Raw genomic sequence first — 53,292 nt, forward strand, 5'->3', positions numbered from 1 at the left:
AAGGACAAGGAAATGGTCATGCCTGGCGACAACGTCAGCATCACCGTGAAGCTGATCAACCCGATCGCGATGGAAGAAGGCCTGCGCTTCGCCATCCGTGAAGGCGGCCGCACCGTGGGTTCGGGCGTCGTGGCAAAGATCCTCGACATCTAAGCCGGACGCAAAGGAATCACCATGGCTACCAAGCAAAAAATCCGCATCCGCCTGAAGGCATTCGATTACAAGCTGATCGACCAGTCGGCAGCCGAAATCGTCGATACCGCCAAGCGCACCGGCGCGATCGTCAAGGGTCCCGTGCCCCTGCCGACCCGCATGAAGCGTTTCGACATCCTGCGTTCGCCGCACGTCAACAAGACGTCGCGCGACCAGCTCGAGATCCGCACGCACCAGCGCCTGATGGACATCGTCGACCCCACCGACAAGACCGTGGACGCGCTGATGAAGCTCGACCTGCCGGCCGGCGTGGACGTCGAAATCAAGCTGCAATAAGCAATGCGGCCCCGTGCCGCATCTTGTGACAAAGCCCGGCTGCAGAAATGCAGTCGGGCTTTGTTTTTTGTCGCTCGGATGTGGCATCCTCACCGGGACGGTGGCCTCGTAAGTCGGGGCCTGACAGGCTGAAACGAGGCAGCAGAGCATGAGACACGGCAACTCTTTGGCGTCGGGCGTGATGGCATGTATCGCAGCGGCAGCGTTGCTGGTCGGCTGCGGTGGTGGCGGAGGCGGTGGAGGGGGCGGCGGGATTCCGTTCTTGCCTATCAGTCCCCCGTCGGCGGGCTCGGTCACGCTGAGCGGCAAGGCCACTTATGAATCCGTGCCGAACCCGAACGGCACCCTGGTCTATGCCAGCTCCGCACCAAGGCCCGTGCGCGGTGCCGTGGTGGAAGTGCTCAATGGGGATACTTCCGCGCAACTGGCCACGGCAACCACCGACGACAACGGTAACTATTCCGTGTCTGTTCCCGCGAACACGGCGGTTGCGGTGCGCGTCAAGGCGCAGTTGTCACGCAGCGGCCCGGGCCCGAGCTGGGACGTGACGGTACGGGACAACACCCGGTCCAATGCGCTGTACTCCATGCAGAGCCCGACATTTTCATCGGGCAGCGTGGCGCTGGTGCGCGACCTTCATGCGCCCTCGGGCTGGGGCGGTTCGAGCTACACCGAAGACCGGGTGGCGGCGCCTTTTGCCATCCTGGACACGGTCTACACCTCGATGCAGAAGGTGGTGTCGGTCGCGCCTGCGGCGGCTTTTCCAGCATTGCGCGTGTTCTGGAGCGCCAACAATGCGCCGTCGCCCGGCAGCGTTGCGGCGGGGCAGATCGGCACCACTTTCTTTGTCAGCAGGAACAGCGGGCGCGAAATTTACGTGCTCGGCAAGGAAGACGTGGACACCGACGAATACGACAACTCGGTGATCGCGCATGAATGGGGCCACTACTACCAATCGGCCTTCAGCCGCGACGATTCGATGGGCGGCCCCCACTCGCAGAGCCAACGCCTCGACCGCAGGCTTGCCTTTTCCGAGGGGTGGGGCAATGCCTGGTCGGGCATCGCGCTCGAGCGCCGGAACTATGTCGACTCGGGCGGCCCCCAGCAGTCGGCAGCGCAGTTCAGTAGCAACATCGACCTTGCCGCGGGTGCTGCAACGACGCCGGGCTGGTTCCGCGAGCCGTCGATCCAGTCGATTTTCTGGAATCTCAACCAGCAGGTCGGCTTCAAGCCCATCCACGACACGCTGACCAGCGCTCAGTTCAGGGGTGGCGCGGCGGTCACGTCGATTCATCCGTTCTCCGCCGCATTCAATGCGGCGGCACCGGCGAGCGCCGCATCGCTGGCCACGCTGCTCGCGGGGCAAGGTATCAACGCGGCCAACAACGACCCGTATGGAGGTGCAGAGACGAACGATGGCGGAATCCCGATCACGCTGCCCATGTACAGGCCCCTCGTGGTTGGCAGTCCGACGCAAGCTTGCGTTTCCAACACGGCCGGCAGCGACAACAAGCACGGCAGCTTTTCCTATCTTCGCTTCACCGCTCCCGCCAGCCGCAGCTACCAGATCGTCATCGACGGGGGGGCGCCCGGCGCCAGCCCCGATTTCGATATCTTCAGGGGCGGATTGATTGCCCGGGAAAGCAATACGGTCAGCCTGCCGTCCGGCGAGTACGTTCTTGCCGTGTCGGATCTCAACAATTCCGGAGCGCAGACATGCTTCAACGTCTCCGTCCAGTAGCAGGAAAGGCCGCCATGAACATCCGCTCGAATTCGGTGGCGGCCATTGCATGCCTCGCACTGGCCGCGCTGTCCGCGCCGGCTGCGGCAGATGGCGAGCCCGGAACGCGCAGCGCCAAGCCCAAGCATCCGGCCGCGGCGCAGCGCACCGCTCCCATGACGACGGCACCGCAAAAGCCCGGCAGCTCCGGGGTCAAGCTTCAATACCGTCTGGAGTCGACCCCGCAGTTGGGCCGCGCCACGACTGTGGTTCTGCAATTCGAGGGCGTGACTGCGGCGGAGGGCGCCACGGTCCGCCTGGTTGCCGACCGCGGTCTCACTCTTCAGGGGAGCAGCACGCTCGCGTTGCCCACGGGGAAGCGGGCCACGGCCACGGTCGCCGTGGTGAGCGAGGCCGAGGGCCTGGCCTACCTCAATGTGTTCATTACCCAGGACGGCGCCTCGAGCGCCGTCTCGATCCCCGTCCAGACCGGCACGGTGGCGCCAGCTCTCAAGTCCACCGGTGAAATGAAGTCCACGCCGGACGGCGACAGCATCATCACGATGCCTGTCAAATAAGCAAAAAGCGGCCTGAACCGGGGCAAAAAGCCCCATTGGACCGCCGTGCAACGCTGCTTGCACAGCGCCCGCATCGCGGGCTATAATCGCTGGCTCTGCCCTTGTTGCGTCCGTATGGATGCCGTGAGTGCGGAGATTTATCAACCTTCTTCCGCAAGCCGGGAAGCCTTCGGGCGATCGGCTAAACGCTGTTGCCAATTGAAGTGACAGCGGCGGAAGAGGATCCATTTTTGGAGAAAACAAATGAGTCTGAGCAACTCCCTCGGGTTGCTGGGCCGCAAGGTGGGGATGATGCGTCTCTTCACCGATGATGGGGACGCAGTTCCTGTCACGGTGGTGGATGTGTCCAACAACCGTGTGACCCAGATCAAGTCGCAAGAGACCGACGGCTACGTCGCGCTGCAAGTGACGTTCGGTTCGCGCAAGGCTTCGCGCGTGACCAAGCCCCAAGCCGGCCACCTCGCCAAGGCGGGTGTCGAAGCTGGTGAAATCATCCGCGAATTCCGCGTGACCGCCGATACCGCGGGTCAGCACAAGGCTGGTGGCGTCATTGCCGCGAGCAGCGTGTTCTCCGTGGGCCAGAAGGTCGACGTGCAAGGCACCTCGATCGGTAAGGGCTACGCCGGTACCATCAAGCGCCACAACATGAGCTCGCAACGCGCGTCGCACGGTAACAGCCGTTCGCACAACGTTCCCGGCTCGATCGGCATGGCACAAGACCCCGGTCGCGTGTTCCCCGGCAAGCGCATGACGGGCCACCTCGGCGACGTCACCAAGACGACGCAGAACCTCGATGTGTTCCGCATCGACGAAGCGCGTCAACTGCTGCTCATCAAGGGCGCGATCCCGGGCGCAAAGGGTGGCTTCGTCACCGTGCGTCCCGCCATCAAGGCCAAGCCGCAAGCGGCTGAAGGAGCGAAGTAATGCAACTCGAACTCCTGAACGAACAAGGCCAGGCCGCGTCGAAGTACGACGCCCCCGAGACCGTGTTCGGCCGTGACTACAACGAAGACCTGGTTCACCAGATCGTCGTTGCATTCCAGGCCAACGCCCGCCAAGGCACGCGCGCCCAGAAGGACCGCGAGCAGGTCAAGCACTCGACCAAGAAGCCTTTCAAGCAAAAGGGAACGGGCCGCGCCCGTGCCGGTATGACGTCCTCGCCGCTGTGGCGCGGGGGTGGCCGGATTTTCCCGAACATGCCTGACGAAAACTTCTCGCAGAAGATCAACAAGAAGATGTACCGCGCCGGCATGGCCGCCATCTTCTCGCAGCTCGCTCGCGAAGGCCGTCTGGCCGTGGTGGATTCGCTGACCGTGGATTCGCCCAAGACGAAGCCGCTGGCAGCCCGTTTCAAGGCAATGAATCTCGAGTCCGTGCTCGTGATCGCCGAAGAAGTCGACGAAAACCTGTACCTTGCCTCGCGCAATCTGGTGAACGTTCTCGTGGTCGAACCCCGCTACGCCGATCCGGTGTCGCTCGTTCACTACAAGAAGGTGCTGGTCACCAAGGGTGCCGTCGACAAGCTCAAGGAGATGTTCGCATGAGCCGCGTGAACCCTACCGCCGCTGAACGTACGTTCGAAGAAGGCCGCCTGATGGCGGTGCTGGTCGCCCCGATCGTGTCCGAAAAGGCCACGATGGTCGGCGAGAAGTCGAACGCTGTCACTTTCAAGGTGCTGCAAGACGCCACCAAGCCCGAGATCAAGGCCGCTGTCGAACTGATGTTCAAGGTCGAAGTCCAGGGCGTGTCGGTGCTCAACACCAAGGGCAAGACCAAGCGCTTTGGCAAGTCCATCGGCCGCCGCGACAACGTTCGCAAGGCCTATGTGACCCTGAAGCCCGGTCAAGAGCTCAACCTCGTCGGGGAAGGCGCTTAATCATGGCCGTCATCAAGATGAAACCCACTTCGCCGGGCCAACGCGGCGCGGTGAAGATTTCGCGGGACCACCTGTTCAAGGGTGCTCCTCACGCGCCTCTGCTGGAGCCCCAGTTCCAGAAGGCCGGCCGCAACAACAACGGCCACATCACGATCCGTCATCGTGGCGGCGGTGCCAAGCACCACTACCGCGTTGTCGACTTCGTGCGCAACAAGGACGGCATTCCGGCCAAGGTCGAACGCATCGAGTACGACCCGAACCGCACCGCCCACATTGCCCTGGTCTGCTACGCCGACGGCGAGCGCCGCTACATCATCGCCCCGCGCGGTCTTGAAGCCGGTGCAACGCTGCTGAGCGGTTCGGAAGCCCCGATCCGCGCAGGCAACACGCTGCCGATCCGCAACATTCCGGTCGGCTCGACGATCCACTGCATCGAACTGCAACCCGGCAAGGGTGCGCAGATCGCGCGCTCGGCCGGTACGTCGGCCACGCTGCTGGCTCGCGAAGGCGTCTACGCCCAGGTCCGCATGCGTTCGGGTGAGGTGCGCCGCATCCACATCGAATGCCGCGCCACCATTGGTGAAGTCGCAAACGAAGAGCACAGCCTGCGCCAACTCGGCAAGGCCGGTGTGAAGCGCCACATGGGTATTCGCCCGACCGTTCGCGGCGTGGTGATGAACCCGGTCGACCACCCGCACGGTGGTGGCGAAGGCAAGACCGGCGAAGGCCGCCATCCTGTCGACCCATGGGGCAACCTGACCAAGGGCTACCGTACCCGTAACAACAAGCGCACGCAGGTCTTCATCGTGTCGCGCCGCAAGAAGTAAGGGATAGCAAATGACTCGCTCTCTCAAAAAGGGTCCGTTTGTTGACCATCACCTCGTGGCCAAGGCCGACAAGGCAGTGACGACGAAGGACAAGAAGCCGATCAAGACCTGGTCGCGCCGCTCGATGGTTCTGCCCGAGTTCATCGGCCTGACCATTGCCGTGCACAACGGCAAGCAGCACGTGCCTGTCTACATTACCGATCAAATGGTCGGCCACAAGCTCGGCGAATTTGCGCTCACGCGCACGTTCAAGGGGCACCCCGCGGACAAGAAAGTCCAGAAGAAGTAAGGAACGACCATGTCTGAAACACGTGCAGTCCTCCGCGGTGTCCGCCTCTCGGTCGACAAGGGCCGTCTGGTCGCTGACCTGATCCGCGGCAAGAAGGTTGATCAAGCGCTCAACGTTCTGCAATTCACGCAGAAAAAAGCCGCTGTGATCATCAAGAAGGTGCTCGAGTCGGCAATTGCCAACGCCGAGCACAACGATGGCGCCGATATCGACGAACTGAAGGTCAAGACCATCTACGTCGAACAGGGCGCAACGCTCAAGCGCTTCACCGCGCGAGCCAAGGGTCGCGGTAACCGCATCAGCAAGCCCACGTGCCATGTGTACGTGACGGTTGGCAACTAAGAACGCCTGGAAGAAATATGGGACAGAAAATCCATCCGACCGGCTTCCGCCTTGCGGTTACCCGTAACTGGTCCAGCCGCTGGTACGCAAGCGACCGCGATTTCGCGGGCATGCTGGCCGAAGACATCAAGGTCCGCGAATACCTGAAGAAGAAGCTGAAGAACGCTTCGGTGTCGCGCGTCATGATCGAGCGTCCCGCCAAGAACGCACGCATCACGATCTACTCGGCTCGTCCGGGCGTCGTGATCGGCAAGAAGGGCGAAGACATCGAGAACCTCAAGCGCGAACTGGGCAAGCAGCTCGGCGTGCCGGTGGCAGTGAACATCGAAGAAGTGCGCAAGCCCGAAATCGATGCCCAGCTGATCGCCGACAGCATCACGCAGCAGCTCGAAAAGCGGATCATGTTCCGCCGCGCCATGAAGCGCGCCATGCAAAACGCCATGCGTCTGGGTGCTCAAGGCATCAAGATCATGTCGGCTGGCCGCCTGAACGGTATCGAAATCGCTCGTACCGAGTGGTATCGCGAAGGTCGCGTGCCCCTCCACACGCTGCGCGCCGACATCGACTACGGCACCTCGGAAGCCAAGACCACCTACGGCGTCATCGGCGTCAAAGTCTGGGTCTACAAGGGCGACACGCTGGGTCGTAACGACCTGCCGGCCGTCGAAACGCCGCGTCCCGACGAAGAGCGTCGCCCGCGTGGTCCCCGCCGTGATGGCCGCCCTGGTGGCGACCGTCCGGGTTCGGATCGTCGTGGTCCCGGCCCGCGCGCCGGTGCCCGTGGCCCGATCGGTGGCAACACCGCTCCGGCCGACGGCAGCGACAAGCCCGCAGAAGCTACTGGTGCAGCTCCCGCTGCTCCGGGTGCAGACTCGAAACCCGCCGTTAAGCGCGTCCGCAAAGCCGCGCCAGCTGCAGCAGCTGACGGTGCCAAGACCGAGTGATCGGTCTTAGAACTACGGAGTATTAAAAATGCTGCAACCTGCACGCAGAAAGTTCCGCAAGGAACAAAAGGGCCGCAACACCGGCATCGCAACCACGGGTAACTCGGTTGCGTTCGGTGACTTCGGTCTCAAATGCACCGACCGCGGCCGCCTCACGGCGCGCCAGATCGAAGCCGCTCGTCGCGCGATTTCGCGTCACGTGAAGCGCGGTGGCCGTATCTGGATCCGCGTGTTCCCGGACAAGCCGATCTCTACCAAGCCCGCCGAAGTGCGGATGGGTAACGGTAAGGGCAACCCCGAGTACTACGTCGCTGAAATCCAGCCTGGCAAGATCGTGTTCGAGATCGTCGGCGTGCCCGAAGAACTCGCCCGCGAAGCGTTCCGCCTGGCCGCCGCCAAGCTTCCGCTGCGTACGACGTTCGTCGCTCGCCAGCTCGGCGCCTGAGAGGAGAACATCCATGGCAACACGTAAGAAAAAAGAAACCGCGGCTCCGGCCAAGGTGACCAAGGCTGCAACGCTGCGCACGAAGGACGTCGCAGGCCTGCAAGCTGAAATCAAGGACCTGCAGAAGGCCCATTTCGGTCTGCGCATGCAGAAAGCCACGCAACAGCTGTCGAACACCTCGACGCTGCGCGTGACGCGCCGCGACATCGCGCGCGCCAAGACCATTCTTGCTCAGAAGCAGCAAGAAACCCAAGCCGCCAAGTAAGGAGTGAACATGACGGAAGCTAAAAAATCCCTCAAGCGCACCTTGATCGGCAAGGTGGTCAGCGACAAGCGTGCCAAGACCGTGACCGTGCTGGTCGAGCGCCGTGTGAAGCACGAGCTCTACGGCAAGATCGTGGCCAAGACGAGCAAGTACCACGCCCATGACGAAAAGGGCGAGTACAAGCTGGGCGACACCATCGAGATCACGGAAAGCCGTCCGATCTCGAAGACCAAGAACTGGGTCGTGACCCGCCTGGTCGAAAAGGCCGTGCTGGTCTGATCGCTGGTTGATCTGCATCGGGAAGCCTCGCAAAAGGCAACCCAACCCGAAACGGCCCACAATGTGGGCCGTTTTTCTTTTTCAGGAGCATCTAGATGATCAAAGTCGGCGACACCCTTCCTTCGGCAACCCTGCAGGAATATTCCGAGGTCGAGGGCGAAGGCTGCAGCATCGGCCCGAACCCGGTGGACGTGAGCAAGGCCACGGCTGGCAAGACCATTGCGCTGTTCGCGCTGCCGGGCGCCTTCACGCCCACCTGCTCGGCCAAGCACGTGCCCGGCTATGTGCAGCACTTCGACGACTTCAAGGCCGCTGGCGTGGATGAGATCTGGTGCGTGAGCGTGAACGACGCGTTCGTGATGGGCGCCTGGGCGCGCGACCAGAAGACCGGCACCAAGGTGCGCATGCTGGCCGACGGCAGCGCCGATTTCGCCAAGGCGACCGGCCTCACGCTCGACCTGACCGCCCGCGGCATGGGCCTGCGCAGCAACCGTTATTCGATGCTCGTGAAGGATGGCAAGGTCGCCGCGCTCAACGTCGAGGCACCGGGCAAGTTCGAGGTCAGCAACGCCGAGACGCTGCTGGCGCAAGCCCGCGGCTGAGTAGTTAGCTAGAGATCGACCTTGAGGTAGTGCGCGCCCGCAATCGGATTGTGATAGTAGGGCGGCACTTCCTCGAAGCCCAGGTCTTCATAGAGCGCGCGGGCCGATTCCATGTCGTCCAGCGTGTCGAGCAGCACGCAGGCATAACCCGCGCCGCGTGCTGCATCCAGGATGGCTTCGGCCAATTGGCGGCCGACACCCAGTCCGCGAAAGCCGGGCCGCACGAACAGGCGCTTCATTTCGGCGGCATTTGCGTAGTCGGTATTGTCGAGCGGGCGCAGGGCACAGCAGCCGGCCACGTGCGCCAGCGTTCCGTTGGGACGCATCAGGGTGGGCGCCTGTTGTCCCGCCGCTTCCTTGATGTGGGCCGCGTCGACCAGGGCCAGCAGCAGGGCACCGCGCGGCTCCGCGTAGTCGCCCGGAAGCGTGGCAACTTCTTCTTCGAAATTCTGGAAGCACAGGTCGATGCCCAGCGAAGCCGCGTAGTCGCGAAAGATCGCGCGTGCCGCATCGAGCTCATGGGCTTCGTCGGGCGCGAGGAGCACGACGGCCGGCGTGTCGGCCAGCGGCAGAGGGCGTGAAACCGAAAAGCTCATACGCGCAGCGACGCAACCCAATACGCCACGCCCGCGCACACCGCGAACAGAACCAGCGCGAGTCCGCGGGAGGCGGCGTCGTCCCGGCTGGGCGCAACCTGGCTGCCGGCCGGCCTGATCAGCTTGTCGCCCGAAACCATGGGCCGCACCAGTCGATGCCGCTTGACCAGCACATAGAACAGCACCGCCAGTACATGCAGGCTGACCAGCGCGATCACGATCGTTTTTCCCTGTGCCTTGTGCCAGCCGGTTGCAAGGCTCACCACCTCGCCTGACACAAAGCGCGTGAGCGGGCCCGCCGCGGAAATTTCATCGTCCGCCACCAGCCCGGTGGCAACCTGAAGGGCCAGCACCGCGAGAACGGCAAATACCGACAGGGCGCCAAGCGGCGTGTGGCCGATCACGTGGTCCGGATGAGCCCGCCCGCGCAGATAGGCGACGACGGAGCCCGGCCCGTAGAAGAACGAGGCAAAGCGCGACCAGCGTCCGCCCACGAAGCCCCACAGCAGGCGAAACAGCAGCAGCGCAAGCACCACGTACCCCAGGCGGAAGTGCCATTCCATGACGCCGCCAAGTCCGGTGCCGATCAGGCCGATGACTGCAACGCTCAACGCCCAGTGAAAAACACGCGTTGGCAGATCCCAGATGCGCGCCCGCACAGGGGTGTCGGGCGCTGCGGCACGCATGGCGGCCACGGAGGAGTCGGTCATCGAAGAGGAAAAGTGCGCAAAAACTGCGGAAGGCGCAGATTAGCAAAGTCTGGGCCGCCGCATGCATCGGGTTGTTGCTATGCAGGCCGCAAGGCCGCCCCTACACTCGGCGCGGCGCCGCTGTCGGCGGTGCCGAACCAACTACAAGGACCCCCGATGATTCGACTTGCTTCGTTTGCGCTGGCCGCTGTCTGCGCCGCGATTTCCCTGCCGGCCTCGGCCCAGTTCGCCAAGCCTGAGGACGCCATCAAGTACCGCCAGAGCGCGTTGTTCGTGATGGGCCAGCATTTCAGCCGCATCGGCGCCATGGCCAATGGGCGTGTTCCGTTCGACGCGGCGGCCGCAGCGGCCAATGCCGACGTCGTGGCCGAAATAGCCAAGCTGCCTTGGGCCGCATTTGGCGCCGGCACCGAGGGCGGCAAGAGCAAGCCCGAGGTCTGGAAGGAAACCGCCAAGTTCAAGGAACACCAGGACAAGATGGTTGCCGAAACCGGCAAACTGGCGGCCGCCGCCAAGGCCGGCAATATCGACGCGCTCAAGGCCCAGTTCGGTGCCACCGCCGGCAGCTGCAAGGCCTGCCACGACAGCTTCCGCAACCAGTGAGCTTCAAGCCTCCGCGAGCAGTTTCTCGATCAGCTTGTGGAGCTCGGCGAAATCGGGTTCGCCCACGTAGCGCTTCACGATTTCGCCCTTCTTGTTGACCAGGTAGGTGGTGGGCGTGAGCTTCACGTCCCCCCAGGCCTGCGCCACGCTGCCGGTGTTGTCGATGGCCACCTTGAACGGCAGCTTGCGCGTTTCGGCAAAATTGACGACGTAGCTCGGCGGGTCGTAGCTCATGGCCACGGCCAGCGTGTCATAACCCTTTGACTTGTACTTGTCGTAGGTCGCGATGACCTTCGGCATTTCAGCCACGCAGGTCACGCAACTGGTGGCCCAGAAGTTGACCAGGGTGACCTTGCCCTTCAGGTCGTCGGTGCTCTTCTTGCTGCCGTCGAGCAGCACGAAGGTCGATGCCGGCGCCGCCGTGGCGCCGGAGCCGAAGTACACGCCCACGCCGGCGGCCATTGCAAGGACGACTGCTGCGGCGGCGATGTATTTTTTCATGGCTACTGAAAGAGGAGGGCGGCGCGATTTTAGTTCCGCCGGGCCGATCGCGCTGGAGCCTGCCTCAAGCGGCTCGATAATCGCTCTCCGATGCCGTCGCCCGTTCTCCGCTCCTGGCCTGCGCTGTTCGCGGCCACCGCCGCCGTTGCGCTTGCCGCCTGCAGCCCGACCTTCAACTGGCGCGAGACGCCGATTGCCGACGCCGGTCTGGTCGCGCTGCTGCCCTGCAAGCCAGATCGCGCCCATCGCGCCTTGCCCCTTGGCGCCGAGTCCGTCCAGGTCGATATGGCGGGCTGCGAAGCGGGCGGCGCAACCTTTGCCATTGCCCATGCATCCGCCGGCAGTCCCGAGCAGGCCGAGACCTGGCTCACTGCATGGCGCGCGGCCACCCGGAGCCAGTTGGGCAATGCGCAGGTGACGGAAGCGCCGGCAACGCTGAAACGCGCCACCGCGTCGCCCGCACCGGTAAGGCTCGACGCCCAGCCCCCGCAGCAGGGCGCCGCACCCGTCCAGGTTCTCTGGTTTGCCCAATCGCAAAAAGACGGCCGTGTTTCGCTCTACCAGGCCACGGTGCTCGGGCGGCCCACCGCGCCCGACGCGGCCGCAACCTTCTTCGACGGCCTGCGTCTTCCGTGAACGCCGCGAGCTCCCTGAACGGCGGCCTGCTCGCCGGACGGCGGCGGATTGCCACCGTTTTCCTGGCCTTTGCCGTCGCCTACTTCTTTTCGACGCTGGTGCGTGCCATTACCGCCACGCTCTCGCCGACGCTCACTGCCGAGTTCGAACTCGAGGCGCGCGATCTCGGCCTGCTGGCCGGCGGCTACTTCCTGGGTTTTGCCTTCACGCAGCTTCCCATGGGCACCTGGCTCGACCGGCACGGCCCGAAGCGCGTGATCGTCTGCTTCCTGGCCGTCGCGGTCATCGGCTGCCTGCTGTTTTCCGCGGCGACCAATTTCCCGCTGCTGCTCGCCGCACGCGTGCTGACCGGTGTCGGCGTGAGCGCCTGCCTGATGGCGCCGCTCACCGGCTACCGCCGCTGGCTGACCCCGCCGATGCAGCTGCGCAGCAACTCGTGGATGCTGATGGTGGGCTCCTTCGGCCTCGTCGGCGCCACGCTTCCGGTGCAATGGCTGATGCCGCTGCTGGGATGGCGGCCGCTGTTCTGGCTGCTGGCGGCGGGCATCGTGGTGTCGATGGCGCTGATTGCCTGGGCTGCGCCTGCCTGGCAGGGCGAGAGCGCCGCCGATGCCCGCGAAGAGGGGGCCAAAGGCAGTGAATCGGCGCAAGGCGGATACGCCGCCGTGTGGCACGACCCGTTTTTCCGCAAGCTCGCGCCAGTCGGTTTCTTCAACTACGGCGGGTTCGTCGCCATGCAGACGCTGTGGGTGGTGCCCTGGCTCACCCGCGTGGCCGGCTACACGCCGCAAGAGGCGGCCGGCGCCCTGTTCTGGATCAGCATCGCGCTACTCGCCACCTACTGGCTCTGGGGCGTGACCAATCCAAGGCTCGTGCATCGCGGCATTCCGGCGACCCGGCTTTTGACTTGGGGCATGCCGCTCGCGATGCTCGCACTTGCTCTTGTTTTGATAGCTGGCCCCGCCGCGGGCACCGTCGCCTGGATCTGCTTCCTGTGCATTTCCACGGTGGTCACGCTGGCCCAGCCCGCCGTGGCCCTTGCCTTGCCTCCCGCCCTCGCGGGGCGTGCGCTGTCGGCCTACAACCTGGTGGTTTTTGCAGGTGTATTCGTCGTGCAGTGGGGCATCGGCTTGCTGATTGACCTGTTTGCCCGCGCCGGGCTCGACACCGTCGGCTCCTTCCGCGCGGCCTTGGCCGTTTTCCTGGTCTGCTGCGTTATGTCGTATACCTACTTCCTTTGGGCGCCCCCGCATAATCGGCGCGTAGTTCCCGGACCCGCATGAACAGCATTCTCATCATTGCCCACTCACCGTTCGCGCAGGCGCTGCGGCGGTGCGCGCTGCATGTGTTCCCCGATTGCGAGCAGGCAGTGGTTGCGCTCGACGTGCTGCCCAACGTGTCGCCCGAAGAAACGCTGGCCGCGGCCCGCATCACGCTCGAACAGCAGCTCAGCGCGCCTCGCTCGCAGGTGCTGGTGCTGGCCGACGTATTCGGCGCAACCCCTTGCAACGTGGCCCAGAAGCTGGTGGACGGCGTCCGCTCGCGGCTGGTGGCGGGCGTCAACCTGCCGATGCTGCTGCGGGCGGTAACCTATCGCCACGAGCCGCTCGAAACGCTGGTGCAGCGCGCCATCGCGGGCGGCACCGCCGGCGTCATGCAGGTGGCCGTGGCCGCACCCCAGAACCAGGCGAAGAGAAAGCACAGTGATCAAGAAATCCGTGACCATCAGCAATAAGCTGGGCTTGCATGCACGCGCATCCGCCAAGCTCACCAAACTCGCAGGCAGCTTTCCCTGCGAGGTGTGGCTCTCGCGCGGCGACCGCCGCATCAATGCCAAGAGCATCATGGGCGTCATGATGCTCGCCGCCGGGCTGGGCTCCACGGTCGAGCTCGAAACGAACGGCCAGCAGGAAGAAGAGGCGATGGACGCCATCGTTCAGCTGATGAACGACAAGTTCGGCGAAGGCGAGTGAATGTGGCCCCCACGCTCCGCACTGCGTGTCGTCGCTGCCCCCCGAGGGGGCTCGGCCGCCTTGGGGCGGCCCGGCGGCGGCCGATGTGGCCTCGACGCTCCACACTGCGCGTCGCCGCTGCCCCTGAGGGGCTCGGCCGCCTTGGGGCGGCCCGGCGGCGGCCGGTAACCTTCGGCCAGCTCCCATGACCTTCGCAGTCCACGGCCTTCCCGTCGCCCGTGGCATTGCCATCGGCCGCGCGGTGCTGGTGGTGTCGAGCCGCATCGACGTGGCCCACTACTTCATCAAGCCCGAAGAGATCGAGACCGAAATCGATCGCGTCCGCACCGCACGCAACGCGGTGGCCGACGAGCTCGCCAAGCTGCAGACCAGCGTCGCGCAGATGGGCCCGAACGACGCGCCGCACGAGCTTGCGGCCCTGCTCGAAGTGCACCAGATGCTGCTGCAGGACGAGGCGCTCACCGGCGGCGTGAAGCACTGGATTACCGACCGCCTCTACAACGCCGAGTGGGCGCTGACCACGCAGCTAGAGATCATCGCGCGCCAGTTCGACGAGATGGAGGATGAGTACCTGCGCGAGCGCAAGGCCGACCTCGAACAGGTGGTCGAGCGGCTGCTGCACCGCATGAAGGGCACGGCCGCGGTGCTCGCGCCCAGCCCGCCGCGCCGCAAGCGCCCCGCCGCCGAGGACGACGATGACCCGACCGCGGGCGACGGCATCGACGCGCCGCTGGTGCTGATTGCGCACGACCTGTCACCGGCCGACATGCTCCAGTTCAAGAAGAGCGTGTTCGCAGGCTTCGTGACCGACGTGGGCGGGCGCACCTCGCACACCGCCATCGTCGCGCGCAGCATGGACATTCCGGCCGTGGTGGGCGCGCGCACCGCGAGCCAGCTGGTGCGCCAGGACGACTGGGTAATCATCGACGGCGAAGCGGGCGTGGTGATCGTCGACCCTTCGCCCATCATCCTGGCGGAGTACGGCTTCAAGCAGCGCCAGGGCGACCTCGAGCGCGGCCGGCTCGCGCGCCTGCGTCACAAGCCCGCGGTCACCCTCGACGGCCAGCGCGTCGAGCTGCTCGCCAACATCGAGATGCCCGAGGACACGGCCGGCGCCATGAAGGCTGGCGCGGTCGGCGTCGGACTGTTTCGCAGCGAGTTCCTGTTCATGGGCCGCGAGTCGCAGCGCCAGACCCGGCTGCCCGACGAAGAAGAGCAATACCAAGCCTATAAGCGCGCAGTGGAAGGCATGCAGGGTATGCCGGTCACCATTCGCACCATCGACGTGGGCGCCGACAAGCCGCTCGACGGCAAGGCGGGCATCAAGCAGGAGCACCTGAACCCTGCGCTGGGCTTGCGCGCCATTCGGTGGAGCCTGGCCGATCCGGCGATGTTCCTCACGCAGTTGCGCGCCATTCTTCGTGCGGCGGCGCACGGCGAAATCCACCTGCTGATTCCCATGCTCGCCCATGCCAGCGAGATCCGCCAGACGCTGTCGCTGATCGAGTTCGCGCGCACCGAGCTCGACAGCCGCGGCGCCGTGTACGGCAAGGTCAAGCTCGGCGCGATGATCGAGATTCCGGCCGCGGCGCTCACGCTCAAGACCTTCCTCAAGTACTTCGACTTCCTGTCGATCGGCACCAACGACCTGATCCAGTACACGCTGGCCATCGACCGCGCCGACGAGGCCGTGGCCCATCTCTACGATCCCGCACACCCCGCGGTGCTGAAGCTCGTGGCCGACACCATTGCCGAATGCCGCCGCCAGGGCAAGGGCGTGGCCGTGTGCGGCGAAATGGCCGGCGACGTGGCCTTCACGCGGCTGCTGCTCGGCCTTGGCTTGCGCAGCTTCTCGATGCATCCCTCGCGCATCCTCGCCGTCAAGCAGGAAGTGCTGCGTGCCGACACCGGCAAGCTCGAAGCGTGGGCCAAGAGCGTGCTCGAGTCGGACGATCCGGCGTCGGTTCTCGCTGGAAACTAGTTCTTCCGGCTTCAATTCGCTCAAAGGCAGGGGCGAAGAGAAATAAAACGAAACACGCCGAAACGGCAGTGAAAGGACTTGTCGCGCCGCGGCAAGCACCATCAGGTCTCCTCTTCCACAACAGAAAGGCCTGAACATGAAAGCTCTCTCCCTCACCCAAATTGTGACCGTCGGCTCCTTCGCTTTGCTCGCCGCCGCCGGCGCCAAGGCTGAAACCTACGAAGGCGTCCAGCCGCTCGCCTCGGCCAAGAGCCGCGCCGAAGTCAACGCCGAAGCCATGCGCACGGCTTCGGCACCCGACCAGAACGTGGTGCGCGGCTCGCGCGGCGCCGAGACCATGGCTACGTCGAGGGACCGCGCCGGCGTTGTCTTCGAAGCCATGCGCACCGCCGCCGCGCCCGACCAGAACGTGACCTCGGGCTCGCGCGTGAACAGCAAGGTCATCTCCACGCTGCAGAACCCGGTCGACGCCCGTGCCGCAGCCGCTGGCAACAGCAACAAGCTTTAAGACCCCGCCGCAGGGCATCCCCTGGGGCCCGCAAGGAACATCATGAAACACTGGATCAAACGCACTCTCTTCGGTTTTGCCGGCCTTGCAGTCGTGGCCGGCAGCATTGCCGGCTGCGGCGGCCATCGGCACGGCTGGGGCAGCGGCGACAGCACGGAGTTCCGCACCAAGATGGTCGAGCGTGTCGGCAGCAAGCTGGAACTCGACGCTACGCAAAAGCAGAAGCTCACCGTGCTGGCGGAGAAGCTGCAGGCGCAGCGCCAAGCCATGCGCGGCGCAGGCGGCGCGGGCGATCCGCGTTCGCAGTTCAAGGCGCTGTTTGCGGGCAACAAGCTCGACCAGGCCGGTGCCGCGCGGCTCGTCGACGAGAAGACCACGGCCGTGCGCAACGGCAGCCCGGAAATCATTGCCGCCGCCGCTGATTTCTTCGACAGCCTGAACGCCGCGCAGCAGCAGAAGGTGCGCGACTTCATGGATCGCGGCGGCCGCCGCTGGGGCCATCGTGGCTGAACTCGATTCATCTCCGGGCTTCGCGCACTTCGTGTCGCCTCGCCAGCCCCTTTCCAGGGGGCGGCATCTGTGGACCGGCGAAGCCGGTTCCACGGTGTCTCGCGAACAAGCGGTCTCGGGCGGTGTGCGCACCCTGCTGCGGCTCGAAGGCGCGGTCGTGCTGGCCGCGGCGGTGGCGGCCTATGCGCAGTTCGGCGTGGGTTGGGGCATGTTCGCGCTGTTGCTGCTCGCGCCCGACCTCGCGGTGCTCGGCTACCTTGCGGGCCCGCGCGCGGGCGCGGCGCTCTACAACGCGGCCCATTCGTACGCCGGCGCGGTGGCATTGCTGGTGCTCGGCGTGCTGGCCGCAATGCCCTGGGCCGTGGCCGGCGGCCTGATCTGGTGCGCGCACATCGGCCTGGACCGGGCGCTCGGCTACGGGCTCAAGTACGGCTCCGACTTTGGCGCCACGCACCTGGGCCGCATCGGGCGGGCCGATCCGTGGTGAGGCACGCACGATGGCGCGCACCACCGTTGGCAATGCAAACAGAAACGACGACAGCGGCGGTGCGATGCCCGCAGGCCTGATCGTCAGCCAATTGTTCGCCAGGAGGCACAATCCCGCCATGCCGCGCATCCTGCTGATCGACGACGACGAACACCTCGCCGCGCCGCTGACCACCTACTTCGCACGCTTTGGCTGCACGCTCGAAAGTGCCGCCCGGCCGAGCGAAGGCTTGGCCATGCTGCGAGCCGGCCACTACGACGCGGCGATCCTCGATGTGATGCTTCCCGAGATGGACGGCTTTGCGCTGTGCCGCGAGATCCGCAAGGAAAACGACATTCCCATCGTGATGCTCACCGCGCGCGGCGAGGTGATGGACCGGGTGGTCGGCCTGGAGCTCGGCGCCGACGACTACGTGCCCAAGCCCTTCGAGCCGCGCGAACTGGTGGCGCGCGTGCAGACCATCCTGCGGCGCCAGCGCAGCACGACGCCTGCTGCGCCTAACGGCAACGGCACGCAGCACCGCGTGTTCGACGGCCTGTCGATCGACCTCGACCGGCGCCAGGTGCTGCGCCATGGCGAGCGCGTCGAGCTGACCGGCACCGAATTCGAACTGCTCGCGCTGCTCGCGGCCGAGCCCGGCAAGGTGTTCAGCCGCGACGACATCCTGAACCGGCTTCGCGGCCACGAAGCCGAGCTGTACACGCGCGCGGTCGACATCGTGGTGAGCCGCCTGCGCAAGAAGCTCGAGCCGCTGGACTGCATCAAGACGCTTCGCAACGCCGGCTATGCGCTGGCCGTGGCGCGCAGCGAGCCCGCATGAGGGCTCGCCGGGGAGGCTTGCGCAACGCCTGGCGCGAAATGACTTGCCGCCGCGCCGAGCTGCGCAGGCAATGGCACGAGCAGTGGCACGAGAAGGTGCAGGGCAAGCGCCGCTGGCGCCGCTCGCTGCGCATCCGGCTCGTGATGATGTTCGTGCTGCTGGCACTGGTCATGGCCGTGGTGTTCATGGGGGGCATGAAGAGATCCTTCTCCACCGGATGGGCCGAGGCCGCCAAGCCGATGCTGATGGACTATGCCGACCGGCTCGTCGCCGAGATCGGCGCGCCGCCCGACATTGCGCGCGCGCAGGCGCTGGTGGCCCGGCTGCCCATCACCATCCGCATCGTGGGGCCCACGGTCAACTGGGATTCCAACCCCGGCGGCAGCAACGGCCGCGGCGGCTGGATGCATGACCGCGACGAGGAGCCGTGGAACGACAAGTGGTTCATCCGTCCCACGGCCGACGGCCACCGCGTGATCTTCGGCTGGGCGCCCAAGCTCTGGAAGCTCGCGCCGCGTGCCGTGGCCTGGGCCACGCTCGGCGCGCTGCTGCTGCTTGTGGTGTTGGGCTATGCCTATGTGAGCCGCCTGTTGCGGCCACTGATCGATATCCGCGAGGGCGCGCAGCGCTTTGGCCGCGGCGAGTTCACGCAGCCCATTCCCGTGCGCCGGAACGACGACCTTGGCGACCTTGCGGAGCGCATCAACACCATGGCCGACGACATCCAGGCCATGCTCGACGCCAAGCGCGGCCTGCTGCTCGCCCTGAGCCATGAACTGCGATCGCCGCTCACGCGCGCCCGGCTCAATGCCGAGCTGCTGCCGGCCACGCCCGAAGGGGCTGCCGAGCGCGAGGCGCTGCTGCGCGACCTGAACGAGATGCGCGACCTGATCAGCGACCTGCTCGAAAGCGAGCGCCTCGCAAGCCCGCATGTGGCGCTGCAGCGAGAGCCGGTCGACCTGGCCGTGCTGGTGCGCGAAATCGTGGCCGAAATGGCCGGCGCGCAGAACGTGCATCTCGACCTGGCGGAAGGCCTGCCGCCGCATGGCATCGACCGCATGCGCATTCGCCTGCTGGTGCGCAACCTGCTGGACAACGCCTTGCGCTACAGCACCGGTGCGCCGCGGCCGCCGTGCGTGTCGCTGCGGGCCGTGGTGGATGGCAAGGTGCAGGGTGTTGAGCTCGAGGTGCGGGACTACGGACCTGGCGTTGACGAAGCGCAGGTCGAGCGGCTCACCGAGCCCTTCTACCGCACCGACGGCGCGCGGGCGCGTGCCACCGGCGGCGTGGGGCTGGGCATGTACCTGTGCCGGCTGATTGCCGAGGCGCATGGCGGCACCTTGACCGTGCGCAACGCGCATCCGGGCCTGCAGATCGTCGTCCGGCTGTAGTTCGCTCGCCGCATTTTTGGGGTGTCGCCTGCGCTACCAAGCGGGGCGGAGTGCGGCGCTACGATGCGCCTCCGTGCCAGCGCCCCGTCAATCCAGGAGACACCATGAGCAGCCCACTTGCCAACCACCAGGTTCGCCTTGCCACGCGCCCCGAAGGCGCGGCCACGCGCGAGAACTGGAAGTTCACGACCGAACCTGTCGGTGAGCCGGCCGAAGGCGGCGTGCTGGTCAAGACGCTGTCGCTGTCGCTCGACCCGGCCATGCGCGGCTGGCTCAACGACGCCAAGAGCTACATCGCACCCGTGGCCATCGACGAAGTGATGCGCGCCGGGGGCGTCGGCCGCGTTGTCGCCTCGAAGAACCCGCAATTCGCGGTGGGCGATGCGGTCTACGGCACGCTTGGCGTGCAGGAATACATCCTCATTCCGCAGGACCAGATCAAGCGCAACGGCCTTGTGAAGATCGACCTGAATGTTGGCACCATCACCCAATGGCTCAACGTGCTCGGCATGCCCGGCATGACCGGCTACTTCGGCCTGATGGACGTGGGCCAGCCCAAGCCGGGAGAAACCGTGGTGGTTTCCGGCGCGGCCGGCGCCGTGGGGCAGACGGTGGGCCAGTTGGCCAAGATCAAGGGTTGCCGCGTGGTCGGCATCGCCGGCGGTGCCGCCAAGTGCGACTGGGTGGTGAAAGAGCTGGGCTTCGACGCCTGCATCGACTACAAGGCCGGCGCGGGTGCGGTGCGCGAAGGCCTCAAGACGCATTGCCCGAAGGGCGTCGACATCTATTTCGACAACGTGGGCGGAGAAATCCTCGACGCGGTGCTGGCACGTCTCGCGCGCAAGGCCCGCGTGATCATCTGCGGCGCCATCAGCCAGTACAACAATGCCAACAGCATGCCGGGCGCCGGCCCCAGGAACTACCTGAGCCTGCTGGTGAACCGCGCGCGCATGGAAGGCATTGTGGTGTTCGACTATGCCGACCGCTTCCACATTGCCGTGGCGGAACTCGCCGGCTACCTGAAGGACGGCCGCATGAAGAGCAAGGAAGACGTCGTGAAGGGGCTCGACACCTTCCCCGAGTCGCTCAACAAGCTGTTTGCCGGGGAGAACTTCGGCAAGCTGGTGCTGCAGGTGGCGGAAGACTGAGCAGGGCTCAGGGCTCGCTGGGCCGCATCGGAATATCGCCCATCGCCTCGTCCTCGCGCAGGCCCCGTGCGGCCTTCAAGGTTTCGATCGACAGGCCGTCGCCGTGGCCGGCAAAGCCCTTGGCAATGCCTTCGAGCACCGTCGAGAGACCGGTCTCGCCGTCTGCGCGGGCGTCCATGCTGATGTTGAGCACGCGGGCCGCCATCTGCCGGTAGGTGATGGCGCCCGCGCCTTGGAGCGCGGCCACCAGGTCGAGGTACAGCGCCAGGTTCAGGTCGAACACCAGCTTGGGGGTGATCTCGAAATTTTCGTTGTTGTTCTTGTTGTCCATGGGTGGGCTCCTTTTTTCCGGAGCTTCCACTCTAGCCATAAAAACGGCGCCAATCCGTCGGACGCGGACGTATTCAGCGCGCGCGTGTGCCCATCACGGCGGCCGAGATGATCAGCGCCGCGGCCAGCGCGATGCTCCAGGTGAGCGGGCGCCCCGTCACCGCCAGAAGCAGCGCGGTGGAGCCCAGCGGCGTGATGTAGCTCAGGATGCCGATCTGCCGCGCATCCCCGCGCTTGAGCGCCATGTCCCAGACGAAGAAGGCCGCACCGAGCGGGCCCAGGCCGCACAGCGCGACCAGCAGCCAGTCCTTGGCGGAGAGCACGACCGAGGCTTCGAGCAGCGCATGGCAAGCCAGCGACAGCACGCCCGAGACCAGGCCGAACAGGCCGATGGCCGAGGTCGGAAACGCGGACACGCGCTTCGTCCACAGCGAATAGCTGGCCCAGATGAAAGCCGAGCCCAGCGCCGGCAGAAAGCCCCAGTACTGCCCCGCGGCGCCCGAGGTGGAAGCGGCGCCTTCGCGGGCGCCGAGAATCGCAATGGCGGCGCCCGCGAAGCCCAGCAAGGCGGCCACCACATGCAGCGGCCGCAGCGACATGCCTGGCAGCAGCACCGGCGCGAGCACCACCATGAAGAGCGGCCACAGGTAGTTCACCAGATTGGCTTCGACCGGCGGGGCATGTCGCAACGCGATGAACAGCAGGAAGTGAAAGCCGAACAGGCCATAGATGCCCAGCGCCAGCGTGCGCGGCGGCACGCGCCAGGCGTTGCGGTCGCGCAGCACCAGCGGCCAGCTCGGAATGCTGCCGATGATCAGCGCAAGGCCTGTGAGCAGGAAGGGCGGCAGGTGCGAAAGCGCCGTGCCCAGCGAAGCGAGCGTGGCCCAAAGCGCGATGGCGATCAGGGCGAGGAGCGTGGGAGACATCGCTCCGAGCTTAAGCGGCCCGGTCGTCGCGCAGCGCCGGTGCATCGTCGCGCGGCGACGATCTTCGGTGCGGCTTAGAAGCTGCCAAGCCTGCGCAATGCCGCGGTGAGCGCGGAGGGCGAGCGGTAGCCCGTGCGGCGCGCCGTTTCGGCCACGCCCACGCCGGCCAGCCGCAGCTCGCGCGCATGCGCGAGCCGCATCGCGCGCAGCCAGTGCATCGCGCTCATGCCTTGCTCGTCGCGGCAGCGCTGCGCGAACTGGCTCGGACTCAGGCACGCCACGCGTGCGAGATCGGCGACGCCCAGCGGCTCATGCCAGCGAGCACGGGCCCAGGCCGCGAGTGCGGTCCAGTCGATGGCGCGGCCGCGACCGTGGGCCGGCGCTGCCGCTCCCCAAGCTTCCAGCAGCAGCGCAGGGCCGTGCTGCAGGGCCAAGGCGGACGCGTGCGGATGCTGCGCGCATTGCGCGAGGTAAACCGCCAAGGCATGCAGCCGCGACGCCTCTGCAGGCGGGTGCCCTGCGCAACGCGCCCACTGGGGCTGGTGGGTATCGAGAATGAGGCATCGGCTGCCGCCGCGGGATTCGAAGTCGTGCCGGTCACCGGGCACCATCACGCGCGACTCGCCGGCGCCAACGCGGGCTCCGCGGCCTTCCACTTCGAGTTCGAGCACGCCCGCCAGGCCGATCAGCACCTGGAAATGGTCATGCGCGTGGCTGCCGCGCGAGTCTCCGTAGTCGCGCAGCGAAAGGCTGCCCGGTTCTGCGTGGAAGCGTGTTGCGGGCGTTTGCATGGGCCGTCGGATTGTCGTTCCGCGCACTGCAGCTGTCACCCCAGCCGCAGCAGCAGCGCCGAAGCCGCGCACACCAGCAGGAACGGAATGCTGATGCGGTGAAACTCGCGCAGGCCGTGCGGCACACGGGCGAGCCGCAGCGCGATCAGGTTGGCCAGCGAACCCAGCACGCAGCCGAAGCCGCCCACGCTCACCCCGGCGGCGAGTGCCGGCAGATCGCGCACATGGCCGTCGAGCAGGATGGCCGCCGGCACGTTGCTGATGAACTGCGATGCGGCAATGGCGGCAAGGTAGGCGCGCCATCCTTCGGTAATCGGCCAATGGTTCAGCAGGGCCACCACGGCGGGCAGTTCGGCCAGCTGGCGCAGGTCCACGAACATCAGCGCAATGATCGCAAGCAGCGCCCAGTCGATGCCGCGCAGCACGCGCGGATACGCCACCAGGAACACGCCGAACACCGCGCCCAGGCCCGCCAGCAGCCAATGCCGGTCGAGCGCGACGACGAAGCCGACGAACAGCACGCCCGCCAATGCCAGCAGGCGCGGCTGCACCGGCGTGGCCTCGGCCTCGGGCTTGAGCGCTATGGGCGTGCGCGGCACCAGCAGCCACACGGCCACGAAGAGCCAGAACAGCATCACCGCCACCGTCGGCCCCATCATGGCCATGAAGGCGAAGAAGCTCTCGCCCGAACGGTGCCAGAGATAAAGGTTCTGCGGATTGCCAATGGGTGTGAGCGCCGAGCCCGCATTCACCGCCAGCGCCTCGAGCACCACGAGCCGCGCGAGCGGCAGGTGCGCCTGGTTGGCGAGCACCCGCGTGAGCGGCACCAGAAGGAACAGGCTCACGTCGTTGGTCACCAGCGCCGAGAGAAAGGACGCGCTCGCGGTCAGCAGCAACGCAAGGCTGCGCTGGTTGTGCGTGCGCGCGAGCAGGCGCTGCGCGGTGGCCTGCAGCATGCCGCTTTTTTCCACCCCCTGTGTAATGGCCAGCAGCCCCGCCAGCGCGCCCACCGTCTCCCAGTCGACCAGCCGCAGCCAGTCCATGGGCGCGCGCGGGCGCATGAAGGCGAACGCCACCGCCACGGCGACCAGCACCCACAGCAGGCCGTTGCCGCCGCCCTGTTCGCCCGGCGGCGTTGCCTTGGCTTCAGCGGCCGACGAGGTCACGCAACTCGCGCTTGAGCACCTTGCCGATCGCGCTGCGCGGGAGCTCGTCGATGAAATGCAGGCGTGCCAGGCGCTGCGTCTTGCCGAGCTGCTCGTTGGTCCATTGCAGCAGCGCGGCCTCGGTGGTGCCGTCGTCCTCGCGTCGCACCACGAAGGCCACCGGCGTTTCGCCCCATTGCTCGGAAGGCACGCCCACCACAGCCACGTCAGCCACCGCCGCATGGGCGCGCACCACGGTTTCGAGATCGCTCGGGTAGATGTTGAAGCCGCCGCTGATGATCATGTCCTTCTTGCGATCGAACAGCGTCAGGAAGCCATCGGCATCGAAGCGCCCGACGTCGCCGGTACGGATGAAGCGCTTGCCGGTGGCGTCGAACCATTCGGCCTCACGTGTCTTGGCGGGCTGGCGGTGGTAGCCGGTCATCATGCCGGCCGAATGCCCCACCACCTCGCCGGCCAGCTCGGTGTTGCCGCGCGGGATTTCATGGCCGTCTTCGTCGATCAGCCGGATGTCGCTGCCCTCGGCCGGGCGACCCACCGTGTGAAGCTTGTCGGGGTTGAGGTGCGCTTCCAGGATGCAGGTGCCGCCGCCCTCGGTCATGCCGTAGAACTCGATCAGCCCGCCCGGCCAGCGCTTGAGCACGTCGGCCTTGAGCGCGGCGTTGAATGGCGCGCTGGTGCTGAACTTGAAGCGGAACGACGAGAGGTCATGCGCATCGAAGCGCGGATGCGCCATCAGCCGCTGGTACTGCACCGGCACCAGCATGGTGTGCGTCACGCGGCGCTGCTCGGCCAGCTGCAGATAGCCGAGCGCGTCGAACTTCGGCATCAGCACCACGCAGCCACCAAAGGCGATGGTGGGAAAGAACACCACCAGCGTGGTGTTCGAATACAGCGGGGTCGACAGCAGCGTGACGGTGTCGGCGCCATACTCGTACTTGGCACCGCGCTGCACATGGGCCCAGCGCATGCCGTGGCCCTGCACGATGCCCTTGGGCTCGCCGGTGGTGCCCGAGGAATAGATGATGTTGAAGGGCCAGGAAGGCTGCGTCTCGACGCCGGTGGGCCGTGCGCCCATGGGTGCCAGCCAGCTCTCCAGGCTTTGGCCGGCGGCGGAGCCGTCGAGCGCCACGCGCGGAATGCCGCCTTCCTTCGCCGGGCCGACAACCTCGGCCGCCGCGGCGTCGGTGAAGAGAATGCGCGCGTTCGCGTCTTCGATCATGCGGGCCAGGCTGGCCGGCGTGGACCCGGGCGCGAGCGGCGCGACCGCCACACCCGCGCGCAGGGCACCGAGAAAGACCGCCGCGTAGTTCACCGACGAAGCCGCGCAAACTGCGATGGCGTCGCCGGGCTCGAGGCCGCCCTGCTGCAGGCTGGCCGCGATGCGGTCCATCAGTGCGTCGAGCGCGCCGTAGCTCAGCGTGTGATGGGCATCCGCCAGGGCGGGGTGGTCGGGCGTGTGTTGCGCATGGAGGCGAACCAGGTCGGCAATGGCGCCGAAATCGCGTTCCATCGCGGCTTGGATGGCGGGGTGCGTTTGCAAAATCGATCCTTCGTCTTGGCCAGACGGCAGGATAGCGAAGAAGCGCCGGACCGGGTGAGCTGCACGCGACGGACTGGTTGCCGCCGTGGCCGCATCAGTTGTTAAACCCCGGCGGCGTGGGCCTGCTGGTCCGCGTGGTAGCTGGAGCGCACCATCGCGCCAACCGCCGCATGGCTGAAGCCCATCTTGTAGGCCTCTTCCTCGAACATCTTGAAGGTGTCCGGGTGCACGTAGCGGCGCACCGGCAGGTGCGAGCCCGACGGCGACAGGTACTGGCCGATGGTCAGCATGTCGATGTCGTGGGCGCGCATGTCGCGCATCACCTGCAGGATCTCTTCGTCGGTTTCGCCCAGGCCCACCATGATGCCGCTCTTGGTCGGCACATCGGGGTGCAGCGCCTTGAACTTCTTCAGCAGGTTCAGGCTGAACTGGTAGTCGCTGCCGGGGCGCGCTTCTTTATAAAGACGGGGTGCGGTTTCCAGGTTGTGGTTCATCACGTCCGGCGGCGCGGCCTTCAGGATCTCGAGCGCGCGATCGTCGCGGCCGCGGAAGTCGGGCACCAGGATCTCGATCTGCGTCATCGGCGAGAGCTCGCGGATGTTCTTGATGCAATCGACGAAATGCTGGCTGCCGCCGTCGCGCAGGTCGTCGCGGTCGACGCTGGTGATCACCACGTACTTCAGGCGCAGCTTGGCGATGGTCTTGGCAAGGTTGAGCGGTTCGTCCTTGTCGAGCGGATCTGGGCGGCCGTGGCCCACGTCGCAGAACGGGCAGCGGCGCGTGCACTTGTCGCCCATGATCATGAAGGTGGCCGTGCCGTTGCCGAAGCATTCGCCGATGTTCGGGCACGAGGCTTCTTCGCAGACCGTGTGCAGGTTGCTTTCGCGCAGGATCTGCTTGATTTCGTAGAACCGGGTGGTGGGGCTGCCGGCCTTCACGCGAATCCACTCGGGCTTCTTGAGCACTTCGCCCTGCTGCACCACCTTGACCGGGATGCGCGAGAGCTTGGCCGCGGCCTTCTGCTTGGCCAGCGGGTTGTAGTTTTCGGCGCTCTGGGCGTCGCGGACGACTTGGGTGGTGCTCATTGGATTGCTAGGGCGTCAGATAGGTGGTGAGCTTCTGGCTCAGGACCCGGGCAGCGTCTTCCCATGTGGTTTGGACCCCGATTGTAGAAAGATCGACCGTTTGCAGCCCCGCGTAGCCGCAAGGGTTGATTCGCGAGAAGGGTTCGAGGTCCATTTCAACGTTGAGCGCCACGCCGTGGTAGGTGGCGTGGCGGCTCACCTTGATGCCCAGCGCCGCGATCTTGCCCAGGCCCCGAAACGGGTCGGCCGCGGGCAGCGGGCCGGTCAGCGCGGCATGGGAGAACGGGTCGTCCAGCCGCACGTAGATGCCCGGCGCGCCCGCCACGCGGTGCCCCGTCACGCCGAAATGCGCCAGCGTGCGCAGCACCGATTCCTCGATGCGGTAGACGTATTCCTTCACGAAATAGCCGGCGCGGCGCAGGTCGATCAGCGGATAGCCCACCGCCTGGCCCGGGCCGTGGAAGGTGACCTGCCCGCCCCTGTCGGTCTGCACCACCGGAATGTCACCGGGGTTCAGGATGTGGTCCTGCTTGCCTGCGATGCCCTGCGTGAACACGGGCGCGTGCTCGCACATCCATAGCGCATCGGGCGTTTCAGCCTCGCGCTCGAGCGTGAACCGCTTCATTGCCGCGAAGGTCTCGGCATAGCCGACGCGACCCAGCCATTGCGCGGCAATGGAGGTGGCGGGTGCGTGTTCTGCGACCGTCATCAGCGCCTTGGTGTCAGAGGACGACCTTGACCGATGGATGCGTCGACAGCGCGCGATACAGGTCGTCGAGCTGCTCGCGGCTGGTGGCGGTCACGGTGATCGTCACGCCCAGGTAGTTGCCCGCCTTGCTGTCGCGCAGCTCGACCGTGGTGGCGTCGAAGGTCGGATCGAAGCGTTCCGCGATCTGCGTGATGGCATGCACGAAGCCGTCGGCCTTGACGCCCATGACCTTGATGGGGAACTGCGAGGGGTACTCGATCAGCGACTCCTTGCGCGGATCGGGAATCGGAGTGCTCGTGTCGGTGGTGCTGTCGGTCATGCGGGGGTCACTCCTTGTTTCTGTGGCTTCTCTGCGTTGCGCTGCTTGGCCTCTTGGTAAGCCGCGTACAAGGCTTGGTAGATGGGGCCGGGGCGGCCATTCCCAATGGCCTGGCCGTCGAGCGTCACCACCGGCAGCACTTCCTTGCTGGCCGACGAGAGCAGCAACTCATCGGCGCCGAACACTTCGTCGCGCGAAACGCGGCGCAGGGCAAATGGAATGCCGCGCTCGGCGCACAGGCGCTCCAGCAGGCCGTAGCGGATGCCGGTCAGCACCAGGTTGTCCTTGGGCGGACCGATGAGTTGGCCGTCCTTGACGATCCACACGTTGCTCGAGGAGGCTTCGCTCAGCCATTCGCCCCTGAACATGACGGTTTCCGCCGCACCGGCTTCCACGCTGATCTGCCGCGCCAGCACCGCGCCCAGCAGGCTGGTGCTCTTGATGTGCGCCTTCTCCCAGCGAAAGTCGGCCGCGGTCACGCAAGCCACGCCCTTGGCGCGCACGGCGTCGGACACCGGCGGCAGCGGATTCACCATCACGAACACCGTCGGGCGCACGCCCTTGGTCATGGCATGATCGCGCGGCGCCACACCGCGGGTAATCTGAAAGTACACGGCCTGGGGCGCATCGCCGCCGGGTTCGGCCAGTCGCATCACGATGTCGCGCCATTGGGCGAGCGTGAGCGGATTGGCAATCTGAAGCTCGGCTAGCGACCGATCGAGCCGCGCCATGTGTTCTTCGAAGCAGAAAGGCTGGCCGCCGTAGACAGGGACGACTTCATAGATGCCGTCGCCGAAAATGAAGCCACGGTCGAGAACGCTGATCTTCGCATCCCGAAGGGCGGTGAACTCGCCGTCGAGGTAGCAGAGCGTGGTGGGGAGAGCGGCAGTAAGAGGGTGCATGCGGGAATTATGGTTGTGTGCGCCAGGTCGGGTTCCGGTCAGCCAACGAGGCCTCGTTTTGCAAACGTGACAGTTCAGGTGGCCGGGCAGGCTGGGTTTCTACTTATAATCAATGGCTTTGTTAAATTCACGGCTGACAACGCGAGCGGCATTCCAATGACAACCAGCGCTCCTGTCTCCGAGATCGATGCTGAAGTCTCCGACTTCAAGCCGCTGACCGCCGAAGAGGCCCAGCGGCTTCGCGAGAAAAATCCCGAAATGTCGCCCTGGTGGGTGATTGGGGCCCAGGTGGCCATGGGAATTCTTGTGGCCGGAGTGGCATGGATGTGGACTCAGCGGCCGGGTGCCGCGGTGTCGGCGTTTTACGGAGCCATGGCGGTAGCGATCCCGGCGGCGTTGTTCGTGCGGGGTGTGCGGCGGGCACGGGGTGCCGTGTCGCAATCTGCTGTCATGCTGCGGTTTTTTGTGTGGGAGTTGATCAAGATCGCGTTGACCGTTGCCTTGCTGGCGGCGGCACCGTGGCTGATCGAGGGCATCAGTTGGCTGGCCTTGTTGGCCGGCGTGGTGGTCGCCATGAAAATGTACTGGGTGGCCCTGTTGGTGCGGCCCGGATTGTTGAACCGGATTTGACTGTTTAAAAAAGAGACGCTGAAAGATGGCCGCCGAAGGACACGCCCCGACCGCGAGTGAATACATCGTTCACCACCTCCAGCACTGGCAAGTTGACTGGAGCCTCAATCCCGTGGTCCAGAAGGCCATCGTCGACTTCAATGTCATCAACCTCGACTCGGTGCTCTATGCGCTGATCGTCGGTGCGCTGGGCTGCTTCGTGCTGTGGCTGGCTGCGCGCAAGGCCACGCCTGGCGTGCCCGGCCGGTTCCAGGCCGCGGTCGAAATGCTCGTTGAAATGGTCGACAACCAGGCCAAGTCGAACATCCACAACGCAAAAAGCCGCAAGTTCATTGCGCCTCTGGCGCTCACCGTGTTCGTCTGGATCTTCCTCTTGAATGCCATGGACATGCTGCCGGTCGACCTGCTGCCCTCGCTGTGGGCCAAGGTCTTCGAGGCAGCCGGACACGATCCGCACCACGCCTACATGCGCGTCGTTCCCACGGCCGACCTGTCCACCACGCTGGGCCTGTCAACCTCGGTGCTGCTGCTGTGCCTGTTCTACAGCATCAAGATCAAGGGCCTGGGCGGCTGGGGCCACGAGCTCATCACTGCGCCTTTCGGTGCGCACCCGGTGCTCTGGCCGATCAACCTGCTGATGCAAGTCATCGAATACCTGGCCAAGACCGTCTCGCACGGCATGCGGTTGTTCGGCAACATGTATGCGGGTGAGCTCGTTTTCATGCTGATCGCGCTCATGGGTGGTGCGATGGCGGCTTCGTTCTCGGGAGTGATGCTGCCCATCGGGCACGTCATTGCCGGTACCGTCTGGGCGATCTTCCACATCCTGGTGATCACGCTTCAGGCATTCATTTTCATGATGCTGACCTTGATCTATCTCGGCCAGGCTCATGAAGCGCATTGAGTTTTCTTTTTTCTTTTCGTTTGCTTTCAATCTGTATTAAGGAGTCATCATGGAAAACGTTCTCGGTCTCGTCGCTCTGGCTTGTGGTTTGATCGTCGGTCTCGGCGCGATCGGTGCTTCCATCGGTATTGCACTGATGGGTGGCAAGTTCCTCGAGTCGTCGGCTCGCCAGCCTGAACTCATGAACGAACTGCAAACCAAGATGTTCATCTTGGCCGGTCTGATCGACGCTGCGTTCCTGATCGGCGTGGCAATTGCCCTGCTGTTCGCTTTCGCCAACCCGTTCATCGCCGCTCTGCCGAAGTAATTTCCGTTCAACGCCACTCCAGAAAGGTGTTGCCGTGAGTATCAACGCGACCCTGTTCGTTCAGGCCATCGTCTTCCTGCTGCTTGTGCTGTTCACGATGAAATTCGTGTGGCCGCCGATCGCGAAGGCCTTGGACGAACGAGCACAAAAGATCGCTGCGGGCCTGGCGGCCGCCGAGAAGGCCAAGGCCGAACTGGCCTCCGCCAACCAGCGTGTCGAGCAGGAACTGGTGGCGTCTCGTAACGAGACCACCAATCGCCTGGCCGATGCCGAGCGCCGTGCCCAGCAGATCATCGAAGAGGCCAAGAGCCGCGCAACCGAGGAGGCCAACAAGATCGTGGCCGCCGCGCGCGAAGAGGCCAACCAGCAGTCCGTGCGTGCGCGTGAGGCGCTGCGCGAGCAGGTGGCCGCACTGGCCGTCAAGGGTGCCGAGCAGATTCTCCGCAAGGAAGTCAACGCCGGCGTTCATGCCGACTTGCTCAGCCGCCTGAAGACCGAGCTCTGAGGACGACATGGCCGAACTCGCGACCATTGCCCGTCCCTACGCCGAGGCGCTGTTCAAGGCGTGCTCCGGCGACCTCGAAGGCACGGCAGGCTGGCTCGACCAGCTGGCGTCCGTCGCCGGCAGCCCGCAGCTCCTGGAGTTCGCGGCCAACCCGAAGGTGCCGCCCGAGCAGGTGTTCGAGCTGATCGCCGGGCTTTCGAAGCAGCCCTTGCCCGATGCGGGCAAGAACTTTCTGCGCGCCGTCATCGACAACGGCCGGTTGGCTGCATTGCCCGAAGTGGCAATCCAGTTCCGTGCCTTGTGCAATGCGCGCAGCGGGGCTGCCGATGCCGTGATCTACAGCGCTTTTCCGATCGACGACGCGGCGCTGCAAGAGGTTGGCGCGGCGCTGGAGCGGCGCTTTGCGCGCAAGCTCACGACGCGGGTCGAACTCGACCCCTCGCTCATCGGCGGCATCCGTGCCGTGGTTGGCGACGAAGTGCTCGACACCTCGGTCAGGGCGCGCCTCGAACAAATGAAAGCGGCGCTGACCGCCTGACGGCGGCCGGCAGCCAGTTGGCCCCATTTACAGAAAGAAGGAAAGAGTCATGCAACTCAATCCCGCAGAAATTTCCGAACTGATCAAGAGCCGCATCGAGGGTCTCGGCGTCAGTGCCAACATCCGCAATGAAGGCACCGTGGTGTCGGTGACCGACGGCATCGTGCGCGTGCACGGCCTGTCCGACGCGATGCAAGGCGAAATGCTCGAATTCCCGCCGAGCGCTGACGGCACGCCGTCGTTCGGCCTGGCGCTGAACCTCGAGCGCGACTCGGTCGGCGCCGTGATCTTGGGCGAATACGAGCACATCTCCGAAGGCGATACGGTCAAGTGCACCGGCCGCATTCTGGAAGTGCCGGTCGGCCCCGAGCTCATCGGCCGCGTGGTGAACGCACTGGGCCAGCCGATCGACGGCAAGGGTCCGATCAACGCCAAGATGACCGACGTGATCGAAAAGGTCGCCCCGGGCGTGATCGCCCGCAAGTCGGTCGACCAGCCCCTGCAAACCGGCCTGAAGTCCATCGACTCGATGGTGCCGATCGGCCGCGGCCAGCGCGAGCTGATCATCGGCGACCGCCAGACCGGCAAGACGGCCGTGGCCATCGACGCGATCATTGCCCAGAAGGGCCAGGGCGTGACCTGCATCTACGTCGCGATCGGCCAGAAGGCTTCGTCGATCAAGAACGTGGTGCGCGCGCTCGAGCAAGTGGGCGCCATGGACTACACGATCGTGGTGGCCGCATCGGCCTCCGAATCGGCAGCCATGCAATACGTGTCGGCCTACTCGGGCTGCACCATGGGCGAGTACTTCCGCGATCGCGGCCAGGACGCGCTGATCGTCTATGACGACCTCTCCAAGCAAGCCGTTGCGTACCGCCAGGTGTCGCTGCTGCTGCGCCGCCCGCCAGGCCGCGAAGCCTACCCCGGCGACGTGTTCTATCTCCACAGCCGTCTGCTCGAGCGCGCCGCGCGCGTCAACGCCGACTACGTGGAAGCCTTCACCAAGGGTGAAGTCAAGGGCAAGACCGGCTCGCTCACCGCGTTGCCGATCATCGAAACGCAAGCCGGCGACGTGTCCGCTTTCGTGCCGACCAACGTGATCTCGATCACCGACGGCCAGATCTTCCTGGAAACCAACCTGTTCAACGCAGGTATCCGCCCCGCCATCAACGCCGGTATCTCGGTGTCGCGCGTGGGTTCGGCGGCCCAGACCAAGATCATCAAGGGCCTGTCGGGCGGTATCCGTACCGACCTCGCGCAGTACCGCGAGCTGGCTGCGTTCGCGCAGTTCGCCTCCGACCTGGACGAAGCCACCCGCAAGCAGCTCGACCGCGGTGCCCGCGTGACCGAACTGCTGAAGCAGGCTCAGTACAGCCCGCTGCCGATCTCGCTGATGGGTGCCACGCTGTTTGCCGTGAACAAGGGTTTCATGGACGACCTGGACATCAAGAAGGTTCTGTCCTTCGAGCACGGCCTGCACCAGTTCCTGAAGACCAGCCACGGCCCCCTGCTCGACAAGATCGAGCAAGCCAAGGCGCTCGACAAGGACGCCGAGGCCGAACTGACGAGCGCGATCACCGCGTTCAAGAAGTCGTTCGCCTGATCGACCTGACAAGGAGCCCCCATGGCAGCTGGTAAGGAAATCCGCGGCAAGATCAAATCGGTGGAAAACACCAAGAAGATCACCAAGGCCATGGAAATGGTCTCGGTCTCCAAGATGCGCAAGGCGCAGGAGCGCATGCGCGCCGCGCGCCCCTACAGCGAGAAGATTCGCAACATCGCGGCCAACCTGGGCCGTGCAAACCCCGAATACGTTCACGCGTTCATGAAGACGAACGAGGCCAAGGCCATCGGCTTCATCATCGTGACGAGCGACAAAGGTCTGTGCGGCGGCTTGAACACCAACCTGCTGCGCGCCGTGACCACCAAGCTGCGCGAAGCGCAGGCGGCCGGCACGGCCATAGAGTCGGTGGCCATCGGCAGCAAGGGCCTGGGCTTTCTGAACCGCATCGGCGCCCGCGTGGTCGCGCACGTCACCCATCTGGGCGACACGCCTCACCTGGACAAGCTCATCGGCCCGGTCAAGACGCTGCTCGACGCCTATGCCGAAGGCAAGCTGTCCGCGGTGTACCTGTGCTACACGAAGTTCATCAACACCATCAAGCAAGAGCCGATCGTCGAGCCCCTCCTTCCGCTCGCGGCCGAATCGCTGCAGGTCGGAGAGGGCCAGCACTCGTGGGACTACATCTACGAGCCCGATCCTGAAAGCGTGATCGATGAGCTGCTGGTGCGCTATGTGGAGTCGCTGGTCTACCAGGCCGTGGCCGAGAACATGGCGTCCGAGCACTCGGCCCGCATGGTTGCGATGAAGGCTGCAACCGACAACGCCGGCAATGTGATCAGCGAGCTCAAGCTGGTCTACAACAAGACCCGTCAGGCCGGCATCACCAAGGAACTCTCCGAGATCGTCTCGGGCGCGGCGGCAGCCGCGGGCGTGTAAGCCAGTTTCACGGTCGTCCCCCTACAAACAATTTTTATCGGAGCACACATGGCTCAAGCAAACGCAGTGCAAGGCAAGATCGTTCAATGTATCGGCGCTGTGGTCGACGTGGAGTTCCCGCGCGACCAGATGCCGAAGGTCTATGACGCTTTGAAGTTCGAAGGCAGCGCGCTGACCCTCGAAGTCCAGCAGCAGCTCGGCGACGGCGTGGTGCGCACCATTGCGCTCGGCTCGTCCGACGGCCTGCGCCGCGGCCTGATCGTGACCAACACGGGCGCGCCCATCACCGTGCCGGTCGGCAAGGCCACGCTGGGCCGCATCATGGACGTGCTTGGCGCGCCCATCGACGAGCGCGGCCCGGTCGGCCAGGAGCTCACCGCTTCGATCCACCGCAAGGCACCCGCATACGACGAACTGTCGCCCTCGCAAGACCTGCTGGAAACCGGCATCAAGGTGATCGACCTTGTTTGCCCGTTCGCCAAGGGCGGCAAGGTGGGCCTGTTCGGCGGCGCCGGCGTGGGCAAGACCGTGAACATGATGGAACTCATCAACAACATCGCCAAGGCTCACTCGGGTCTGTCGGTGTTCGCCGGTGTGGGTGAACGTACCCGCGAAGGCAACGACTTCTATCACGAGATGGCCGACTCCGGCGTCGTGAACCTCGAGAAGCTCGAGGATTCGAAGGTGGCCATGGTCTACGGCCAGATGAACGAACCCCCGGGCAACCGCCTGCGCGTGGCGCTGACCGGCCTGACCATTGCCGAGTCGTTCCGCGACGAAGGCCGCGACGTGCTGTTCTTCGTGGACAACATCTACCGCTACACGCTGGCCGGTACCGAAGTGTCGGCTCTCTTGGGCCGTATGCCTTCCGCCGTGGGCTACCAGCCGACGCTGGCCGAAGAAATGGGCCGCCTGCAAGAGCGCATTACCTCGACCAAGGTTGGCTCGATCACCTCGATCCAGGCCGTGTACGTGCCGGCCGACGACTTGACCGACCCGTCGCCCGCCACCACCTTCGCCCACCTGGACTCCACCGTGGTGCTGTCGCGCGACATCGCTTCGCTCGGTATCTACCCCGCCGTGGACCCGCTCGACTCGACCTCGCGCCAGCTCGACCCGAACGTGGTCGGCGAAGAGCACTACAACGTGGCCCGCGCCGTTCAAGGCACGCTGCAGCGCTACAAGGAACTGCGCGACATCATCGCAATTCTGGGCATGGACGAACTCGCACCGGAAGACAAGCTTGCCGTGGCCCGCGCCCGCAAGATCCAGCGCTTCCTGTCGCAGCCGTTCCACGTGGCCGAAGTGTTCACCGGCTCGCCTGGCAAGTACGTGCCGCTGGCCGAAACCATCCGCGGCTTCAAGATGATCGTGAACGGCGAAGCCGACCACCTGCCGGAACAAGCGTTCTACATGGTCGGTACGATCGACGAGGCTTTCGAGAAGGCCAAGAAGGTCGCGTAAAGCGGCGCATTCGACCGTCTGGCTTCGTTGCCGTGCTCGCCGTACTTCTGTACGGCTGTGCGCGGCGCCTCACCAGCCGACCGACTGCTTGCTTTCCGAAGTTCTCCATAGAACGGCAAAGGAAAAAAGATGGCAAACACCATTCACGTCGACGTGGTCTCCGCAGAAGAGTCGATCTTCTCGGGCGAGGCCAAGTTCGTCGCGCTGCCCGGTGAAGCCGGCGAGCTCGGCATCTATCCGCGCCACACGCCGCTGATCACGCGCATCCGCCCGGGTGCAGTGCGCATCGAAACGGCCGACGGCGGCGAAGAGTTCGTCTTCGTGGCTGGCGGCATTCTCGAAGTGCAGCCCGACACCGTCACCGTGCTGTCCGACACCGCCATTCGCGGCAAGGACCTCGACGACGAAAAGGCCAACCAGGCCAAGGCCGCCGCCGAGGAAGCGCTCAAGAATGCCAAGAGCGACATCGACATTGCCATGGCGCAATCCGAACTCGCCGTCATGGCTGCCCAGATCGCGGCGCTTCGCAAGTACCGCCAGAAGAAGTAAATACCGCGGCAGCCCCCACAGGGCTCCGCCAGAAGAAAGCCGCCTCCGGGCGGCTTTTTTTCGTCCGCAAAGTTCGATCTCCCGATGCCTTCGATCTGAATTTGGTCGAAGTTCAGCCTTGTCCGGCTGAAGACCTGCCTCTAGTATTCGCGTTCACTCACCTGCGGCGAGCCTTGGGGCAGCAGGCAACAAAGACGGAGACAACAACGCGTGACACGCTGGAGCGGCATCACTGCGGACGAAATGCGGTTGCTGGAGACCACCTTCTGGTCGGCCGGCGGCTCGCGCCATGCCATGGCCGAACAGCTCGGCTTCTCCAAGAGCAAGGCGAATGCGCTGATTGCGGGCCTCGTCGAACAAGGCCTCCTGGCCGAAGCTGGTCTCCAGCGCTCATCCGGCGGGCGGCGTGCCGAAAACCTGCAGCTGCATGCCGGCCTGGGCGTGCTGGTCGGCATCGACATTGGCGCCACCAGCCTCGATGTTGCGGTGTTGCGCCCCGACCTCACCGTGCTTGCCCAGCATGACGAACCCGCCGACGTGCGCGAAGGCCCGGCTGTCGTGCTGGCGCGGGTGCGCGTGCTGATGCGCGAATTGCTCGCGCGTTGCAACAGCGGCGCAAAGGACGTGCTCGGTATCGGCATCGGCGTGCCCGGCCCCGTCAACTTCGAGATCGGCCAGCTCGTGAACCCGCCGCTGATGCCCGCGTGGGACAGCTTCTCGATCCGCGACTACCTGCGCGAAGATTACGCGGCGCCCGTCTTCGTCGACAACGACGTGAACCTGATGGCGCTCGGCGAGCTCTGGCGGCTGAAGCGCTCGCTCAACAATTTTCTCGTGATCAAGATCGGAACCGGCATCGGCTGCGGCATCGTCTGCCACGGCGAGGTCTATCGCGGCGCCGCCGGCTCGGCCGGCGACGTGGGGCACATCTGCGTCGACCAGGAAGGCCCGCGCTGCCACTGCGGCAACGTGGGCTGCGTGGAAGCCATGGCGGCGGGGCCGGCCATCACGCGCATGGCCGTGCAGGCGGCCGAAGCCGGCGAAAGCGCCATGCTCGCCGAATGCCTGCGGGTGCATGGGCGCATCGAAGCCGTCGACGTCGGCCAGGCGAGCCGCGCGGGCGACACGGCGGCCAACGGCATCATCCAGAACGCCGGCAACTTCATCGGCCAGATGCTGGCGTCGGTGGTGAATTTCTTCAATCCGTCGCACGTGTTCATCGGCGGCGGCATCACGCGCATCGGGCCGCTGTTTCTGGCGGCCGTGCGGCAGAGCGTCTACCAGCGCTCGCTCGCGCTCTCGACCCGGCACCTGGAGATCCAGTACACGCCGCTGGGCGTGCAGGGCGGGCTGATCGGCGCCGGCGTGCTCGCAATGCACGAAACACTGAAAGTCCGCGGAGTGGCGCCATGACCGCAGCAGAAACCAAGGGAAGCGTTGCAGTCGAGTTTGCCGATGTGGTGAAGGCCTTCGGCCCCGTGCAGGTGCTGCACGGCGTGAGCTTTGCGCTGGCGCCGGGTCGCGTCTACGGGCTGCTCGGCGAAAACGGCGCCGGCAAATCGACATTGATGAAGATTCTCTCGGGCTACGAACAGCCGACCGGCGGCACGCTGCGCATCAACGGCGAGCCCCGGCACTTTGCGAGCTCGCGCGATGCGGAGGCGCTGGGCATCGTGCTGATTCACCAGGAATTCAATCTCGCCGAAGACCTGAGCGTGGCGCAGAACATCTTTCTCGGCCACGAGAAGAAAAAAGGCTGGCTGCTCGACGATGCGTCAATGGAACGCGATGCCGCCGCCGCACTGGCCGCAGTCGGGCTGCAGGTCGATCCGCGCACCAAGGTGCGCCGCCTCATCGTCGCGGAAAAGCAGCTCGTCGAAATTGCCAAGGCCATTGCACGCCGCGCGCGCCTGCTCATCATGGACGAGCCCACCGCCACGCTCACGCCCGGCGAGACCGAGCGGCTCTTCAAGCTCATTGCGCAGCTGCGCGCCGACGGCGTGACCATCGTCTACATCTCGCACAAGCTCGACGAAGTGGAGCAGGTGACCGACGAGGTGATCGTGATGCGCGATGGCCGCTTTGTCGCGCGCGCACCCACGCCCGAGGTCTCGCGCCAGCAGATGGCCAACCTCATGGTGGGCCGCGAACTGGCCGACCTGTACCCGCCGCGCGACGTGGTGGTGGCCGCCGACGCGCCTGCCATGCGCGTGCGCAACTTCAGCGTGCCCGGCTGGGCGAACGATGTCGGCTTCGAAGTGCGTCCCGGAGAGATCCTCGGCTTTGCGGGCCTGGTCGGCGCGGGCCGCACCGAGCTGTTCGAAGGCCTGCTGGGCCTCCGGCCTGCGAGCGGCCAGGTCGAGATGCTCGGCAAGGCGGTGCCCGACCAGAAGGGCTGGCGCAATCCGCGCGACGCCGCAAAACACGGCCTCACCTACCTGAGCGAAGACCGCAAGGGCAAGGGCCTTCACGTGAACTTCGGACTGCGCCAGAACCTCACGCTGATGGCGCTCGAGCGCTACACCCGCCCATGGCTCCAGCCCGATGCCGAACGCGGCGCGCTGGCCGAGGCCGTGAAGGACTACGGCATTCGCACCGGCTCGCTCGACGTGCGCGCATCGTCGCTCTCGGGCGGCAACCAGCAGAAGCTCGCGCTCGCCAAGGTGCTGCAGCCCAAGCCCAAGGTGGTGGTGCTCGACGAGCCCACGCGCGGCGTGGACATCGGCGCCAAGCGCGACATCTATTTCCTGATCCAGCGACTCGCCCGTGAAGGGCTCGCGGTGATCGTCGTTTCGTCGGAACTGATGGAACTCATCGGCCTGTGCCACCGCGTGGCGGTGATGCGCGCGGGGCGCCTCGTCGCCACGCTCAATGCCGACAACCTGACTGAAGAGGAGCTCATCGCTCATGCCACCGGAACAGCAGACACCCATGCCGCAGCCTGAAGCCGCGCAGCACCGCAGCGAAAGCAAGCCGCGCTGGACCGAGCGCCTGCACGGCCTCGGCCCCGTCATCGGCCTTGTGCTGCTGTGCATCGGCGGCACGCTGCTCAACAGCGACTTCGCCACCGTCGACAACGCCATGAACGTGCTCACGCGCACGGCCTTCATAGGCATCATTGCGGTGGGCATGTGCTTCGTGATCATCTCGGGCGGCATCGACCTCTCGGTGGGCTCGATGGCGGCGCTCATCGCGGGCAGCGTGATCATGTTCATCAACTGGGCCGGGCCGGCCTCGGGTTCGCCGCTCATGGCGGTGGTGATGGGCGCGGTGCTCGCGGTGGTGCTGGGCGCGCTGTTCGGCCTGGCGCACGGCCTGCTCATCACCAAGGGGCGCATCGAGCCCTTCATCGTCACGCTGGGCACGCTCGGCATCTTTCGCGCCTACCTCACGTACTTTGCCGACGGCGGCGCGCTCACGCTCGACAACGACCTGTCGGACCTCTACGCGCCGGTGTACTACGCAAGCCTCGTTGGCATTCCGGTGCCGGTGTGGGTGTTCGTGATCGTCGCGATCATCGGCGGCGTCATATTGAACCGCACGGCCTACGGCCGCTACGTGCAGGCCATCGGCTCCAACGAACAGGTCGCGCGCTATGCGGCGGTGGACGTCGACCGCGTGAAGATCCTGACCTACGTGTTGCTGGGCGTGTGCGTGGGCATTGCAACGCTGCTGTATGTGCCGCGCCTGGGCTCGGCGTCGCCGACCACGGGCCTGTTGTGGGAGCTCGAGGCGATTGCCGCGGTGATCGTCGGCGGCACCGCGCTCAAGGGCGGCGCGGGCAGCATCACCGGCACCGTCGTGGGCGCGATCCTGCTCTCGGTCATCAGCAACATCCTCAATCTCACCAGCATCATCAGCGTGTACCTCAACGCCGCGGTGCAGGGCTTCGTGATCATCATCGTTGCGTTCCTCCAAAGAGGGCGCCGCTAGTTCGTTCCCGTTCCGCTTCACCATCAACCACAAGGAGACATCCAGCATGACAAGCTTCACCCGCCGCATCGCACTCACGGCCGTGGCCGCAGCAGCGCTCGCGAGCCTGCCCGCTCTCGCCGCCGAGAAAGTGAACCTCGGCGTTTCGATTCCCGCGGCCACGCACAGCTTCATGGGCGGCATCAACTACTGGGCCAACCAGGCGAAGAAGGACCTCGAGAAGCAGCACAAGGACCTGAAGATCACGATCAAGACCGCGGCCAACGCGCCCGAGCAGGCCAACCAGCTGCAAGACCTTTCGACCGTCACCAAGATCAACGCGCTCGTGGTCTTCCCGTTCGAATCGGCCGCGCTGACCAAGCCGGTGGCGCAAGTCAAGGCCAAGGGCGCCTACGTGACCGTGGTCGACCGCGGCCTGACGGACACCAGTGCGCAGGATGCGTACGTGGCCGGCGACAATACCGCGTTCGGCCGCATTCCGGCCGAGTACATCGCGAAGCAGCTCGGCGGCAAGGGCAACGTGGTCGCCCTGCGCGGCATTGCCACCACGCTCGACAACGAGCGCATGGACGCCTTCAACGCGGTGCTCAAGAACCATCCGGACATCAAGCTGCTCGACGCCAAGTACGCCAACTGGAACCGCGACGACGCCTTCAAGGTCACGCAGGACTACCTCACGCGCTTCAAGCAGATCGACGCCATCTGGGCCGCCGACGACGACATGGCCGTGGGCGTGCTCAAGGCCATCGAGCAGGCCAAGCGCGACGACATCAAGATCGTCTTCGGCGGCGCGGGCGCCAAGGGCATGGTCAAGACCATCATGGACGGCAAGGACAAGCGCATTGGCGCCGACGTGAGCTACTCGCCCAAGTTCATCTACGACGCCATCAAGCTCACGGCCGAGGCGCGGCTGAAGGGCGAGAAGCTGCCCGCGACGACGATCATTCCTTCGGTGCTGATCACCAAGGAAAACGCGAAAGACTTCTACCACCCGAACTCGCCGTTCTAAGGTGACCGAGAACGCTTTTCGCAAGCTCCGCTGCGCCATGGTCGGCGGCGGGCGCGACGCCTTCATCGGCGCCGTGCACCGCAAGGCCATGGCGCTGGACGGGCAGATCGAACTCGTGGCCGGCGCGCTGTCTTCGAGCCCCGAGAAGGCGCGCGCCTCGGGCCGCGATCTCGGGCTGGCCGACGACCGCAACCACGGCGACTGGCAGTCGCTGCTGGCTGACGAGCTGAAGCGCCCGCCCGAGGAGCGCATCGACTTCGTCTCGATCGTCACACCCAACCACGTGCACTTTCCGGTGGCGCAGGCCTTTGCCGAGGCGGGCTTTCACGTGGTGTGCGACAAGCCGCTGGTGCACACGCGCGAGCAGGCCGATGCGCTCGTGGCCACCGTGAAAAAGCAAGGCACGGTCTTCGGCGTGACCTACAACTACACCGGCTACCCGATGGTGCGGCAGGCGCGCGAGATGGTCCGCTCAGGCCAGCTCGGCGAGCTGCGCAAAGTGGTCGTCGAATACAACCAGGGCTGGCTCGCGAGCCAGCTCGAAGACGCCGGCAACAAGCAGGCCGACTGGCGCACCGACCCGGCGCGCAGCGGCGCGGCCGGCGCCATCGGCGACATCGGCTCGCATGCCGAGAACCTCGTCGCAAGCGTGACCGGGCTGGAAATCGAAAGCCTCTGCGCCGACCTGAGCGCGCTGGTGCCGGGCCGCATGCTCGACGACGACGGCAGCCTGCTGCTGCGCTTCAAGGGCGGCGCGCGCGGCGTGCTGATCGCCTCGCAGATCAACACCGGGCTGGAGAACGACCTGCGGCTGCGCATCTCCGGCGCGCTGGGCACGCTCGAATGGCGCCAGGAGCGGCCGAGCGAACTGCTGCACCTGCCGCACGACGGCCCCAAGCGCACTCTCACGCGTGGTTCTCCGTGGCTGTGCGAATCGGCGCAGCGCGCGAGCCGCCTGCCCGCGGGGCACCCCGAAGGCTTCATCGAGGCCTTTGCCAACATCTATGGCGGCGTAGCGGCCGACATCCGCGCACGCATCGCGGGCCAGCAGGCCGACGCCATCGCGGCCGACTATCCGCGCGTGGAAGACGGCGCCCGCGGCGTCCGCTTCATCGAGCGCACGGTGGCATCGTCGAAAAGCGAATTAAAGTGGACGCCCTGGTAGCCGTGCCGCATGCCCGCACCCGCGGGCACGCAACGCACGGCGCCTGGCGCCCATGACACCTTCTTCCTTTCGAGACCTGCCGCCTTCCGGCCCACCACCGTGGCTTCGCGCCCTGGTCCGGCGCTGCCTCGCGCTCTGGCCGCTGAAGCTCGTCGGCAACACGGTGGCCACCATCGGCTTCTTCCCGCTGTACTTCTGGATCATGAAGAACGCCGGCCAGCCCTGGACGTTGCCGCTTACCGCGTTCGACCGGCTGATCGCGTTCTGGCCGGCGCTGCTGCCGGTCTATCTTTCGCTCTGGCTCTACATCGCGCTGCCGGTGTTCCTGGCCAAGGACCGGCGGGAGCTCTCGAACTTTGCGCTGGGCTGCGCCTTCATGACGTGCATCGCGCTCGTGGTGTTCTGGTTCATGCCCACGGCCATACCCAACTTCACCATCGACACCAGCCCGGGCACTTCGCTTCACTTGCTGAAAACGATCGATGCGGCCGGCAACGCGTTTCCGTCGCTGCACGTGTCGTTCTCGGTGTTTGCCTGCGTGGTGCTTGCGAGGCAATTGCGTGACGTGGCAGCGCCCATGTGGCTTCGCTTGCTCAACATCGCATGGGCAGTCGGAATCGTCTATTCGACGATGGCGGTGCGCCAGCATGTGCTGATCGACGTGCTCGGCGGGCTGGCACTGGGCATCGGATTCGGGCTGGCTTCGCGGCCACGCCAAGCCGTTGCGGCAGCGGCTGTGCAGGCGGAGCCGGCGTAGGCCGATTGCGCTATTCCTCACGGCCGGCGCCTGCGGTAAAAACCGGGCATCGTTCCCTTGATTCGACACGGAGCCCGCCATGAAGATCACTGCCGCTGCTTTCTTCACGCTGGCCTGCGCGGCCGCCATGCCCGCCATGGCCATCGACTACCCCGCACGCAAGCCCGGCCTCTGGGAAATCCAGACAGGCGACGGCACCGCCGCCAAGGGCGCGAGCCAGACCATCCAGCAGTGCATCGACGCGGCCAGCGACAAGGCCTTGCGCGACATGGGCCAGGGCATGGGCAAGGACACCTGCTCCAAGCAGGAGCTGCGCAACGAAGGCGGCAAGCTGGTCATCGATTCGGTCTGCAAGATCGGCTCCACCACCGCCACTTCGCACGCCGTGATGAGCGGCGACTTCAGCTCGGCCTATCGCATGGAAAGCAAGTCGACCTACAGCCCGCCGCTGATGGGCCGCGCCGAAGGCTCCGCCGTCATCGAAGCCAAGTGGATCGGCCCCTGCAAGGCCGGCCAGAAGCCCGGCGACATGATCATGTCCAACGGCATGAAGATGAACGTGCTCGAAATGGCGGGCGGGCGCAAGAAGTAGGCGCCGGCCCACAGCGCTTCGCGGCCCGCGTTCGGCAACGCGAAAGCCAGCCACCGCCTACGATGCGGCAATGGCCGCGAAGGAAGAAGATCTCGTCGTCGCACGCCCGGAGGGGCTGTATTGCCCGCCGGGCGATTTCTACATCGACCCGTGGCGGCCGGTGGCTCGCGCCGTCATCACGCACGCCCACTCCGACCACGCGCGCATGGGCCATGCGCACTACCTGGCGCATACCGACAGCGCCGGCACGCTGCGCACTCGCCTCGGCAGCGACATCGCGCTGCAGACGCTAGGCTACGGCGAAGCCATCGAGCACCACGGCGTGCGCGTTTCGCTGCATCCGGCCGGGCATGTGCTGGGCTCGGCACAGATTCGCCTCGAACACGGCGGGCGCGTGTGGGTGGCCTCGGGCGATTACAAGACCGAGCCCGACGGCACCTGCACGCCCTTCGAGCCTGTGCCGTGCGACACCTTCATCACCGAATCGACCTTCGGGCTGCCGATCTATCGCTGGCCCACGCAGGCCGCGCTGTTCGCGGAGATCGATGCATGGTGGCGCGCCAACGCGGAGGCCGGCCGCGCATCGGTGCTGTTCTGCTATGCCTTCGGCAAGGCGCAGCGCATCCTGCACGGCGTCGACGCCTCCATAGGGCCGATCGTGGTGCACGGCGCGGTCGAGCCTCTCAACGCCGTGTATCGCGCCGCGGGCGTGGCCCTGCCAGAGACGCTGCGCGTAACCGACCCCGGCGTGGACGCCGCGCTGCTGAAGCGCGCCCTGGTGCTGGCGCCGCCTTCGGCCCAGGGCACGCCGTGGATGCGCCGCTTCGGCAACTACGCCGACGCCTTCGCAAGCGGCTGGATGCAACTGCGCGGCACGCGCCGCCGGCGCGGTGTGGACCGCGGCTTCGTCATGTCTGACCACGCGGATTGGCCCGGCCTGCAGCAGGCCATCGCGGGCACGGGCGCGAGCCGGGTGTTCGTCACCCACGGCAGTGTGGCGGTCATGGTGCGATGGCTCACGGAGAACGGGCTGGAGGCACAGGGCTTCAAGACCGAGTACGGCGATGAGGACGACCAGGAAACTCCCTCCCCTTCCGGGGGAGGGCCGGGGAGGGGGCAAGCGGCGCCCGATGGGGACGCTGGCAGCCCCCATCCCGGCCTTCCCCCAGAGGGGGAAGGAGCAAAGGCATGAAGGACTTCGCCGCGCTCTACCGCGAGCTCGACGCCAGCACCTCGAGCCTTGCCAAGCAGGCCGCGCTGCAGCGCTACCTGCGCGAGGCCGACCCCGCCGATGCGGCCTGGGCCGTGTACTTCCTGGCCGGCGGAAAGCCGCGCCAACTGGTGCCCACCAAGCTGCTGCGACTGCTTGCGCAAGAGGCGGCGGGCCTTCCCGAATGGCTGTTCGACGAGAGCTATGAGGCGGTCGGTGACCTTGCGGAAACCATCGCGCTGCTGTTGGCACCACCCACCGAGGCGCACGACCTTGGCCTGGCGCGCTGGGTCGAGGAGCACCTGCTGCCGCTGCGCGAAGCCGGCAAGTCCGCGCCCGACGAGTTGCCCGCCAGGCTGCGTGCGCAATGGCGCCAGCTTGCGGCCGAAGAGCGGCTGGTGTACTTCAAGCTCATCACCGGCGCATTTCGCGTGGGCGTGTCGAAGCTGCAGGTCACGCAGGCGCTCGCGGCGGTGGGCGGCATCGACCCCAAGCGCGTGGCGCAGCGGCTCATGGGCTACACCCACATCGGCGGCCGACCGCGGGCCGACGACTACCGCGCGCTCATCGCGCCGGAGTCGGGTGCGGAGCAGGTGCAAAAGACCAGCGGGCAACCGTACCCCTTCTTTCTTGCGCATGCGTTCAACCTGCCGCTTGAAGAGTTCGATGCGGCGCTCGGTCCGCCGGCCGATTGGGTCGTCGAGTGGAAGTGGGACGGCATTCGCGCGCAACTGGTGAAGCGCGCGGGTGCGGTCTGGCTGTGGTCGCGCGGCGAAGAGCTGGTGACCGAGCGCTTTCCCGAGCTCGCCGTGCTGGGCGAGGCGCTGCCCGACGGCACGGTGCTCGATGGCGAGATCGCCGTCTGGCGCGAAGACAAGGTGCAGCCCTTTGCGGAACTGCAAAAGCGCATCGGCCGCAAGACCCTGGGCGCGAAGCTGCTGCGTGAAATACCGGTGGTGCTGCTGGCCTACGACATTCTCGAATGGGAAGGCCGCGACCTGCGTGCGCTGCCGCAGTGGGAACGCCGCGCGCTGCTCGACGAGCTCGTCACGCGCATGCAGCACCCGTCGCTGCTGCCGAGCCCGATGCTCACCGGCGCCGAGTGGGGCGACCTGGCGCGCCAGCGTGAAGCAGCGCGCAGCATGGGTGTGGAAGGCATGATGCTCAAGCGCCGCGACGCGCAGTACGGCGTGGGCCGCACCAAGGACGTGGGCGTGTGGTGGAAGTGGAAGATCGACCCGCTCAGCATCGACGCCGTGCTCATCTACGCGCAGCGCGGCCACGGCCGGCGCGCCAGCCTCTACAGCGACTACACCTTTGCCGTGTGGGACGGGCCGCCCGAACAGCAAGACCGCAAGCTCGTGCCCTTTGCAAAAGCCTATTCGGGCCTGACCGATGCCGAGATGGCGCGCGTGGACGCGATCATCCGCAAGACCACGGTGGAGAGCTTCGGCCCGGTGCGCAGCGTGGAGCCGACGCTGGTGTTCGAACTCGGCTTCGAAGGCATCGCGCGCAGCACGCGGCACAAGAGCGGCATTGCGGTGCGCTTTCCGCGCATGCTGCGCTGGCGCGAGGACAAGCCGGTGGCGGAGGCGGATACGTTGCAGACGCTGGCCGCATTGCTGCCGTCATGACTGCGCCGGTGGACCCCGAATTTCTCCCTCCCCTCCCGGGGGAGGGCAGGGGTGGGGGCAAGCGGCGTATCAAGGATCAACCGTCTCTCGAAGGCCGCTTGCCCCCATCCCAGCCTTCCCCCAGCGGGGGAAGGAGCAAGACAGCGGTCAAGGCGGCGCTCGATGCATGGTTTGCCGCACGCGGCTGGAAGCCCTTCAAGTTCCAGCGCGATGTGTGGAAAGCCATCGCGCAAGGAAAGTCCGGCATGCTGCATGCGACCACCGGCGCGGGCAAGACCTACGCCGTGTGGCTCGGCGCGCTGCAGGTCTTCTCGCAAGCCAAAAAAGAAACCGCGCGCCCCGCCGCGCCGCCGCTCACGGTGCTATGGCTCACGCCCATGCGCGCGCTTGCGGCCGACACGCTGCGCGCGCTGAAGCAGCCGCTCGAAGCGCTCGGCGCCGAGGTGCATCCGTGGAGCGCCGGCGCGCGCAGCGGCGACACCTCGTCGGCCGAGCGCGCCGCGCAGAACGAGCGCCTGCCCACCGTGCTCGTCACCACGCCAGAGAGCCTCTCGCTGCTGCTCGCGCGCGCCGATGCCAGCGAGGTGCTCGGCCGCGTGAAGATGGTGGTGGTCGACGAATGGCACGAGCTGCTCGGCAACAAGCGCGGCGTGCAGGTGCAACTGGCGCTCGCGAGGCTCAGGCGCTGGAATGCGGGGCTTGCGGTGTGGGGCATGTCGGCCACGCTGGGCAACCTGCAAGAGGCCATGCGCGCATTGCTCGGCGATGAAGAGGGCGTGCTGGTGCAGGGCGCGGTGCCCAAGAAGCTGGTGGTCGATTCGCTGCTGCCCGGCCGCGCCGAGCGCTTTCCGTGGGGAGGGCACCTGGGCCTCACGATGCTGCCGCAGGTGCTCGATGAAATTGCCGCCAGCAGCACCACGCTGGTGTTCACCAACACGCGCTCGCAATCGGAGATCTGGTATCAGGCCATGCTCGAGGCGCGGCCCGAATGGGCGGGCACCATTGCGCTGCACCACGGCTCGCTCGACCGTGCGGTGCGCGAGTGGGTGGAACTCGGCTTGAAGAGCGGTGAGCTCAAGGCGGTGGTCTGCACATCGAGCCTCGACCTGGGCGTCGATTTCCTGCCGGTCGAGCGCGTGCTGCAGATCGGCTCGCCCAAGGGCGTCGCGCGGCTGCTGCAGCGCGCGGGGCGCTCGGGCCATGCACCCGGCCGGCCGTCGCGAATCACGCTCGTGCCCACGCACAGCATCGAGATGGTCGAGGGCGCCGCGGCGCGCGCGGCCATTGCGGCAGGCCATATCGAGGCGCGCCACACGCCCGTGCAGCCGCTCGACGTGCTGGTGCAGCACCTCGTCACGGTGGCGCTCGGCGGCGGCTTCGTGCCCGAAGACCTGTATGCGGAGGTGCGCGGCACCGCGGCCTATGCGGGGCTGTCGCGGGAGAGCTGGGAGTGGTGCCTGTCCTTCGTCTCGCAGGGCGGCCCTTCGCTGGCCGCCTACCCGGACTACCGCCGCGCGGTGCCCGATGCGGAAGGCGTCTGGCGCGTGCCCGATGCGCGGCTCGCGCGGCGGCACCGCATGAACATCGGCACCATCGTGAGCGATGCCAGCATGGCGGTGCAGTACATGGGCGGCGCGAAGATCGGCAGCGTCGAAGAAGGCTTTGTTGCGCGCATGAAGCCCGACGACTGCTTTCTGTTCGGCGGCCGGTTGCTGGAACTCGTGCGCATTCACGACATGACGGCCTGGGTGCGGCGCGCCACCGGCAAGCGCGCCGCTGTGCCGCGCTGGAACGGCGGGCGCATGCCGCTGTCGACCACGCTGGCCGACGCCGTGGTGCAACAGCTCGCGCTGGCTGGCGAGGGGCGCTATGACTCACCCGAGCTGCAGTGCGTGCGCCCGCTGCTGGAGATCCAGCAGCAATGGTCGGCCCTGCCAACGCCGCAGACCCTGCTGGCGGAGACGCTGACGACACGCGAAGGCTCGCACCTGTTTCTCTATCCGTTCGCGGGGCGGCACGTGCACCTGGGGCTTGCAAGCCTGCTGGCCTGGCGCGTGGCGCAGCACGATGCGCGCACCTTCTCCATCGCGGTGAACGACTACGGCTTCGAACTGCTGAGTGCCGTGCCGGTCGATTGGCCCGCGCTGCTGCCGCAGGTGCTGCGCCTGCCGCAAGGCGACGATGCGCATGCCGAACTGCTGCACGAGGTGCTGGCTTCGCTCAACGCGGGCGAATTGGCGCAGCGCCGCTTTCGGGAAATTGCGCGCGTCTCGGGCCTCATCTTCCAGGGCTACCCCGGCGAGAAGCGCAGCAACCGGCAGCTGCAGGCCTCGTCGGCACTGTTCTGGGAGGTGTTCCGCAAGTACGACCCGGCCAACAAGCTGCTGCTGCAGGCCGAGCAGGAACTGCTCGCGCAGGAGCTCGAAATAGGCCGCCTGCGCGCCAGCCTCGCGCGCATGGCGACTCAGCAGCTGGTGCTGAAGCCGCTCGAGCGGCCGACGCCTTTTTCGTTCCCGCTCATGGTCGAGCTGTTCCGCGAAAAACTGTCGAACGAGAACGTGGCCGACCGCATCGCGCGCATGGTCGAGCAGCTCGAAAAAGCCGCGGGCGGCATCGTCACCGCTGGCGGGATCGAACGCGTGAAGAGCACGCTCGCGTTCGGTCAGGAAGGGCCGGGCAAGCCACCCGCGCCGCAGCGCCAGCGCAGGCCGCCCTCGCGCCGCTCGCGGCCGTTGCCGCCGCTGTGAAGTGAGGAGCGAGCCGTCCGGCTCAGCCGGCGCCGTGCGCCTTGACCCAGCGCACGATGTCCGCCGCGCCCATGGCACCGGCCTGCCGTGCCACCTCGCGCCCGCCGCGAAACAGCGCCAGCGTCGGAATGCTGCGGATGTTGAAGCGCGCGCCCAGGTTGGGCACGGCCTCCGTATCGACCTTGGCCAACCGCACCCGCGGCTCCAGCTGGGCCGCGGCCTGTTCGTAGGCCGGCGCCATCTGCCGGCACGGGCCGCACCACGGTGCCCAGAAGTCCACCAGCACCGGAATTTCATTGCGTGCAATGTGGCGGTCGAAGGTCTTTTCGTCCGGCAGCGCAGTCGAATGGCCGGCGAACAGCGGGCGGTGGCAACTGCCGCAATCGGGCGCGCTGCCCAGCTGTGCCGCGCGCACGCGGTTGGTCGTGTGGCAGTGCGGACAGACGATGTGCAGCGATGGCGTTTCGGTCATACCGAAGAACTGGGGTCCGCAGGGGTGAATTGCAAGTGACGGCCGCCCATGCGCACCGGCTTTTGCGACACTTGGTGCCAGTGACTTCCCCGCAACTTTCCGCATCGGCCCTGCCGGTCCGATGGGCCGGCGAGTGGGTTCATCTGCTGCCCGAACGCGCCATCTGGTGGCCGGCGAGCGGCGTGCTGTTCATCGCCGACCTGCATATCGGCAAGGCCGCGACCTACCGCGCGCTGGGGCAGCCGGTGCCGGGCGGCACCACGCAGCACAACCTGGCGCGGATTGACGCGCTGATCGCGGCCCATGCGCCGCAGCGCATCGTGTTTCTCGGTGACTTCATGCATGCGGCGCAGGCGCGCACGCCGCAGGTGCTGGCCGCGCTCGCCGACTGGCGGGCCACGCACGGGGCCGTCCGCATGACGCTGGTGCGGGGCAACCACGACAGCCGCGCGGGCGATCCGCCTGCGGCCCTGGACATCGAGGTGGTCGACGAGCCCTATCTGCTCGGCCCCTTCGCCTGCTGCCATCACCCGCAACTGCATGCCACGCACTTTGTGCTGGCCGGGCACCTGCATCCGGTGTGCCGGCTCTACGGGCCGGGCCGCGACAGCGTGCGGCTGCCGTGTTTCGTGAGCGACGAACAACAGGCGGTGCTGCCGGCTTTCGGCGAGTTCACGGGCGGGTGGCTGGTGGAGCGGGCGCCCGGCAGGCGCTTCTACGCGGTAGGTGGCGAAACCGTGTGGGCGCTGCCGGCACCGGAGTAGGGGATTTAGCTCCTTCCCCCTCCGGGGGAAGGCTGGGATGGGGGCAGGCAGAGCGTGCCCATCGCCAACGCCGCTTGCCCCCACCCCAACCCTCCCCCGGGAGGGGAGGGAGAAAACAAATTCAAAGAACCACGGGCGCGTCGGGCAGCTCGTTCGTGTCCGGCTGGTCGTCCGCCAGCGGAAAGTGCTCGACCAGCAAGGCCGACATTTCTTCCAACGCCTGCGTGAGCCCGTCCTCGAAACGCCCTTCGCGGAATGCCGCACCCATGCGCTGCGTCATCGCAGACCATTCGGCGGCGCTGACCCGCGCGCTGATGCCGCGGTCGGCCACGATCTCTATCGCGTGCTCGGCCAGCAAGAGGTAGATGAGCACGCCGTTGTTGTGCTCGGTGTCCCACACGCGCAGCTTGCCGAACATGGTGACGGCACGCTCGCGCGCCGAGGCATCCCGCCGCAGGTAAGACCAGGGCAGGCCCGCCTCGACGCAGATGCGGATCTCGCCGCTGTGGCGCCGCTCGCTCGCAGCCACCCGCGCGGCCAGGCGTTCCATGGCGGCGTCGGGCAGCACGCGGCGCACATCGGCCTCGTCCATCCACTGGTGGCGCCAGATGCGGCCGAGCCTGGAGAAAAGCGTTGCCATGCCTACCAATCCCCCGAGGCGCCGCCGCCTCCAAAATCACCGCCGCCGCCGGAACTGAAACCGCCGCCTCCGCCGCCGCCACTGCTCCAGCCGCCACCCCCACCGCCGCCGCTCCAGCCGCCAAAGCCGCCGCCACCACCGCCCCGGCGCCCGGGCGCGGTTGCAGCCACCGCCGAGAACAGCGACACCATCAGCGCGACGAAGCCCGCCAGCACCGCAATGACGATGCTGGTCGTGATGAAGAACGCGATCACGCCGATGCCGCCGCCCATGACCACCGAGCCGAGCTTCTTGCCGACAATCGAACGAACGATGGGCGCCGCAACGAAGACGCCGACGAACAGGAAGATCGCAAGGTTCTCCCAGTCGATGCCGTCACCGGCGCTTTCGTCGCTGCCGCTGGAAGGCGCGGGCAGCGCCTCGCCGTCGACCAGCCCGATGAGCCGGGCCACCGCCGCATTCAGCCCGCCCGCAAAGTCGTTGTTGCGAAAGCGCGGCTTCATCTCCTCGTCGATGATGCGGATGGCCGCCAGGTCTGGCACCGCGCCTTCGAGCGTCTTGGCCACTTCGATGCGCATCTTGCGATCGTTCTTGGCCACGATCACCAGGATGCCGTCGCCCACGTCCTTGCGCCCGATCTTCCAGGCGTTGCCCACGCGGTTCGCGTAGCTGGCAATGTCTTCAGGCTGCGTGGTGGGCACCATCAGCACCACCATCTGCGAGCCCTTGCGCTGCTCGAAGGCGGCCAGCTTGGCCTCGAGATCGGCGCGCTCCGGTTCAGCCAGCGTCTGCGTCTGGTCGATCACCCGCGCCGTGAGCGTGGGCACCGGCAGCAGGCCTTGCGCCCATGCGCCGGTCGCAAGCCCGGCCCACGCCGTGGCCGCCAGCAGAACGGCGGCCAGCACGCGGCGTGTCAGGGCAACGGTCATCGATCGCGCGTGTTACTTCTTCGGAGTAGAAAAGTCGACGGTCGGCGGCGTGGAAATCTGCGCTTCGTTCTGCACCGAGAAGTTCGGCTTCGGCTCGTAGCTGAAGATCTTGGCCGTGATGTTCGTCGGGAAGCTGCGGGCCAGCACGTTGTACTCCTGCACCGTCTGGATGTAGCGGTTGCGCGCCACGGTGATGCGGTTCTCGGTGCCTTCCAGCGTCACGCGCAGGTCGCGGAAGGCCTGGTTGGCCTTCAGCTCCGGGTAGCGCTCGGACACCACCATCAGCCGCGACAGCGCCGACGAGAGTTCGCCCTGCGCCTGCTGGAACTTGTTGAATGCTTCGGGGTTGTTCAGCGTCTCGGGCGTCACCTGGATCGACGTGGCCTTGGCCCGCGCCTCGATCACCTTGGTGAGCGTGTCCTGCTCGAAGCTGGCCTCACCCTTCACGGTGGCCACGATGTTCGGCACGAGATCGGCGCGCCGCTGGTACTGGTTGAGCACCTCGCTCCAGGCCGATTTGCTCGTCTCGTCGAGCGACTGGAACTGGTTGTAGCCGCATCCGCTCAGGGACAGGACCGCAGCAAGAATCAAGAGCCAGCGTTTCATCATCATTTGCATTACCTCCGCAGAAGAGCCGGAAGTTAGCATAGATGTCTCCATGGCCCTCGATCCCCTTCAAGCCCTGCAGGCTGCCAACCGCGCGGTGCCGCCTGCAACCGCCGTTTCCACCGCAACGGCCGGAACGCTGCTGATTGCCGGCGCCACCGGCGCCCTGGGCCAGGAGCTGCTGCGCCGGCTCGCGGGCGGCCACCGCTTTGCCCACGTGCGGGTGTTGTCGCGCGAAGCCATGCGCGACGGCATGCGCGGGGTCGAGACCTGCCTCTGCCCCGACCTGCCGATCGCGCAATGGGGGCTCACGTCCGCCGATACCGCGGTCATCGCCTTCGATCCGCCCCGGCTTTATCACGGCCGCGAGCGCGCGCTGTGGGTGCCGCAACCATCCGACTTGCCCGAGCTCTCGCGCTGGTTGCGCGCTTGCGGCGTGCAGACGCTCGCCATCGTGCAGCCGCACGACCAAGGCCGCCTGCCCGAGGCGCTCAAGCGCGGCCTGGCCAGCCTCGACGAGCAGGCCGTGGTCGCCAGCGGCTTCGAGCGCGTGATCCTCTTGCGTTCGGCGCGCAAGCCGCTGAATGCGAAATTGGCCAACCCCGCCGAAAGGCTGGCCGCGTGGATGCTGTCGATCATGCGTTTCATGGTGCCGACCAGCGAGCAGCCGGTGCGTCCCTCCAAGGTGGCCGAGCTGGTCGACATGGCCCTGCGCATCGCACCCGCCGGTGTGCACGTGGCCGCGCCCGAACTGGTGTGGGAAGCGGCGCAGGGCGAGATGCAGCCCGTGCTGCGGCGTTGGCTGGGCCTTGCCGACTAGCTTTGGCCAGCGCCGCGCCACTGGCGCAGCAGTTCGGCCGAGTCGACCACCAGCCCCAGGTGCAGCGACACCATGCTGAGCGCGGCGCTTTCCAGATGCGCATCGGTGCCGCGCACCAGGTCGCGCAGCACGATCACGCGGTAGTTGTGGTTGTTGGCGTCGAACGCGGTGTTGAGCACGCAGCAATCGGTAAACCCGCCGTTGAGCACCACCGTTTCAATGCGCTGGTTGCGCAGCAGAAAGTCGAGGTCGGTCGGATAGAAAGCCGACAAGCGGCGCTTGCTCTCCACGCGCATGTCGCCCGGCTCGACGCGCGTGACCCACTC

General features: G+C 66.2%; 64 protein-coding genes and 1 pseudogene (1 of these 65 only partly in view). 48 read left to right on the plus strand and 17 right to left on the minus strand.

Annotated features, from left to right (window positions below; genetic code table 11):
- The 15 genes and pseudogenes from tuf to V9L20_RS23275 all read left to right on the plus strand — a co-directional run.
- Positions 1–153 (plus strand): annotated as a pseudogene (tuf, locus tag V9L20_RS23205) (elongation factor Tu); the annotation flags it as partial.
- Between the two features lie 21 nt (positions 154–174).
- The gene (rpsJ, locus tag V9L20_RS23210) at positions 175–489 is read left to right on the plus strand and encodes a 30S ribosomal protein S10 (RefSeq protein ID WP_007838118.1); all 315 of its coding nucleotides are present in this window, start codon (positions 175–177) and stop codon (positions 487–489) included.
- 262 nt (positions 490–751) lie between these two features.
- Entirely contained in the window at positions 752–2,230 is a 1,479-nt protein-coding gene (locus V9L20_RS23215) for a carboxypeptidase-like regulatory domain-containing protein (RefSeq protein ID WP_337298413.1), read from the plus strand.
- A complete protein-coding gene (locus V9L20_RS23220) occupies positions 2,206–2,787 on the plus strand; it encodes a hypothetical protein (protein WP_337298414.1) in 582 nt (193 codons plus the stop codon). Before V9L20_RS23215 ends, V9L20_RS23220 begins: the two co-directional genes overlap by 25 nt.
- 243 nt (positions 2,788–3,030) lie before the next feature.
- Positions 3,031–3,711: a 50S ribosomal protein L3 gene (gene rplC, locus V9L20_RS23225; RefSeq protein ID WP_157616207.1), complete on the plus strand. Its 681-nt coding sequence runs from the start codon at positions 3,031–3,033 to the stop codon at positions 3,709–3,711.
- Positions 3,711–4,331, plus strand: a complete 621-nt coding sequence (rplD, locus tag V9L20_RS23230; protein ID WP_028259871.1) for a 50S ribosomal protein L4 — start codon at positions 3,711–3,713, stop codon at positions 4,329–4,331. Before rplC ends, rplD begins: the two co-directional genes overlap by 1 nt.
- Entirely contained in the window at positions 4,328–4,663 is a 336-nt protein-coding gene (gene rplW, locus V9L20_RS23235) for a 50S ribosomal protein L23 (protein ID WP_007838129.1), read from the plus strand. Before rplD ends, rplW begins: the two co-directional genes overlap by 4 nt.
- A 2-nt stretch (positions 4,664–4,665) precedes the next feature.
- The gene (gene rplB, locus V9L20_RS23240; RefSeq protein WP_015867666.1) at positions 4,666–5,490 is read left to right on the plus strand and encodes a 50S ribosomal protein L2; all 825 of its coding nucleotides are present in this window, start codon (positions 4,666–4,668) and stop codon (positions 5,488–5,490) included.
- A gap of 10 nt (positions 5,491–5,500) precedes the next feature.
- The gene (gene rpsS / locus V9L20_RS23245; protein WP_007838132.1) at positions 5,501–5,779 is read left to right on the plus strand and encodes a 30S ribosomal protein S19; all 279 of its coding nucleotides are present in this window, start codon (positions 5,501–5,503) and stop codon (positions 5,777–5,779) included.
- 9 nt (positions 5,780–5,788) lie between these two features.
- Positions 5,789–6,121, plus strand: coding sequence for a 50S ribosomal protein L22 (gene rplV, locus V9L20_RS23250; protein ID WP_007838134.1), 333 nt, complete (start codon positions 5,789–5,791; stop codon positions 6,119–6,121).
- 17 nt (positions 6,122–6,138) lie between these two features.
- Positions 6,139–7,065 carry a 30S ribosomal protein S3 gene (rpsC, locus tag V9L20_RS23255; protein WP_028259872.1) on the plus strand — a complete coding sequence of 309 codons (927 nt, stop codon included), beginning with the start codon at positions 6,139–6,141 and terminating at the stop codon, positions 7,063–7,065.
- Between the two features lie 28 nt (positions 7,066–7,093).
- A complete protein-coding gene (gene rplP, locus V9L20_RS23260; protein WP_007838137.1) occupies positions 7,094–7,510 on the plus strand; it encodes a 50S ribosomal protein L16 in 417 nt (138 codons plus the stop codon).
- Positions 7,511–7,565: 55 nt separating this feature from the next.
- A complete protein-coding gene (gene rpmC, locus V9L20_RS23265; RefSeq protein WP_026284221.1) occupies positions 7,566–7,775 on the plus strand; it encodes a 50S ribosomal protein L29 in 210 nt (69 codons plus the stop codon).
- Between the two features lie 9 nt (positions 7,776–7,784).
- Positions 7,785–8,054 carry a 30S ribosomal protein S17 gene (gene rpsQ / locus V9L20_RS23270; RefSeq protein WP_015867662.1) on the plus strand — a complete coding sequence of 90 codons (270 nt, stop codon included), beginning with the start codon at positions 7,785–7,787 and terminating at the stop codon, positions 8,052–8,054.
- 95 nt (positions 8,055–8,149) lie between these two features.
- Positions 8,150–8,656, plus strand: a complete 507-nt coding sequence (locus tag V9L20_RS23275) for a peroxiredoxin (RefSeq protein ID WP_126749144.1) — start codon at positions 8,150–8,152, stop codon at positions 8,654–8,656.
- Positions 8,657–8,664: 8 nt separating this feature from the next.
- Here the strand turns inward: V9L20_RS23275 and V9L20_RS23280 are convergent, their stop codons facing one another.
- Both V9L20_RS23280 and V9L20_RS23285 read right to left on the minus strand, forming a co-directional pair.
- Positions 8,665–9,252: a GNAT family N-acetyltransferase gene (locus V9L20_RS23280; protein WP_337298415.1), complete on the minus strand. Its 588-nt coding sequence runs from the start codon at positions 9,250–9,252 to the stop codon at positions 8,665–8,667.
- Positions 9,249–9,962, minus strand: a complete 714-nt coding sequence (locus tag V9L20_RS23285; RefSeq protein WP_337298416.1) for a cytochrome b/b6 domain-containing protein — start codon at positions 9,960–9,962, stop codon at positions 9,249–9,251. Before V9L20_RS23285 ends, V9L20_RS23280 begins: the two co-directional genes overlap by 4 nt.
- Before the next feature lie 156 nt (positions 9,963–10,118).
- Between V9L20_RS23285 and V9L20_RS23290 the strand changes: the two genes are divergently transcribed.
- Positions 10,119–10,565: a c-type cytochrome gene (locus V9L20_RS23290; RefSeq protein WP_337298417.1), complete on the plus strand. Its 447-nt coding sequence runs from the start codon at positions 10,119–10,121 to the stop codon at positions 10,563–10,565.
- A 3-nt stretch (positions 10,566–10,568) separates the two neighbouring features.
- On the opposite strand, the gene V9L20_RS23295 is transcribed toward V9L20_RS23290, so the two are convergent.
- Positions 10,569–11,066: a TlpA disulfide reductase family protein gene (locus tag V9L20_RS23295; protein WP_281146695.1), complete on the minus strand. Its 498-nt coding sequence runs from the start codon at positions 11,064–11,066 to the stop codon at positions 10,569–10,571.
- Between the two features lie 90 nt (positions 11,067–11,156).
- On the opposite strand from V9L20_RS23295, the gene V9L20_RS23300 reads away from it, so the two are divergent.
- From V9L20_RS23300 to V9L20_RS23350, 11 genes are all read left to right on the plus strand, one after another.
- Entirely contained in the window at positions 11,157–11,702 is a 546-nt protein-coding gene (locus V9L20_RS23300) for a hypothetical protein (RefSeq protein WP_337298418.1), read from the plus strand.
- 14 nt (positions 11,703–11,716) lie between these two features.
- Entirely contained in the window at positions 11,717–12,985 is a 1,269-nt protein-coding gene (locus tag V9L20_RS23305) for an MFS transporter (RefSeq protein WP_337298459.1), read from the plus strand.
- Positions 12,982–13,437: a PTS sugar transporter subunit IIA gene (locus V9L20_RS23310; protein WP_258502688.1), complete on the plus strand. Its 456-nt coding sequence runs from the start codon at positions 12,982–12,984 to the stop codon at positions 13,435–13,437. Before V9L20_RS23305 ends, V9L20_RS23310 begins: the two co-directional genes overlap by 4 nt.
- Positions 13,406–13,675 (plus strand): HPr family phosphocarrier protein, encoded by a 270-nt coding sequence (locus tag V9L20_RS23315; protein ID WP_258502687.1) that lies wholly within the window; start codon positions 13,406–13,408, stop codon positions 13,673–13,675. Before V9L20_RS23310 ends, V9L20_RS23315 begins: the two co-directional genes overlap by 32 nt.
- 184 nt (positions 13,676–13,859) lie before the next feature.
- Positions 13,860–15,656 carry a phosphoenolpyruvate--protein phosphotransferase gene (gene ptsP / locus V9L20_RS23320; RefSeq protein ID WP_337298419.1) on the plus strand — a complete coding sequence of 599 codons (1,797 nt, stop codon included), beginning with the start codon at positions 13,860–13,862 and terminating at the stop codon, positions 15,654–15,656.
- A 136-nt stretch (positions 15,657–15,792) separates the two neighbouring features.
- Positions 15,793–16,164, plus strand: a complete 372-nt coding sequence (locus V9L20_RS23325) for a DUF4148 domain-containing protein (protein ID WP_258502683.1) — start codon at positions 15,793–15,795, stop codon at positions 16,162–16,164.
- Positions 16,165–16,206: 42 nt separating this feature from the next.
- Positions 16,207–16,674: a Spy/CpxP family protein refolding chaperone gene (locus V9L20_RS23330; RefSeq protein WP_258502682.1), complete on the plus strand. Its 468-nt coding sequence runs from the start codon at positions 16,207–16,209 to the stop codon at positions 16,672–16,674.
- A gap of 94 nt (positions 16,675–16,768) precedes the next feature.
- Positions 16,769–17,161, plus strand: coding sequence for a DUF4260 domain-containing protein (locus V9L20_RS23335; RefSeq protein WP_337298420.1), 393 nt, complete (start codon positions 16,769–16,771; stop codon positions 17,159–17,161).
- A 118-nt stretch (positions 17,162–17,279) separates the two neighbouring features.
- Positions 17,280–17,981 (plus strand): response regulator transcription factor, encoded by a 702-nt coding sequence (locus V9L20_RS23340; RefSeq protein WP_258508149.1) that lies wholly within the window; start codon positions 17,280–17,282, stop codon positions 17,979–17,981.
- 38 nt (positions 17,982–18,019) lie between these two features.
- Positions 18,020–19,372, plus strand: a complete 1,353-nt coding sequence (locus V9L20_RS23345; protein WP_337298421.1) for a HAMP domain-containing sensor histidine kinase — start codon at positions 18,020–18,022, stop codon at positions 19,370–19,372.
- A gap of 104 nt (positions 19,373–19,476) precedes the next feature.
- A complete protein-coding gene (locus V9L20_RS23350; protein ID WP_337298422.1) occupies positions 19,477–20,520 on the plus strand; it encodes an NADP-dependent oxidoreductase in 1,044 nt (347 codons plus the stop codon).
- A 7-nt stretch (positions 20,521–20,527) separates the two neighbouring features.
- Here the strand turns inward: V9L20_RS23350 and V9L20_RS23355 are convergent, their stop codons facing one another.
- From V9L20_RS23355 to V9L20_RS23395, 9 genes are all read right to left on the minus strand, one after another.
- On the minus strand, positions 20,528–20,851 hold the full coding sequence (locus V9L20_RS23355) for a hypothetical protein (RefSeq protein ID WP_126749130.1): 324 nt from the start codon (positions 20,849–20,851) through the stop codon (positions 20,528–20,530).
- A gap of 73 nt (positions 20,852–20,924) precedes the next feature.
- Positions 20,925–21,776: a DMT family transporter gene (locus V9L20_RS23360; protein ID WP_337298423.1), complete on the minus strand. Its 852-nt coding sequence runs from the start codon at positions 21,774–21,776 to the stop codon at positions 20,925–20,927.
- A gap of 74 nt (positions 21,777–21,850) precedes the next feature.
- Positions 21,851–22,567 carry an AraC family transcriptional regulator gene (locus V9L20_RS23365; protein WP_337298424.1) on the minus strand — a complete coding sequence of 239 codons (717 nt, stop codon included), beginning with the start codon at positions 22,565–22,567 and terminating at the stop codon, positions 21,851–21,853.
- Positions 22,568–22,602: 35 nt separating this feature from the next.
- Entirely contained in the window at positions 22,603–23,733 is a 1,131-nt protein-coding gene (locus tag V9L20_RS23370) for an SLC13 family permease (protein WP_337298425.1), read from the minus strand.
- Complete coding sequence (locus V9L20_RS23375; protein WP_337298426.1) at positions 23,714–25,246, minus strand: class I adenylate-forming enzyme family protein; 1,533 nt, start codon at positions 25,244–25,246, stop codon at positions 23,714–23,716. Before V9L20_RS23375 ends, V9L20_RS23370 begins: the two co-directional genes overlap by 20 nt.
- 131 nt (positions 25,247–25,377) lie before the next feature.
- Positions 25,378–26,361 carry a lipoyl synthase gene (gene lipA, locus V9L20_RS23380; protein ID WP_337298427.1) on the minus strand — a complete coding sequence of 328 codons (984 nt, stop codon included), beginning with the start codon at positions 26,359–26,361 and terminating at the stop codon, positions 25,378–25,380.
- Between the two features lie 7 nt (positions 26,362–26,368).
- Positions 26,369–27,070, minus strand: a complete 702-nt coding sequence (gene lipB, locus V9L20_RS23385) for a lipoyl(octanoyl) transferase LipB (protein ID WP_337298428.1) — start codon at positions 27,068–27,070, stop codon at positions 26,369–26,371.
- A gap of 13 nt (positions 27,071–27,083) precedes the next feature.
- On the minus strand, positions 27,084–27,389 hold the full coding sequence (locus tag V9L20_RS23390) for a YbeD family protein (protein ID WP_258502666.1): 306 nt from the start codon (positions 27,387–27,389) through the stop codon (positions 27,084–27,086).
- Positions 27,386–28,291, minus strand: coding sequence for a D-amino acid aminotransferase (locus tag V9L20_RS23395; protein ID WP_258502665.1), 906 nt, complete (start codon positions 28,289–28,291; stop codon positions 27,386–27,388). Before V9L20_RS23395 ends, V9L20_RS23390 begins: the two co-directional genes overlap by 4 nt.
- A 156-nt stretch (positions 28,292–28,447) precedes the next feature.
- Between V9L20_RS23395 and V9L20_RS23400 the strand changes: the two genes are divergently transcribed.
- From V9L20_RS23400 to V9L20_RS23490, 19 genes are all read left to right on the plus strand, one after another.
- Positions 28,448–28,921 carry an ATP synthase subunit I gene (locus V9L20_RS23400; RefSeq protein ID WP_258502660.1) on the plus strand — a complete coding sequence of 158 codons (474 nt, stop codon included), beginning with the start codon at positions 28,448–28,450 and terminating at the stop codon, positions 28,919–28,921.
- Positions 28,922–28,946: 25 nt separating this feature from the next.
- Positions 28,947–29,825, plus strand: a complete 879-nt coding sequence (gene atpB, locus V9L20_RS23405; RefSeq protein WP_126749120.1) for a F0F1 ATP synthase subunit A — start codon at positions 28,947–28,949, stop codon at positions 29,823–29,825.
- Positions 29,826–29,874: 49 nt separating this feature from the next.
- Complete coding sequence (atpE, locus tag V9L20_RS23410; protein ID WP_124958928.1) at positions 29,875–30,132, plus strand: F0F1 ATP synthase subunit C; 258 nt, start codon at positions 29,875–29,877, stop codon at positions 30,130–30,132.
- 34 nt (positions 30,133–30,166) lie between these two features.
- Positions 30,167–30,637 (plus strand): F0F1 ATP synthase subunit B, encoded by a 471-nt coding sequence (locus tag V9L20_RS23415; protein WP_157616184.1) that lies wholly within the window; start codon positions 30,167–30,169, stop codon positions 30,635–30,637.
- A 7-nt stretch (positions 30,638–30,644) separates the two neighbouring features.
- Positions 30,645–31,175, plus strand: a complete 531-nt coding sequence (locus V9L20_RS23420) for a F0F1 ATP synthase subunit delta (RefSeq protein WP_337298429.1) — start codon at positions 30,645–30,647, stop codon at positions 31,173–31,175.
- Between the two features lie 49 nt (positions 31,176–31,224).
- Positions 31,225–32,778, plus strand: coding sequence for a F0F1 ATP synthase subunit alpha (gene atpA, locus V9L20_RS23425; protein WP_126749117.1), 1,554 nt, complete (start codon positions 31,225–31,227; stop codon positions 32,776–32,778).
- A gap of 21 nt (positions 32,779–32,799) precedes the next feature.
- Positions 32,800–33,675: a F0F1 ATP synthase subunit gamma gene (gene atpG, locus V9L20_RS23430; RefSeq protein WP_258502655.1), complete on the plus strand. Its 876-nt coding sequence runs from the start codon at positions 32,800–32,802 to the stop codon at positions 33,673–33,675.
- Between the two features lie 48 nt (positions 33,676–33,723).
- Positions 33,724–35,139: a F0F1 ATP synthase subunit beta gene (gene atpD / locus V9L20_RS23435; RefSeq protein ID WP_126749115.1), complete on the plus strand. Its 1,416-nt coding sequence runs from the start codon at positions 33,724–33,726 to the stop codon at positions 35,137–35,139.
- Between the two features lie 129 nt (positions 35,140–35,268).
- Positions 35,269–35,688, plus strand: coding sequence for a F0F1 ATP synthase subunit epsilon (locus tag V9L20_RS23440; protein WP_126749114.1), 420 nt, complete (start codon positions 35,269–35,271; stop codon positions 35,686–35,688).
- 243 nt (positions 35,689–35,931) lie between these two features.
- Positions 35,932–37,101, plus strand: coding sequence for an ROK family protein (locus tag V9L20_RS23445; protein WP_337298460.1), 1,170 nt, complete (start codon positions 35,932–35,934; stop codon positions 37,099–37,101).
- On the plus strand, positions 37,098–38,633 hold the full coding sequence (locus V9L20_RS23450; RefSeq protein WP_258502652.1) for a sugar ABC transporter ATP-binding protein: 1,536 nt from the start codon (positions 37,098–37,100) through the stop codon (positions 38,631–38,633). The genes V9L20_RS23445 and V9L20_RS23450 overlap by 4 nt, the downstream gene beginning before the upstream one ends.
- Positions 38,620–39,621 (plus strand): ABC transporter permease, encoded by a 1,002-nt coding sequence (locus V9L20_RS23455; protein ID WP_126749150.1) that lies wholly within the window; start codon positions 38,620–38,622, stop codon positions 39,619–39,621. The genes V9L20_RS23450 and V9L20_RS23455 overlap by 14 nt, the downstream gene beginning before the upstream one ends.
- A 46-nt stretch (positions 39,622–39,667) precedes the next feature.
- Positions 39,668–40,630, plus strand: coding sequence for a substrate-binding domain-containing protein (locus V9L20_RS23460; protein WP_258502650.1), 963 nt, complete (start codon positions 39,668–39,670; stop codon positions 40,628–40,630).
- 37 nt (positions 40,631–40,667) lie between these two features.
- The gene (locus V9L20_RS23465; protein WP_443098623.1) at positions 40,668–41,795 is read left to right on the plus strand and encodes a Gfo/Idh/MocA family protein; all 1,128 of its coding nucleotides are present in this window, start codon (positions 40,668–40,670) and stop codon (positions 41,793–41,795) included.
- Between the two features lie 52 nt (positions 41,796–41,847).
- Positions 41,848–42,552, plus strand: coding sequence for a phosphatase PAP2 family protein (locus tag V9L20_RS23470; protein WP_337298431.1), 705 nt, complete (start codon positions 41,848–41,850; stop codon positions 42,550–42,552).
- 79 nt (positions 42,553–42,631) lie between these two features.
- Positions 42,632–43,144: a DUF3617 domain-containing protein gene (locus tag V9L20_RS23475; RefSeq protein WP_337298432.1), complete on the plus strand. Its 513-nt coding sequence runs from the start codon at positions 42,632–42,634 to the stop codon at positions 43,142–43,144.
- A 70-nt stretch (positions 43,145–43,214) separates the two neighbouring features.
- Positions 43,215–44,336 carry a ligase-associated DNA damage response exonuclease gene (locus V9L20_RS23480; protein ID WP_337298433.1) on the plus strand — a complete coding sequence of 374 codons (1,122 nt, stop codon included), beginning with the start codon at positions 43,215–43,217 and terminating at the stop codon, positions 44,334–44,336.
- Positions 44,333–45,988 carry an ATP-dependent DNA ligase gene (locus V9L20_RS23485; protein WP_337298434.1) on the plus strand — a complete coding sequence of 552 codons (1,656 nt, stop codon included), beginning with the start codon at positions 44,333–44,335 and terminating at the stop codon, positions 45,986–45,988. Before V9L20_RS23480 ends, V9L20_RS23485 begins: the two co-directional genes overlap by 4 nt.
- Positions 45,985–48,735, plus strand: coding sequence for a ligase-associated DNA damage response DEXH box helicase (locus tag V9L20_RS23490; RefSeq protein ID WP_337298435.1), 2,751 nt, complete (start codon positions 45,985–45,987; stop codon positions 48,733–48,735). The genes V9L20_RS23485 and V9L20_RS23490 overlap by 4 nt, the downstream gene beginning before the upstream one ends.
- Positions 48,736–48,757: 22 nt before the next feature.
- Here V9L20_RS23490 and trxC read toward each other — a convergent pair whose 3' ends face one another.
- Positions 48,758–49,207: a thioredoxin TrxC gene (trxC, locus tag V9L20_RS23495; RefSeq protein ID WP_281146733.1), complete on the minus strand. Its 450-nt coding sequence runs from the start codon at positions 49,205–49,207 to the stop codon at positions 48,758–48,760.
- Between the two features lie 80 nt (positions 49,208–49,287).
- Here trxC and pdeM point away from each other — a divergent pair, with 80 nt between their 5' ends.
- Positions 49,288–49,971, plus strand: coding sequence for a ligase-associated DNA damage response endonuclease PdeM (gene pdeM, locus V9L20_RS23500; protein ID WP_337298436.1), 684 nt, complete (start codon positions 49,288–49,290; stop codon positions 49,969–49,971).
- Positions 49,972–50,092: 121 nt separating this feature from the next.
- Here the strand turns inward: pdeM and V9L20_RS23505 are convergent, their stop codons facing one another.
- Genes V9L20_RS23505 through V9L20_RS23515 form a run of 3 tightly spaced genes read right to left on the minus strand, consistent with a single transcriptional unit; the run spans position 50,093 to position 52,152 of the window.
- Entirely contained in the window at positions 50,093–50,611 is a 519-nt protein-coding gene (locus tag V9L20_RS23505) for a TPM domain-containing protein (RefSeq protein WP_337298437.1), read from the minus strand.
- A 2-nt stretch (positions 50,612–50,613) separates the two neighbouring features.
- Entirely contained in the window at positions 50,614–51,540 is a 927-nt protein-coding gene (locus V9L20_RS23510) for a TPM domain-containing protein (RefSeq protein ID WP_337298438.1), read from the minus strand.
- A 12-nt stretch (positions 51,541–51,552) separates the two neighbouring features.
- Positions 51,553–52,152: a LemA family protein gene (locus V9L20_RS23515; protein ID WP_431769289.1), complete on the minus strand. Its 600-nt coding sequence runs from the start codon at positions 52,150–52,152 to the stop codon at positions 51,553–51,555.
- A 46-nt stretch (positions 52,153–52,198) separates the two neighbouring features.
- On the opposite strand from V9L20_RS23515, the gene V9L20_RS23520 reads away from it, so the two are divergent.
- Positions 52,199–52,966 carry a hypothetical protein gene (locus V9L20_RS23520; protein ID WP_337298439.1) on the plus strand — a complete coding sequence of 256 codons (768 nt, stop codon included), beginning with the start codon at positions 52,199–52,201 and terminating at the stop codon, positions 52,964–52,966.
- Here V9L20_RS23520 and V9L20_RS23525 read toward each other — a convergent pair.
- Positions 52,963–53,292, minus strand: partial view of a cysteine hydrolase family protein gene (locus tag V9L20_RS23525; protein WP_337298440.1) — the end only. The gene runs 357 nt beyond the window's last position; only the last 330 of its 687 coding nucleotides appear in the window; its start codon lies off the right edge, out of view — the gene reads right to left on this strand; it ends in the stop codon at positions 52,963–52,965. The genes V9L20_RS23520 and V9L20_RS23525 overlap by 4 nt on opposite strands.

Source organism: Variovorax sp. CCNWLW225 (genome assembly GCF_037204045.1).
Lineage (GTDB): Bacteria > Pseudomonadota > Gammaproteobacteria > Burkholderiales > Burkholderiaceae_C > Variovorax.

Excerpts from the sequence above, each read along its gene's own strand:
- rpsJ (WP_007838118.1), top strand. The coding sequence starts at position 175 with ATGGCTACCAAGCAAAAAATCCGCATCCGCCTGAAGGCATTCGATTAC.
- V9L20_RS23220 (WP_337298414.1), top strand. The coding sequence starts at position 2,206 with ATGCTTCAACGTCTCCGTCCAGTAGCAGGAAAGGCCGCCATGAACATC.
- rplC (WP_157616207.1), top strand. The coding sequence starts at position 3,031 with ATGAGTCTGAGCAACTCCCTCGGGTTGCTGGGCCGCAAGGTGGGGATG.
- rplD (WP_028259871.1), top strand. The coding sequence starts at position 3,711 with ATGCAACTCGAACTCCTGAACGAACAAGGCCAGGCCGCGTCGAAGTAC.
- rplW (WP_007838129.1), top strand. The coding sequence starts at position 4,328 with ATGAGCCGCGTGAACCCTACCGCCGCTGAACGTACGTTCGAAGAAGGC.
- rplB (WP_015867666.1), top strand. The coding sequence starts at position 4,666 with ATGGCCGTCATCAAGATGAAACCCACTTCGCCGGGCCAACGCGGCGCG.
- rpsS (WP_007838132.1), top strand. The coding sequence starts at position 5,501 with ATGACTCGCTCTCTCAAAAAGGGTCCGTTTGTTGACCATCACCTCGTG.
- rplV (WP_007838134.1), top strand. The coding sequence starts at position 5,789 with ATGTCTGAAACACGTGCAGTCCTCCGCGGTGTCCGCCTCTCGGTCGAC.
- rpsC (WP_028259872.1), top strand. The coding sequence starts at position 6,139 with ATGGGACAGAAAATCCATCCGACCGGCTTCCGCCTTGCGGTTACCCGT.
- rplP (WP_007838137.1), top strand. The coding sequence starts at position 7,094 with ATGCTGCAACCTGCACGCAGAAAGTTCCGCAAGGAACAAAAGGGCCGC.
- rpsQ (WP_015867662.1), top strand. The coding sequence starts at position 7,785 with ATGACGGAAGCTAAAAAATCCCTCAAGCGCACCTTGATCGGCAAGGTG.
- V9L20_RS23275 (WP_126749144.1), top strand. The coding sequence starts at position 8,150 with ATGATCAAAGTCGGCGACACCCTTCCTTCGGCAACCCTGCAGGAATAT.
- V9L20_RS23280 (WP_337298415.1), bottom strand. The coding sequence starts at position 9,252 with ATGAGCTTTTCGGTTTCACGCCCTCTGCCGCTGGCCGACACGCCGGCC.
- V9L20_RS23285 (WP_337298416.1), bottom strand. The coding sequence starts at position 9,962 with ATGACCGACTCCTCCGTGGCCGCCATGCGTGCCGCAGCGCCCGACACC.
- V9L20_RS23290 (WP_337298417.1), top strand. The coding sequence starts at position 10,119 with ATGATTCGACTTGCTTCGTTTGCGCTGGCCGCTGTCTGCGCCGCGATT.
- V9L20_RS23295 (WP_281146695.1), bottom strand. The coding sequence starts at position 11,066 with ATGAAAAAATACATCGCCGCCGCAGCAGTCGTCCTTGCAATGGCCGCC.
- V9L20_RS23300 (WP_337298418.1), top strand. The coding sequence starts at position 11,157 with ATGCCGTCGCCCGTTCTCCGCTCCTGGCCTGCGCTGTTCGCGGCCACC.
- V9L20_RS23310 (WP_258502688.1), top strand. The coding sequence starts at position 12,982 with ATGAACAGCATTCTCATCATTGCCCACTCACCGTTCGCGCAGGCGCTG.
- ptsP (WP_337298419.1), top strand. The coding sequence starts at position 13,860 with ATGACCTTCGCAGTCCACGGCCTTCCCGTCGCCCGTGGCATTGCCATC.
- V9L20_RS23325 (WP_258502683.1), top strand. The coding sequence starts at position 15,793 with ATGAAAGCTCTCTCCCTCACCCAAATTGTGACCGTCGGCTCCTTCGCT.
- V9L20_RS23330 (WP_258502682.1), top strand. The coding sequence starts at position 16,207 with ATGAAACACTGGATCAAACGCACTCTCTTCGGTTTTGCCGGCCTTGCA.
- V9L20_RS23340 (WP_258508149.1), top strand. The coding sequence starts at position 17,280 with ATGCCGCGCATCCTGCTGATCGACGACGACGAACACCTCGCCGCGCCG.
- V9L20_RS23345 (WP_337298421.1), top strand. The coding sequence starts at position 18,020 with ATGACTTGCCGCCGCGCCGAGCTGCGCAGGCAATGGCACGAGCAGTGG.
- V9L20_RS23350 (WP_337298422.1), top strand. The coding sequence starts at position 19,477 with ATGAGCAGCCCACTTGCCAACCACCAGGTTCGCCTTGCCACGCGCCCC.
- V9L20_RS23355 (WP_126749130.1), bottom strand. The coding sequence starts at position 20,851 with ATGGACAACAAGAACAACAACGAAAATTTCGAGATCACCCCCAAGCTG.
- V9L20_RS23360 (WP_337298423.1), bottom strand. The coding sequence starts at position 21,776 with ATGTCTCCCACGCTCCTCGCCCTGATCGCCATCGCGCTTTGGGCCACG.
- V9L20_RS23365 (WP_337298424.1), bottom strand. The coding sequence starts at position 22,567 with ATGCAAACGCCCGCAACACGCTTCCACGCAGAACCGGGCAGCCTTTCG.
- V9L20_RS23375 (WP_337298426.1), bottom strand. The coding sequence starts at position 25,246 with ATGGAACGCGATTTCGGCGCCATTGCCGACCTGGTTCGCCTCCATGCG.
- lipA (WP_337298427.1), bottom strand. The coding sequence starts at position 26,361 with ATGAGCACCACCCAAGTCGTCCGCGACGCCCAGAGCGCCGAAAACTAC.
- lipB (WP_337298428.1), bottom strand. The coding sequence starts at position 27,070 with ATGACGGTCGCAGAACACGCACCCGCCACCTCCATTGCCGCGCAATGG.
- V9L20_RS23390 (WP_258502666.1), bottom strand. The coding sequence starts at position 27,389 with ATGACCGACAGCACCACCGACACGAGCACTCCGATTCCCGATCCGCGC.
- V9L20_RS23395 (WP_258502665.1), bottom strand. The coding sequence starts at position 28,291 with ATGCACCCTCTTACTGCCGCTCTCCCCACCACGCTCTGCTACCTCGAC.
- V9L20_RS23400 (WP_258502660.1), top strand. The coding sequence starts at position 28,448 with ATGACAACCAGCGCTCCTGTCTCCGAGATCGATGCTGAAGTCTCCGAC.
- atpB (WP_126749120.1), top strand. The coding sequence starts at position 28,947 with ATGGCCGCCGAAGGACACGCCCCGACCGCGAGTGAATACATCGTTCAC.
- atpE (WP_124958928.1), top strand. The coding sequence starts at position 29,875 with ATGGAAAACGTTCTCGGTCTCGTCGCTCTGGCTTGTGGTTTGATCGTC.
- V9L20_RS23420 (WP_337298429.1), top strand. The coding sequence starts at position 30,645 with ATGGCCGAACTCGCGACCATTGCCCGTCCCTACGCCGAGGCGCTGTTC.
- atpA (WP_126749117.1), top strand. The coding sequence starts at position 31,225 with ATGCAACTCAATCCCGCAGAAATTTCCGAACTGATCAAGAGCCGCATC.
- atpG (WP_258502655.1), top strand. The coding sequence starts at position 32,800 with ATGGCAGCTGGTAAGGAAATCCGCGGCAAGATCAAATCGGTGGAAAAC.
- atpD (WP_126749115.1), top strand. The coding sequence starts at position 33,724 with ATGGCTCAAGCAAACGCAGTGCAAGGCAAGATCGTTCAATGTATCGGC.
- V9L20_RS23440 (WP_126749114.1), top strand. The coding sequence starts at position 35,269 with ATGGCAAACACCATTCACGTCGACGTGGTCTCCGCAGAAGAGTCGATC.
- V9L20_RS23445 (WP_337298460.1), top strand. The coding sequence starts at position 35,932 with ATGCGGTTGCTGGAGACCACCTTCTGGTCGGCCGGCGGCTCGCGCCAT.
- V9L20_RS23450 (WP_258502652.1), top strand. The coding sequence starts at position 37,098 with ATGACCGCAGCAGAAACCAAGGGAAGCGTTGCAGTCGAGTTTGCCGAT.
- V9L20_RS23455 (WP_126749150.1), top strand. The coding sequence starts at position 38,620 with ATGCCGCAGCCTGAAGCCGCGCAGCACCGCAGCGAAAGCAAGCCGCGC.
- V9L20_RS23460 (WP_258502650.1), top strand. The coding sequence starts at position 39,668 with ATGACAAGCTTCACCCGCCGCATCGCACTCACGGCCGTGGCCGCAGCA.
- V9L20_RS23465 (WP_443098623.1), top strand. The coding sequence starts at position 40,668 with ATGGTCGGCGGCGGGCGCGACGCCTTCATCGGCGCCGTGCACCGCAAG.
- V9L20_RS23470 (WP_337298431.1), top strand. The coding sequence starts at position 41,848 with ATGACACCTTCTTCCTTTCGAGACCTGCCGCCTTCCGGCCCACCACCG.
- V9L20_RS23475 (WP_337298432.1), top strand. The coding sequence starts at position 42,632 with ATGAAGATCACTGCCGCTGCTTTCTTCACGCTGGCCTGCGCGGCCGCC.
- V9L20_RS23480 (WP_337298433.1), top strand. The coding sequence starts at position 43,215 with ATGGCCGCGAAGGAAGAAGATCTCGTCGTCGCACGCCCGGAGGGGCTG.
- V9L20_RS23485 (WP_337298434.1), top strand. The coding sequence starts at position 44,333 with ATGAAGGACTTCGCCGCGCTCTACCGCGAGCTCGACGCCAGCACCTCG.
- V9L20_RS23490 (WP_337298435.1), top strand. The coding sequence starts at position 45,985 with ATGACTGCGCCGGTGGACCCCGAATTTCTCCCTCCCCTCCCGGGGGAG.
- trxC (WP_281146733.1), bottom strand. The coding sequence starts at position 49,207 with ATGACCGAAACGCCATCGCTGCACATCGTCTGTCCGCACTGCCACACG.
- V9L20_RS23505 (WP_337298437.1), bottom strand. The coding sequence starts at position 50,611 with ATGGCAACGCTTTTCTCCAGGCTCGGCCGCATCTGGCGCCACCAGTGG.
- V9L20_RS23510 (WP_337298438.1), bottom strand. The coding sequence starts at position 51,540 with ATGACCGTTGCCCTGACACGCCGCGTGCTGGCCGCCGTTCTGCTGGCG.
- V9L20_RS23515 (WP_431769289.1), bottom strand. The coding sequence starts at position 52,152 with ATGATGATGAAACGCTGGCTCTTGATTCTTGCTGCGGTCCTGTCCCTG.
- V9L20_RS23520 (WP_337298439.1), top strand. The coding sequence starts at position 52,199 with ATGGCCCTCGATCCCCTTCAAGCCCTGCAGGCTGCCAACCGCGCGGTG.